Below are 57,671 nucleotides of genomic sequence, written 5' to 3' on the forward strand. Positions count from 1 at the left end.
GGTAAGAGGTGGGGGCGAGAGGCGGGGGGTGAGAGGCGGGGGTGAGGGCGTCAGGAGAACAGGCGGCGCCAGGTCTCCGGGCCCGGGTAGCCGTCCGCCGCGCCGCCGCGCCACCCCTGGGCCCGCTGGAACGCCTCCACGTTCCGCCGGTCCGACTCGCCCCAGCGCGGTCCCGGACCCGAGGTGTAGTACTTGCCGAACCCCTTCTCGACCAGCCGCTTCCCCAGCCGGGTGACGAACACGTTGTCCGCGCCCGGCCGGAACATGGCGCGCCCCGGGTAGCCGAGGACACCGTGCGAGGCGGGTGTCACGGGGGCGGCCGGGGACTTCGGGGTCTCCGGCGCCTCTGGGGTGCCGGGCCTGACGGGCGAGCCGGTCGAGGCGGACGGGCCCGGGCCTCCCGGCCTCCCCGTCGGCCGGTGCACGACGGGGGGCCTCGGCGGGATGGCCGGTGTGCCCTTCGGGCCGGGGCTCCCGGCCGGCGCCGGCGGGATGTCCCTGCCCCTCCCGGTGACCAGGTACGACCAGGTCAACGGGCCCGGAATACCGTCGGCGTGACGGCCGGACCAGCCCTGCGCCCGCTGGAACGCCCGGGTGGCCCTGCGGTCGGCGTCCGACCAGATCGGCCCCGGACCGTCGGTGTAGAAGCGGGCCCCGCCGCGCGCCACCAGCATCTGCCCCAGCCGGGCGACGTGCTTGTTCCGTGCCCCGGGCCCGAAGGCCGCGGCGCCGGGGAAGCGGTCGCCACCGGACGCCCCGGCGGACCCCTTCGCGCCGGGCCTGTCCGCGGGGGCGGCGGGTGCGCCGGCGCCCTCGAAGCCGCCGGTGGAGCCGTCGGAGTCGTCGGAGCCGTTGGCGGCGTCCGTCCCGTCGCCGGAGGAGCCCGCGCCGTCCGGGATCAGCCCCTTGTAGCGGTACGGCACGTAGCGGGTCGCGTTGTTCCAGTACCCGTAGGGGGTGGCCTGCCTGCGGGCGTACGGGCGGGCCGACTCGTAGGCGATGTAGTGGGTCTCCGTGTGGTCCGTCCAGCCGCCGAAGAGGACGACGTGCGAACCCCGGTGCGGGTCCTTCGGATTGTGGAAGAGCAGCATGTCTCCGGGTTCCAGCCGGTCCTTGGAAATCCGCTGCGCGAACTTGTCGAGACTTCCCGTCCATTCGTTCCCGGGGAGGTTCCAGGCCATCGACACAAACCCCGAGCAGTCCTGGCGATAACCGTCGGACCAGTACTCGCGCATGCTGTACGGCACCTCGTCGGCGATCCATTTCTCGGCCCGCTCGATGATCTCGGCGCGGGTGGTGGGCGGTGTCGTCACCCCCTTCGGCGGCTTCTCCCCGCCCGCCGGACGTCCGCCCGGGCCGTGCAGCGGAGCCTTCTTCCCCTGGGGGGTCTTCGGCTCCTCACCTGCGGGAACGACACCGGGACCGGCCGGGCCGTGGGCCGCCGCGACCGCGGGTACGGCATGCGCCGCACCGAGTGCCGCACCGGCGGCGGTGGCCACCACGAGGGCGTTCCTGGCAGTCCTGGCCGCCGGGTGACTCAGATGGGCGTACTGGGTCGAGTACGGCATGACCCGCCGCCAGTGGACACAGCCGGGGCAATCGCAATCGGCCCCCGGATCGATCTCCTCGAATACCGGAGTCTCCATACGATTCCCCTCGCGAACCGACCGAAGAATTCCACGCTTCTGCACGCCCGTCAGTTTCTCAACTGTTCTCCGGTGTCGCATGCTGACGGTCCAAATGATGTACCCGGCCCTGCCCGCCCCGGTCCGCCCCGCCCCGCTCCGCTCCGCTCCGCTCCGAGAGCCTCCCCGCGCCGGCGCCGGCCCGGCGGGGTTCGGGCTCACTTCCGTCGGCGGCGATCGCGGACCCCGCCGCCGACCGTTCGGCCGGCGACCGCAGCACGTCGCGAACATCTGTTCCCCCCTCGTGACGGTTCATCGAGAACGGGCAACTCCCTTTCCATGGAGCGTAGTTACCGAGCAGTTCACTAAAGTCGGTAAGTGACCCGCCGGTAGAGTTTCGTTCATAGAATCCGTTCACGCGCGATCTTGACGGCCGACCCCACCGGCTGCATGATCAGCGCTGAACCAGAGCCGCTTGACCACGAAGAAGTCTCCCCGCAGGTCTTGACCAGTCCTGCACGACTTCTTCACATGAAAAAGCGGGGCACGGGGGTTTCGGGCAGGCACTCCAAAAGCGCCACCCGCCTTCGATGTCGCGCTTCTTCCGTCGTTGCCTTCTGCGCGTTCACGGAACCATCTCCAAAGACCCCCCACCTTCTTTGGGAGCCGTTCATCACCCCCCATCCACTCCCGCTTCCCTCGCACGCCCACCTTCCTCTTTCGTAACCCCTTCCTTCGCCTCATGCCGCTTTTCCGCAGGCGCGAAAGGGGCGCTCACGCCTGCCCGAAAAAGGAATGGTCTCGGCGCCCGGAAAAGCCTCCCGAGAAAAGTTCTTGAAGTCTTGACTTCGCCTCGGAGCGGCTCCATATTGATTCCCGACCACCCCCCCACCTCGAATTCCGCCCTCCCCGGAGGGCTGTTTTCGGGAACACCAAGGAGAGATCAATGGCGATTGCACTCCCGTTCAAGCGCAAGGCGGTCCTGGCCGCTCTTGTGATCACAGCGGCGGCGGCCACCACCGTCACGCTGCCCGGCACGGCCGAGGCCCAGTCGGGCTCCCGTATCTGCGGGAACTACTGGGAGGCCCGTGCCAACGGAAAGACCGTCGGGATCATGGCGAAGGTCCTGGAGGTGCCCAAGGTCGACTTCGGCATCTGCCTGCGTGTCATCGACAAGACGAACAGCATCAACGGCCGGGAGCTCCCGGGCTACGGCAAGGTGACCTGGAACCCCCGCCAGCCCATCCGGTCCTGGACCTGCGAGGACGCCGGCGACCTGTTCAACGACAAGTACGGCAACGACCCGTGCCTGAACATGAACCGGGTCGACCTGATCGGCCAGGTCGCGAACCGCACGCCCGCCGAGTGGTCGCAGGTCTACTGACCATGCGTCGTGGCGCCATGTGGCAGCGCGTCCTGATGTGCGGGGCGCTCGCCCTCGCGACGGTGGTCGGTTCGGAAGGGACCGCGAGCGCGGCCACCCAGTGTTTCAGCCAGAGCCATTCCGACGGCGCGCAGATCGTCCCCGGCACCGGCGGCGGCAACGTCACCCGCTCCATCACACGACAACGGGCCGCCAACACCTGGGACGACTGGGTGTGGCGGGGCACGGAATTCCAGTGCCCCCGGGGCCGTACCTGTGAATACTCGTGGGAGAGGTCGAAGACGACCACCACGGGCTGGGCGGTCGGCGGCGGAACCAATCTGGGCAACACGAGTTCACCGTCCGGCAAGTGGTACAACTTCCTGATTCCCCTCATCGTGGGCTATCAGAAGACCACCCAGATCAACACCACTTTCTCGTGGACCGTCCACCTCAATGGCGGTGACGTGGCACAGCCCATTCAGGTCGCGGTCCGCCGTTGGACCCAGGGCGATTTCTCCGGCGGCTGGGTCCGGACGAACCGGGGCTGCCGGGGCGGCACCGTCTACGAATGGAACGGGAATCTCAGGTTCGGCAACTGGACCCGGAACGTGTTCGAGAAGGAAAAGGTCGGCTACGCCGTCAACGGCCGCATGTGACCGGCCCGCTCCCCATTCCCCCTCCCCCAGCTCGACATTCGCGCGGTAAATCATCCTCCAGGAAAGGACACGATTATGCCCGGTAAAGTGATGTGGCATCGCATGCTGATGTGCGGGGCTCTCGCCGTCGCCACGGTGGCCACGACCGAGGGCACCGCCAGCGCGGCAACCCAGTGCTTCAGCCAGAGCTACTCCGACGGCGCGCAGATCGTCCCCGGCACCGGCGGCGGCAACGTCACCCGCTCCGTCACCCGGCAGCGGGCCGGCAACACCTGGGACGACTGGGTATGGCGCGGCACCGAGTTCCAGTGCCCCCGGAACCGGACCTGCGACTACGCGTGGTCGAAGTCGAAGACCACGAACACCGGTTGGGCGGTCGGCGGCGGAACCGATCTCGGTAACGCCAGCTCGCCCTCCAAGAAGTGGTACAACGTCGTGCTTCCGCTGGTCGGCGGTTATCAGAAGACCACGGAGATCAGCACCAACTTCACCTGGACCGTGCATCTCAACGGCGGTGACGTGGCGCAGCCCATTCAGGTCGCGGTCCGCCGTTGGACCCAGGGCGACTTCTCCGGCGGCTGGGTGAAGACCAACCGCGGTTGCCGCGGCGGCACCACCTACGAATGGAACGGAAACGTCCGCTTCGGCAACTGGACCCGCAACGTGTTCGAGAAGGAAAAGGTCGGCTACGCCGTCAACGGCCGTATGTGATCCGGCAGTTCATCCGTCAAGGCACCCGCATCGAGAGAAGGAGGCACCTATGAGGATCACACGCGTGAAGGGGCGCACGGCGAAGCTGGCGGCCGCCGCCGTGGCGGCCGGGGCACTGTTCGCGATCGCCGTCCCGGGCACCGCCGAGGCCCAGTCGGGTTCCCGGATCTGTGGGAACTACTGGAAGGGCTACTACAACAACGGCCAGCAGGAAGTGCTCTGGTCCAGGGTGATCGAGGTGCCCAAGAGCGACGGCATAGCCTGCCAGCGGGCCATCGACCGGACCGACAAGGTCGGCAACCCGCCAAGCGAGCTGACACGGCTCGGCGTGACCTGGGGCGCCCGGCAGAGACTGCAGAACGTGACCTGTGAGTGGTACTCCCAGGACCTGTTCAACGCCAAGTACGGCGACGACGTCTGCCTGAGCATGCAGCGGGCGGACAACACGTTCCAGGTGAACGGCCGCACGATCAGTCAGTACTGGTACAAGTAGCGGCTCGGCGGGGGTGCTCCGTGGTCGGGAGCACCCCCGCCGCTCCGGTAAAGTTCTTCTCGCGCGCCGCTAGCTCAGTTGGTTAGAGCAGCTGACTCTTAATCAGCGGGTCCGGGGTTCGAGTCCCTGGCGGCGCACCATCCGGAGAGGCCCCTCGCGAGTGGATCGCGAGGGGCCTCTCCGCATGTGCGTATCGCCCCGCACACGCCTCTCGACTCCCCCGCACTCCTCGCGCACCCCCCTCTCGCTTCCCACAGTTCCTCCACCGATGCCCCATTGACCGCGTATGACCGGTAAACGCCGTGTTTCGCATCTTGCGATCAAGATGAACACCATAGAACCCTGGGCCGTAAGAGACTGCGGATACATGGCGGTTGGGGAGCCTTGGGCGGTTTACGCCCTAGGGATGGGGATCTTGGGCTCCCGACGAGGCACGCGCCGCGCGCGCTCAGGCACAAAAGATGCCGAGGGGGCATCAATGCAACCGGATGGTCGTCGTCCCGTGTCTCCATGGTGTAGATCACATGGTGACGATGACCCACTGATGCGTCCGTAACGGTCGAGGGGGACCGATTCGGACGAAAGACCGACGAACACACACTCGAAGTGTGTGCGGGGGGATAACTCATGACGTCGACGCCGACGGGCGCCCGGCACAACCACGACCCATCTGAAACGACCCGGCTCAAGGTGCCGTCGCACCGCACCGGAGCCTTTCGCACACTCAGGAAGACACTTCCGAGATACGACTACGAGCACTACAGCCGCCTCGCCGGCCCGCTCACCCAACCCGACCCGACCAAGCCGTACACGGTGCAGTACCGGTCGCTGATCTCCCAGGAGCCGCACCGCCTCAGGGTCGCCCTGATGCTGGCCGCCGCGCCGCTGCTCTCCCTGGTCCTGCTGGCCTGGCTGCTGCAGCAGGAGCACTGGACCAAGCGTGACTACGTCGAGTACGAGTTCCTGCCCGCCCTCGACATGGTCATGCTGGTCTCGATCGGCCTGATCGAGTTCTTCCGCTGCATGAACGTGCTGTCGAACGCGCACGCCACCCTGGTCGCCCGCGACCCGGTCCCGGTGGTGCCCGAGACCGGCACCAGAGTCGCCTTCCTCACCTCCTTCGTGCCCGGCAAGGAACCGCTGGAGATGGTGACGAAGACCCTGGAGGCCGCGGTGAAGCTCCGCCACCGCGGGCTTCTGCACGTCTGGTTGCTCGACGAGGGCGACGACGCGGACGTGAAGGCGGTCTGCGCGCGCCTGGGCGTGCACCACTTCTCCCGCAAGGGCATCGCGAAGTGGAACCAGCCCACGGGCCCGCACCGCGCCAAGACCAAGCACGGCAACTACAACGCCTGGCTCGACGCGCACGGCGACGACTACGACTTCTTCGCCTCGGTCGACACCGACCACATCCCGCTGCCCAACTACCTGGAGCGGATGCTCGGTTTCTTCCGGGACCCGAACATCGGCTTCGTCATCGGCCCGCAGGTGTACGGCAACTACGACAACTTCGTCACCAAGGCCGCCGAGTCCCAGCAGTTCCTGTTCCACGCGCTGATCCAGCGCGCCGGCAACAAGTACGGCGCCCCCATGTTCGTCGGCACCTCCAACGCCGTACGGATCAAGGCGCTCAAGCAGATCGGCGGGCTGTACGACTCGATCACCGAGGACATGGCCACCGGTTTCGAGATCCACCGCCACAAGAACCCGGCGACGGGCAAGAAGTGGCGCTCGGTGTACACCCCGGACGTCCTCGCGGTGGGTGAGGGGCCCAGCGCCTGGACGGACTTCTTCACCCAGCAGATGCGCTGGTCGCGCGGTACGTACGAGACGATCCTCAAGCAGTACTGGAAGGGCTGGTACTCCCTGCCGCCGACCAAGCTCTTCAACTACACGATGATGATCATCTTCTACCCGATGTCGGCGCTCAACTGGATCCTGGCGGCGCTGAGTTGTGCCCTGTTCCTGGGTCTCGGCGCGTCGGGTGTGAACATCGACCCGGTGGTGTGGCTGATGCTCTACGGCAACGCCTCGGCCCTCCAGATAGGCCTGTACGTCTGGAACCGCCGGCACAACGTCTCCCCGCACGAGCCGGAGGGCTCCGGCGGCGTGGCCGGCATGGTGATGTCCGCGCTGTCGGCACCGCTCTACGCGAAGGCGCTGATCGACTCGGCGCTGCGCCGCAAGAGCAAGTTCGTGGTCACGCCCAAGGGGGACTCGGCGAGCCCCGACCGGTGGTTCGGCACCTTCCGGTACCACTGGTACTTCATCGGGATCTTCGGTGCCTCCATCGCCGCCGGGTTCGTCTTCGGCAACGCGCACCCCGCGATGATCATCTGGGCCACGTTCGCCATGATGATCACCGCCCTCCCCATCTTCGCCTGGCGCTACATGCTGCGGCAGGACAGGAAGAAGGCCGCCGCCGCGGCCGAACTGCAAGGGTCCATGGTGGCGCCGCCCGAGGCGGCTCCCGCACCGTTCGCGCCACACCCCGCACCGCACGCCCCACACACGCCCCACGCTCCCCAGCACAAGCCGAGTTGGGCGGCGTCCGGGTCGGGTGGCGGGGGTAGCGACCAGACCATGCAGATCGCCCTGGGCGGACTTGGGGGACGTAAGGAATGAAGGACCGTGCAGGCCGCCGCCGCGCCCGTCGCCTCGCGATCGGCGCGGCGGTGGTCCTCGCGCTCGCCGGGATGAACGGGCCGTGGGTGTACCGCTTCAGTACCGAGAAGTACCACGAGTACAAGATCAGCAGACCCGAGTACAAGGCGGACAACGGCCACTGGCAGATCGTGGAGTTCCCGGAGAAGTACCGGCAGAACACCATCCATGCCGCGCTGCTGCACACCGGCAAGATCCTGCTGATCGCGGGCTCGGGGAACGACGCCGAGAACTTCGACAAGAAGAAGTTCGACACCCGTGTCTGGGACCCGGTGAAGCAGACGATCAAGCGGGTGCCGACCCCGGCCGACCTGTTCTGCACGGGGCACACCCAGCTGTCCAACGGCAATCTGCTGATCGCCGGCGGCACCAAGCGCTACGAGAAGCTGAAGGGGGATGTCACCAAGGCCGGTGGCCTGATGATCATCCACAACGAGAACCCCGACAAGGGGATGAAGCTGAAGGCGGGGACCAGGTTCGTCGGCAAGGCGAACGGCAAGACGTTCGTCCTCAAGGACACCGTCGAGCTCGAGAAGGCCGTCAAGACCTTCGACCCCGACACCGGCAAGTTCACCGGCAACAAGCCGGGGATCGCCCGCGCCTATGTCGAGGCCGAGCGCAGCGGCAAGAGGTACGAGACGGGAACGGAGGACAACTACAAGGTCGTCGGCCTGAAGGGCGAGGACGCGCGGAACACGTACGGCATCGCGCAGAAACTCGCCCTCGACAAGAAGGACTTCCAGGGGATCAAGGACGCCTACGAGTTCGATCCGGTCGCCGAGAAGTACATCAAGGTCGACCCGATGAACGAGGCGCGCTGGTACCCGACGCTGACGACCCTGTCGGACGGCACCGTCCTGTCGCTGTCCGGCCTCGACGAGATCGGACAGCTGGTCCCGGGCAAGAACGAGATCTACGACCCCGAGACCAGGAAGTGGACGTACACCAAGGACGTCCAGCAGTTCCCGACCTACCCCGCGATCTCCCTGATGCAGAACGGCAAGCTGTTCTACTCGGGCGCGAACGCGGGGTACGGGCCGGACGACATCGGGCGTGACCCCGGGATCTGGGACCTGAAGAGCAACAAGTTCACCAAGGTCCCCGGCATGAGCGACAGCAAGCTGCTGGAGACCGCCGGGACCGTGCTGCTGCCTCCGGCGCAGGACGAGAAGTACATGGTCATCGGCGGGGGCGGGGTCGGTGAGTCGGAGCGGTCCAGCAAGCGGACCCGGGTGATCGATCTGCTGGCCGACCGGCCGCGGTTCGTGGACGGGCCGCGGCTGGCGAAGGGCACGCGGTACCCGCAGGCCTCGATCCTGCCCGACGACACGGTCCTCATCTCCGGTGGCTCGGAGGACTACCGGGGGCGCGGCGACTCGAACATCCTCGAAGCGCGGCTGTACGACGCGAGGACGGGGCAGATGCGCCGGGTGGCCGACCCCCTCGTGGGCCGGAACTACCACTCCGGGTCGATCCTGCTGCCGGACGGCCGGGTCGTGTTCTTCGGGTCGGACTCCCTGTACTCCGACAGGGCCAACACCAAGCCGGGGGAGTTCGAGCAGCGGATCGAGATCTACACGCCGCCGTATCTCTTCCAGGACGCGCGGCCGACGCTGACCGGAGGGCCGAAGACGGTCGCGCGGGGCGGGAAGACGACGTTCGGTACGCGGCACGCGTCGTCGATCGAGTCGGCGCGGCTGATCCGGCCGAGTGCGTCGACGCATGTGACCGATGTGGACCAGAAGTCGATCGAGGTGGACTTCGAGGTGACCGGGGACGAGATCACGGTGACCGTGCCGAAGAACCGGAATCTGGTGCAGTCGGGCTGGTACATGCTGTTCGTGACGGACGACGCGGGCACGCCGAGCGAGGCCCGGTGGGTGAAGGTGCCGTAGGACCCGTGGAGTTCGGGTAGTTCGGTTACTTCGGGCAGTTCGACGGAGTTCGGTTGGTTCGACGGACGCCGAGAACCCCAGGTCGTGGACCTGGGGTTCTCGCGTTCCCCAGCGGGGCCGGGTGTCAGCGCGGGGCGTTCAGGGCCTCGGGAGCGGGTTCGCCGGAGAGGGTCTGCAGGACCGCGCGGACGGCGTCGGTCGCCGCCCGCTCCTGGGCCTCGCGGGTGCTGGCGCCCAGGTGCGGGGTCACCGTCACCTCGTCGAGCGCGAGGAGCGGGGAGTCGGTGCACGGTTCGTCGGCGAAGACGTCCAGCGCCGCGCCGGCGAGGCGGGACTCCCGCAGGGCCGTGTGCAGGGCCGCCTCGTCCACGATGCCGCCGCGGGCGACGTTGGCGAGGTAGGCCGTGGGCTTGACCAGGCGGAGTTCGGCCTCGCCGATGAGGCCCACGGTCTTCGGCGTCCTCGGCACGTGGACGGTGATGAAGTCGGACCGGGAGAGCAGTTCGTCCAGCGGCACGAGCTTGATGCCGTGCTGGTCCGCCGTCTCCGCCGTGGCGTAGGGGTCGTGGCCGAGGACCGTCATGTCGAAGGCGGCCATGCGTCGCGCCACCGCCAGACCGATCCGGCCGAGCCCGACGATCCCCAGGGTCTTGCCCGCGAGTTCGGTGCCGACATGGGTGGCGCGCCGCCAGACGCCGGACCTCAGCTCCCGGCCCGCCGCCTGGATGTCGCGGGCCGCCGCCAGCAGCAGCCCGCACGTCAGCTCGGCGGCGCTGACGACGTTGGCGGCCGGGGCGTTGACCACCACGACGCCGGCCTCGGTGGCGGCGGCGACGTCGATGTTGTCGACGCCCACCCCGGCCCGCCCGACGACGGCGAGGTGGGGAGCCGCGGCCAGCACCTCGGCGTCCACCGTCGTGGCGCTGCGGACGAGGAGTGCGTGGGCCTCGGCCACCGCGCTCAGGAGCCGCGCGCGGTCGGCGCCGTCGCAGTGGCGCACCTCGAACCCGGGGCCGAAGCGCTCCAGGGCGGCCGCCGGCAGGGGGTCGGCGACCAGGACGACACGGGAAGACATCGGATTCTCCCTAGGGGTGGGGGCTGTTGGGCTCGGACCGGGTGCACGCGGGGTGGGGAGCCGCGGCTCAGCTCTGGACGGCCATCGCGATACCGAAGGCGATCATGACCGTGCCGGCGGTGGCGTCGACGTTGCGGCGGACCGAACGGCGCCGCATCCAGGTGCGCAGGCCATGGGCGCCGAGGCTGATCAGGCCGTACCAGATCACCGCCTCCAGCGCGTTGACCGCGGCCAGCGCGGTGCCCATGAGCGCGGGCGAGACCCCTTCGGGGATGAACTGCGGGATCGTGGCGCCGTAGAAGACGCCGACCTTGGGGTTGGCGAGGTTGTTGAGCATGCCCCGGCCGAAGGAGCGCCACAGCGAGGCGGCCTCCGGTTCGAGGTCGGCGTCGCCCTCCTTGGCCGCGCCGATGGCCCGCGCCGAGCGCCACAGTCCGATGCCCAGCCAGACCATGTAGGCGGCGCCGACGATCCGGAACACGGTGTACGCCGTCTCGGAGGCGGCGAGCAGCGCGCCGACGCCGACCGCGATGGCCGCGCCCCACATGACGGCGCCGACGCCCACGCCCACGCCGGTGATGAACCCGTGGAGCCGACCGCGCGCGACGGTGTTGCGGATGACCAGCGCGGTGTCCACGCCCGGCATGATCACCAGCAGGGCTGACACCAGGGCGAACGAGACCAGTGCCTGGAGGACTGACACGCTTACACTCCTGTCTTCTCGGCCGTGACCCCGGTGATCTCGGCCAGGGGGATTCCGTCACGCGTGAGGCCGCGCAGCCAGTTGCGGTAGAAGATCCGTCCGGGGGCCTGCCAGTTCTCCACGGGCGCGGCGGACGGGTCGTCGTCGGGGAAGTAGTTGACCGGGAGGGCGATGTCCGCGCCCTTGGCCGCGTCGCGCCGGTACTGCCGCAGCAGGGTGTCGGGGTCGTACTCCGGGTGCCCGGAGACATACAGCTCCCGGCCCTCCCGGCCGACCGCGATGTGCACCCCGGACTCCGGCGACTCCACCAGGATCCGCAGCTCCTCGGTCTTCTCGAAGTCGGCGCGGAGGTTCTCGGTGTGGCGCGACTGCGGCACCGCGACGACCGGCTCGATGTCCGCCAGCAGCGGGCAGGAGGGGTCGGTGAGCCGGTTGGGGAAGTTCCCGAACAGCTTGGCGGGCAGCTCGTGCTTGGGGATGCCGTAGCGGTGGTACAGCGCGGCCTGGGCGCCCCAGCAGACGTACTGGGCCGAGGTGACGTGCTCCTGCGCCCAGTCCATGATGCCGCGCAGCTCGTCCCAGTACGTGACCTGCTCGAAGGGGAGGAGTTCGACGGCGGCGCCGGTCACGACCAGGGCGTCGAAACGACGGTCGGCGACGTCCTCGTGCGTCAGGTAGTGCTCCTTCAGGTACGCCTCGGGCGTGCTCCTGGACACGTGGTCCCGGGGGCGCAGGAGGGTGACGCGTACGGGGAGCCCGGCGCCGGACAGCAGCCGCAGCAACTGGGTCTCGGTGACCGGCTTGTCCGGCATCAGGTTGAGGATCGCCAGTTCGACGGCCGGGGTCGCGGGGGCGGTGCCGCGCGGCTCGACGGTGACGGTGACGCCTTCGGCGGCGAGCCGGTCGACGGCGTCGATCGGGGTGGGGACGATGAGGGTCACGGTGCGGGACTCCCGGCGGTCTCGGTCTCGGTCTGGTTCACGCTCACGGTCTGGTTCACGGTCTCGGTCACGGCGGCGGCCACGGCGTCGAGTTCGGCCAGTACGGCGGTGACGCACCGGTCGGCGTCCGCCAGCGCGCGGTTGCGGCCCCCGGGGGACGGCACGTAGTGGTTGTAGAAGGTGGCCCCCTCGCAGAGCGGGCCGAGGACGCGGACCTTCCGGTCGGGTCGTCCGTCGGCGCCGACGGGATGCTGGTCCACCGTGATGTCGACCCCGCGGCTGCTGAGGGCCCCCGGACGGTGCCTGCGGATACGCCCGCTCGCCATGAGACCGGCCAGCAGCGGGCTGCCGGTCGCCTCCACGTCGGGCTGGCCCGAGGTGGCGTACGCCAGCCAGTCCGCCGGTGCGGCGTGGGCGGTGCCGAGGCGGGTGGAGGAGATCCGCCACACCGTCCCGTCCCACTCGACGCGCGGCGCGGGCCCGAAGGGCACGCTGACGATCCCGGCCTCCAGCAGGGCGAGGAGTTCCTCGTGCCGGTCGAGCTGGGGGCCCGTCACCGAGCGGTTGAGCGTGGCGGTGAAGGAGCCGTAGAACTCGTCGTGGGAGGGCTCGTCCAGGCCACCGAAGTCGACGGCGTGGCGGACGACGTCGCGCAGGTCGCGCAGGACTTCGAGGCCCGCCTTGGTGGGGCTGCCGCCGAGGCCCAGCCGCGCCTCGACCAGGTCCGACCGCAGCCGCTCCTCGTACCACTTGCGGTAGGCGTCGGCGGAGTCGAACTCGGCGCTGTCGGGGAAGAGCAGTTCCTGCGGGTCGAAGTGGCCGAACCGCTCGGCGTGTGCGAGGTCCAGCGCGTTCAGCTCGTCGTCCAGGGTTCCCTCGTCCGCCGCCGCGCGGAGCCGCTCCGTCAGGGCCCGCTCGGCGTCGGTTCCCCCGGCGAGGGCCGCGCCGCGCCGGTGGAAGGCGCCGCGCATCTCGGCGCGGATCAGGGGGAGCAGGTCGCCGTGCAGGTCCAGGGGGCGGTCGCCCCCGGCGGCCCGGAGACGGTCGAGGGTCTCGGGCGTGAACACCACCGGCCGGTACGGTCCGTCGGTGCGGTTGTCGGCGGGCCGGGCCCGGAAGGGGATGCCGGTGCGGGAGAACAGCAGGATGCTCGGTTCCCGTCCGCTGGGCAGATAGCGCAGGCCGCCTTCGACGGCCTCGTACCGGCCGCCCCGGCCGAGGGTGAGCGACGCGAGGACGTCCATGGCCGACAGGCCGGTGCCGCCGAGGGCCACGGTCTGGCCGGCGGTGACGTCCTCGAAGGCCCGGGCGGGCGGGTAGATCTCGTGGATCCGCCGGGACGCTCCCGGCGCCCCGGGGTCGTGGGCGGCCGGCGGGGTGTGGCCGGTGGTGAGGAAGACCGTGTCCACCCGCAGGGTCTCGCCGCTGTCCAGGGTGATCAGCCGGGAGTCGTCCGGGCCGGCGGACAGGCTGGTCGCCGTGGCGCGGTGGAACCGTATCTCCACGTTCTGGGGGACGCGGTCGAGGAGGCGCCGCAGGAACCAGCGGAGGTACTCGCCGAGCACCCGCCGGGGCAGGAAGTCGTCCGGGCGCACCGGCCGGCCCTCGGCGCCGAGCGTGTGGCCGTCCTCGGCCACCTTCAGACCGCGGGCCGTCACCCACTCGTAGAGGTCGGGGCCTCGGTCACCGACGGCCGCGCCCACCGTGGCCTCTTCGGGGAAGAGGCTCACCTGGGCGCAGACGGTGTTGAGCAGCAGGTGGTCGGGCTGGTCCACGGCGTGGATGCCGACGCCGCTGCCGTCGGGGTCGATCACCTCGACCACGAGCCGGCGGCCCGCCCGGTCCGGCCGGGCGGCGAGGGTGACGAGGCGTTCGAGGACACCGATGCCGCGCGAGCCGAGCCCGATGATGCCGATGGTGCCCGTGACCGGGGTCTGCCGAACCGGCGTCGTCCGAACCGCCGTCGTCCGAACCGCCGTCGTCTGAACGGGCTCTGCCTGCAAGGGAGTTGTCCGGGAGGAAGTCGTCACCACCGCTCGGTCTCCCCGAAGAAGTCGGCGATGGCGGTGACGCGGCCGGACTCGGCGGCCACGCGGTGCACTTCGAGCCCCACGGCGAGGTCCAGGACGCCCAGGCCGAAGGGGGAGAAGATGACCGGCTTGTCCGTGCCGACCGTGGCCTCCCCGTTGATCACCTCGGCGAGGGTGCCGGTGATGAAGTCCCGGTTGCCGTACTTCTGTTCGGCCAGATGAGGTGAGGTGTCGGCCTTGAGGCAGTGGTCGACGTCGTCCAGCACGTTGTAGGAGTCGGCGATGATCTCGGGTCCGATGTCCCGCAGGGAGATGTTGAGGACGATCTGCCCGGGGGCGAAGGCGTCGGTGTCGAGGACGTACGGCTCCCCGGCCGTGGTCGCGAAGACGACCAGGTCGGCGCCGGACACGGCTTCCTGGAGGGTGCCGGCGTAGGACGCCGGGTACTGGAGCCGCTCGGTGGCGTGGGCCGCCAGCGCGCTGCCGTACTCCTGGCTCAGGTCGTGCACCGCCACCTGTTCGAACGACCACTGCTCGGCGTGGAAGAACTCCAGGATGTTGCGGGCGATGATGCCCGCGCCCACGACCGCGAGCCGGCCGCCCCGGCGTCCCTCGGCGAGGACGTTCGCCGCGAGGACGGCCGACGCGGCCGTGCGGGCGGCGCTGATCTGCGAGGCCTCCAGCAGCGCGAACGGGTAGCCGGTCGTGGCGTCGTTCAGGACGAGGGTGGCCGAGGCCCGGGGTATGCCGCGCTCGATGTTGGCCGGGAAGCTCGCGATCCACTTGATGCCGGCGACCTCGCGCTCGCCGTCGAGGTAGGCGGGCAGGGCGATGATCCGGTCCCCCGGCTTCTCGGGGAAGCGGAGGAAGTAGCTGTCCGGGTTCACGGAACGGCCGGCGTGGTGGGCGAGATAGGTGTCGCGCACGACCCGGACGATGTCCTGGCGGCTGTCCCGGACGATGTCCTGGACCGTACGGCCGCCGACGACATCAAATTCGAACATGGTGACTCCTTCAACTGCTGGTCAGGTTGCGCGAGAGGGCGAGGACGCCGTGGGCTGATGGGGCGACGGAGCCGCGGGGCGACAGAGCCGCGAGCCACGCGACGGTGAGGCCACGCGACGGTGAGGCGACGCCGTCCTCCCGGTCAGTCGTCGACGGCACCGAAGCGCTCGTCGACCCAGGCGTCGTCGTAGATCGTGTCGAGGTAGCGCTCGCCGAGGTCCGGGCTGATGGCGACCACCGACGCGCCCCGGGGGATGTCGTGACGTCTGGCCGCGACGGCGGCGAGCACCGAACCGGTGGAGCCGCCGGCGAGGACGCCCCGTCCGGTCGCCAGCCGTCGGCACATGCGCACGGCCTCGGACTCCGGCACCATGACGACCTCGTCGACGAGCCCGTCACGGAAGATCTCCGGACGCCGGCTCGTGCCCAGGCCGGGGATGTGCCGTCGGGCGGGAGGAGAGTCGAAGGTGACCGAGCCGACCGTGTCGACGGCGACGACACGGGTCTCGGGCGAGTACTCGCGGAAGTACTCGGCGCAGCCCATGAGCGTGCCGGTGGTGCCGGCGCCCACGAAGAGCACGTCGACCTCGCGCTCCTTGAGCAGGGCGGGGGCGGTGCGCCGGTAATGGGCGCGCGGGTTGGCCTCGTTGGCGTACTGGTTGGGCCACACCAGGCCCGGGTCCTCGCGCAGCCGGGCGTGGATGTGGTCGATCCGGGACTGGAGGAAGCCGCCGTTGGCGTCCCTGCGGTCGACGACGACGACCTCGGCGCCGTACGCCCGCATCAGACGGATGCTCATGGTCGCGGTGTTGGGGTCCGCGACGCAGGTGAACCGGTAACCGCGGGCCGCGCAGACCGAGCTGAGCGCGATACCGAGGTTGCCGGAGGACGACTCGATGACCCGGCCGCCGGGCTTGAGTACGCCGCGGTTCTCCAGGTCCTCCAGCAGGCCCACGGCCGCCTTCAGTTTGATGGACCCGGCGGGGTTGAGTCCTTCGATCTTGAGCGTGAGGTCGACCTCGCCGATGAAGCCGCTCAGGTCGAGGAAGAGGTCGTCGAGTACCAGGTCATACGCATTACGAAAGATCATCGAGCACCTTCGGAAACGGGTTGAACGTGACGGAGGTGGTACGAGTGCGTGCGATGGCTGCCTCCACGGCACGGCTGCGACGCCCCGGACGCGGCATGGGCATGACTGTGGACTCCCATGGACCGTTTTCGGACATGGGCATGCCAAGATTGCGCGCATGGTCGTCGTAGGACGTGACGTGGAGGTGGCGCGAAGGTGATCCGGAGCGGGTGCGCCGACGGAGTGCCGTTGCCCCCTCCGCTTCAGAGGTCAGAAGGGCGCGGTCTCAGCCGTCGATGGCGCCCGGCGCACCGGAGAGTGGACCGGCACGACAGAGCCGGAGGTGCGCCCGACATCGCCCGGACGGACAGGAACCGGTCCGGGCGGCGGCGGAAGGGCCTTCCCGGACGAGACGGGTCGCCGACGTCGGGCGAGAGGTCGAGGGGTGATCACCGCGACGAAGACGGAGTTCCGTCCGCCCTGCCGACAGGGCGACGACTGAGGCTAAGTGATAGTCCGTCTGCTCGCGGACCGAGGCCCCCGATGGCCCGGAGCGGCATTCCCTCGGTGCGGCAACCGCACGCGTGACGTGCACGCCTTTCCCCTTCCCCCGTTGGCGGCAACCGTGTTGCCCTTGCGTCACGGACGGCGCCCGAGGCGCCCATCCGTGATCTTGAAGAAACCTTAGCCCACTATCCGTGACCGGTCTATGACAACAGCGTTAACGGTCAGCATAGGCATGCCTAAGTCCGTGGGCCACCATCGTCATCCGGACGCCCTGGCCAGATCCAGCGCGTATTCCGGCCACCACTCCCCCGCCTTCGGCCCGCCCTTGCATTCCCCGTCCGACTCTCCCGGGCGCTTGACCCAGAGATACGCGTCCACGAGAGGGTCCGCGGTCTTCGTCGTCGGGGTCTCCCCGAGGGCCCGCCCCGGCGGGTTGCACCAGCGTTCGTCCTCGTCGCCCTCGCTCCAGGGGCCGTTGCCGTTGCGGCTGGTGTCGATGACGAAGGGCTTGTCCCCGATCTTCGAGGAGAGCTGCTTGCCGTACGCGATGGAGTCCTCGGTGGTGTAGAAGTTCGAGACGTTGACGGCGAAGCCGTCGGCCTGTTCGACGCCCGCCCACTTGAGGGGGTCGTAGATCTCGTCGGGGTCGCCCCAGCCGGCGTTGCCCGCGTCCAGGTACACCTTCGTGTTCTTCAGCGCGCCCAGCGTCTCGATCGCGCCCTTCAACAGGTCGTACCGCTCCTCGTGGAACTCCTCCGGCGTACACCCGTCCACCACGTGGAGCACGGCGTCGGGCTCCAGGACGATCGTGGCCGGACGGTCCCCGATGCCCCGGGCCACGCCGTCGATCCACGCCCGGTACGCGTCCCCGTCGGCCGCGCCGCCGCCGGAGTACTGGCCGCAGTCGCGGTGCGGGATGTTGTAGAGGACGAGGACCGCGTCCCGGTCGGCCTTCTCCGCGGCCTCGGTGAAGCCCTTGGCCTCCTGCTCCGGGTTCTCCGGGCCTATCCACTCGCCGGTCGGCTGCTCGGCGATCCTGCGGATCAGCTTGGCGTCCTTGTCCTTGCCGGCCTTCTCGTAGGCGGCGACCTGCGCCGCCGCGTTCCCCTCCGGATTGACCCAGAACGGGTCCGTGCCGTTCGGCTGTTGGGTGATGCCGGAACCGGAGGCTCGGTCCTTCTCGCCGTCACCGTCGTCCCCCCCGGAACAGCCGGCGATCAGTAACGCCATCCCCACCACCGCCACGGACGCCCGAAACCCGGCCCCCCTGCTGCCGTACATCCAACTCCCCCTTGGGTGCACCGTGTCGTAAGCCCCAATCCTGACATAAGTCCCGCCTCGCCCACGAGGTCATCACCACCCGCCGAGCGCCAACACCCGGGCAGGCAGGGCCCTGAACACCCCCGCACCGCCACCACCTGTCCCCATGACAGAGAGTCACGGCCTGTCGACTTGGCGTCAAACAACCTCTGGCCGGTGACGTCCCCCCGCTCCAGAGTCGCAGTCGAACGGCCCACGCCACCGGCCCGTCACCCCCTCCGAGGGCTCCTCACCCCTGGACCTCCCGCGCCGGCGCCGGGTCACTCCCGCGGCCCGAGCACTCGCGGTCGAGGACCGGCCCGGTCGGCGGCCCCGGGGGGAGCGGGTCGCCGACCGGGCCGGGAGCACGCGGTGCACGCGGTGCACGCGGTGCCGGGGGGGCGTACCACCGAGGCCGCCGCGTTGGTCACTTTCAGGTCAAAGTCCCTTGCGTACGACCGGAGTTCGGTTGGGCTCGCAAGGCACTGCGTCGGTCAGGGTCCCGTTCCGCTCAGGTAGGCGTTGACGACGACATTCGCCGTGTAGGTGCGGCTCGCCTTGTCGAAGGTGCCGCCGCAGGTGACGAGTCGGAGTTCGGCGCGCCCGGACTGCCGTACGCCGTAGGCCTGTCGGGCGTCGAACTCGTCGCGGCCCATGACCTGGACGTCGTCCACGGTGAACTCGGCCATCCGGCCGTCGCTGCGGGCCACCCGGATCTTCTCGCCGACGCGCAGCGCGCTCAGCTTGTAGAAGACGGCCGGCCTGGTCTCGGTGTCGACGTGCCCGACGAACAACGCGGCACCCGTCGCGCCGGGACGCGCACCGCCGGCGTACCAGCCGACGACGCCCGGCTGGGCGTAGGACGGCGGTTCGACCGCCCCGTCCCGGTCGAGGCCGCGTGCCACCACCGGCGCCTGCACGCCCATCGAGGGGATGTCCAGCCGCTGCGGCCGCGCACCGCTCAACGGCTCGGCGGCGGGCGGCAGTTCGGCCTGGGCGGGCCGCCCCACGGCGGCCACGTCACCGGTCGTCGGCGCGGAGGTGCCCGGCCGTACGCCGGTGACCTCGCGGCCCCACAGCCACAGCCCGAGCAGCAGCACGGCCCACGCGACACCGGCGATGACGCGACCGGTCCCGCCGCCGGTCCCGCCGCCGAACCGGCCTTCGCCACCGTTGTCGTTGTCTTTGTCTTTGTCGTTGCCGCCGGCGTTGCCGCTGATCTTGTCGAGATGGTCCCGTCCGTACACGGTGACCCCCTACTCCGTGCGGCGATCGCGGCCCCGGCGCGCGCCACGCGCCACGACCGCCACCGCCGCGACCCCGGCGAGGACCAGGCCGACCACCGCGTGGCGGGCGCCGGGACCGGTGTGCCGGGCGTCGTCCGTGGAGTTGGCCGGGTCGTCCGAACCCCGCGCGTCCACCGGATCGGCCGCCGCGAGCTGGGCCGCCGCTCCGCCGCCGCCCGCGCGGACGGGGGCGACCGGGGAGGAGGGGGACGAGGGCCGCCGGTCGGCCGACCGCTCGCCCACCGACCGCTCGCCCACCGGTCGCTCGCCGGCCGGCCGCTCGGCCGACGGTTCGGCCGACGGCGGCGATTCGGTCGACTGCGATTCGGTCGACGCCGGGCCGGGCCGCGCCGGGCCGGTTCGCACCGGGCCGGATCGCGACGGGCCGGATCGCGACGGCATGGCCGTCGGGGGTTTCGTACCCTTCGGGGGTCTCGTGCCCGTCGTGGGCTTCCCGCCGCCGACCCTGATCGCGCTCGTGATCTTGTCCTGCCTGCCGTCGCAGGTGACCCGTACCTCGTAGGTGCCGGGATCGAGCGAGGAGCGGACGCGGGTCTCCCCGGCGAGCGTGCCGGGGGTCCTGCCGGTGATCTGGGTGAGCCGCGCGTCCGTGACGAACGCGGTCGAGGCGGCCGTTCCCGTCCTCCCGCCGCAGCCCCTGGCCCGCACCTGGATGTCGGTGCCGGGGACCGGTGAGGCCGGCACCACCGAGACGTTCCCCGAGACGTTCCCCGAGTCCGTCGCGTGAGCCGAGGGCGCCCACGCGGCCAGCGCCGTCGCGACCACCGCTCCGGCACAGAGAGTGACTCGTACTGAGCCCATGGTGAACCTCCAGACACACCCGAGACTCCCCCGGCGGACGCCGGGACGCATCCGGGGAGGCGCCCCTGCTGCTCCGTACGGGTGTCAGGGGGTTTATCCGGGCCGAGCGACTCGGCGGCCCCGCCCGAGGATCAGACGCGGTCCACGAGATCCGCGATCGAGTTCACGACCGTCGAGGGGCGGTAGGGGAACTTCTCGATCTGCTCGGGGGTCGTCAGACCGGTGAGAACGAGGAAGGTCTCCATCCCGGCCTCGATGCCCGCGAGGACGTCCGTGTCCATACGGTCGCCGATCATCGCGCTGGTCTCGGAGTGCGCGCCGATCGTGTTCAGGCCGGTGCGCATCATCAGGGGATTGGGCTTGCCCGCGAAGTAGGGCTTCTTCCCGGTCGCCTTGGTGATCAGCGCGGCCACCGCTCCGGTCGCGGGCAGCGCGCCCTCGGCCGAGGGGCCGGTCTCGTCCGGGTTGGTGGCGATGAACCGGGCTCCGTCGTTGATCAGCCGAACCGCCTTCGTCATGGCCTCGAAGGAGTAGGTGCGGGTCTCGCCGAGGACCACGTAGTCGGGCTCGTGGTCGGTGAGGACGTACCCGATGTCGTGCAGCGCGGTCGTCAGGCCCGCCTCGCCGATGACGTACGCCGTGCCGCCGGGCCGCTGGTCGTCCAGGAACTGGGCGGTCGCCAGGGCGGAGGTCCAGATGTTCTCCACGGGCACGTCCAGGCCCATGCGAGAGAGACGGGCGTGCAGGTCGCGCGGGGTGTAGATCGAGTTGTTGGTGAGCACCAGGAAGGGGCGGCCGGAGTCGCGGAGCTTCTTTATGAAGGCGTCGGCGCCGGGAATCGGCACGCCCTCATGGATGAGCACCCCGTCCATGTCGGTGAGCCACGACTCGATGGGCTTGCGCTCTGCCATGTGCGATCTCCTGCCGGCCTCTGTCGATACCTGCCGTACGTCCGTACATCCGTACGTCGGGGTCCGCCCCACCCTAGTGAGCCCTGGCCGAAAAGAGGAGGCCGATCTTGGCCGCTGAGACCGGGGTTGCTTCAGGTCAGCGGGGGTGTGGGGGGCGGGGGCCAGGGGGCAGGGGGCGGCGTGGCGGTCAACGGGCTCGTCTGCGGACCGTCGCCGTCAGGAGGCCGCCGACGGCCAGGAGCAGGAGGCCGGTCACGTAGGGGAGGGCGGCGCGCATGCCCGAGGCGGCCAGTTCGTCGGGGTACGGCCGCCGCTCGGCGGGTACGGCCGCGCCGCCGCCCTCTTTCGCCGCGCCACCGCCGTCTTTCGCCTCGCCGCCGCCCTCCTTCGCCGCGCCACCGCCCTCTTTCACCGCGCCACCGCCTTCCTTCGCCGCGCCGCCGCCGTCCTGGTCGGCCTCCGCCCCCTCCTCCTCCCCGTCCTCCCCGTCCTCCCCGTCGGTGATCCGGAAGCGGTAGTCGTTCGACTCCCCCACCCACGCGCCGTCGTCACCACGTCGCTCGACCACGGCCGCCTTCGCCACGACCTCGTTCGGCACGGCCGCGTCGGAGGTGAGGGAGAGGCGGACCTTGACGGCGAGGGTGCGGCCGGGCGGCACGGTGAAGCCGGTTCCGCCGCCGTCACCGTCCCCGCCGAGCACGCCGACCAGTTCGTCCGCGTCGGTCCGTTCGAAGGTCACCGGCCGGGAGGTGGTGTCCTCGGCGTCGTCGTAGAACTCCAGCTGCGGCTGTGTCCGCTTCAGGGTGCGCGCGTCGTCGACCAGCACGACCACCGGGTGGATGTTCCCGCAGGTCCGGGAGGTGGTGTTGGTGAGCTCCACCGCCCAGGTGTGGAAGCCGCCGCCGGCGACGTAGGTGGGGGGGCCGCCGCGGATACGGGTCCGGATGGGGAAGGCGCCGCTGTCGTCACCCACGCAACTGGGCCGCCGCGGGTCCGCCTCGGGCGCGGGCGCCGCCGCCGCGGGACCACTGACGAGCGCGCCTGCGGCGGCTAGGGCAAGGGTCAGGCACGTACACAGTCGCATGAACACATGACCATGCCACTCACCCGCGCGGGGAAGCCCCGCCACGCCCCGGGGCCATGGGATCAGGCCGCAATCTCCGCTCGATCAGCGCAGCCGCCGACTCGCTCAGGACACGGGGGACGACCGGTCTCAGGGGGCGGCGGGCACCGTGCATCGCTCTCAGCCGCGCGGGAAGCGTGCAGCCTGAGCATGCCTGGCTCTCAAGTGCGCGCAAAACCGGGGCCACCTCAAGGCCGGGGCCCGCCCCATCTTTTAGGGGCGCGGGGAACTGCGCGAGCAACCCCACACAACCCGCAGCCGCCCACCGACCCGGCGCCCCCGCGCACCGGCGCCCCCGCCCACCGGGGCTCCCGGGGCCCCCGGGCCCCGCCCCCATCTCACCCGTCCTCCCGCCCGAACAACGGCGCGAGCAGCAACTGAGCCGCCCCCTCCGCCACCCCCGACGCCCCACCCCCGGCAATGCGCACCGGCACAGCCGGATCCTCCCCCTGCAGCCGAGCCCACTCGTCGAGCACGAACCCGACGCCCCGCACGAACACCTCGGGCCGGGCCTCGATCGTGCGCCCGCCCAGCAGCACGAGCTCGATGTCGAGGAGCCCCACGAGGTTGGCGACCGCCGTCCCGAGCACGCGCGCCGCCTCCTCCACGTCCCCCCGCGCCACCGCGGCGAGGCACAGCGCCTCGACGCACCCCCGGTTCCCGCACTCGCACAGCGGCCCGTCCAGCTGGACGACCTGGTGCCCGAACTCCCCGGCCCGGGTCCGGGCACCCCGGTGGACGGCCCCGTTGATCACGAGCCCGGCGCCCAGTCCCGTACCGAGGTGGAGGTAGGCGAAGGACCCGTGCGCCCCCGCGGTCGCCGCGAGCCCCAGGGCCGCCGCGTTGGTGTCCTTGTCCACCACCACCGGCACCCCCAGCCGCCGCGCCAGCGCCGCCCGCAACGGAAACCCGTCCCACTCGGGGAACCCGGTGACCCGGTGCAGCACACCGTGCAGATGATCGAGAGGCCCGGGCAGGGCGACTCCGACACCGAGGACGGGGAGGAGAGGGGGCCGGTGAGGCTCGGGGGCGGAAGCCGCGTCGGCGGCGGAAGTCGCGTCGGGACCGGCACCGCCACTGCCACCGCCACCAGCACCGCCACCTGACTCGAACGACTCGGACCCGTAGCCCGCCCCGTACCCGGGCCGGGGAACCGCACCGCCCCCGGTACCGCCCCGATAACCGGCGCTCGCCCCACCCGGCCCTTCACTCGCTGCGGCCAACAGCGCCTCCACCTCGCGCGCCGCGCCCTCGACCACGTTGTCCGCCCCGGCACCCAGGTCCAGCGGGGCCTGTCGCCGGGCGACCACCGCGCCGGTCAGATCGCAGAGCACGGCCCTCAGCTCGTCGCGGTCGAGGTGGAGGCCGACCGCGTGCCCGGCGTCGGGCACGAGCCGCAGTACGGTGCGCGGCTTGCCGCCGGTGGATGCCCGGTACCCCGCCTCCGTCACCAGCCCGTCCGCGCGCAGCCTGGCAGTGATCTTGCTGACTGCCTGCGGCGTGAGCCCGGTCCGATCGGCCAGCTCCAGCCGGCTTATCCCGGCCGCCCCGGCCCTGCGCAGCAGATCCAGAACCACCGCCCCGTTGTGACTGCGCAGCGCGAGCAGATTCACCCCGGCCACCCCGGGGGTACGCCCGAGGCCGACCCCGTTCCCGCTCCCGTTACCGGCCCCACTGCCGACGCCGTTCCCGTTCCCATTACCGACGCCGTTCCCAACGCCATTACCGCCGCCGTTCCCGTCACCGTTCTCGCGCCCTCGACCGATGCCGTCGCCGTTGCCGCCGCCGTCGCCGAACCCGTCACCGATCCCTTTGCCGTCCACACCCCCATTGTCCCTCGCGCTTGCACTTTGGCAACAGCGTTGCTTAAGTGGGTGTCATGACAGGCACCAGCACAGACAGGCCCTTCCGCGTCGCCGTCGTCGGCTACGGCCTCGCCGGCTCCGTCTTCCACGCCCCGCTGATCGCCGCGACGGAGGGCCTGGCCCTCGACACGGTCGTCACGTCGAACCCGGAGCGACAGGCACAGGCCCGCGCCGAGTTCCCGGACGTACGGTTCGCGGCCACGGCGGACGAGCTGTGGGCCCGGGCGGACGAGCTGGACCTGGTCGTCGTCGCCTCCCCGAACAAGACGCACGTCCCGGTCGCCACCGCCGCCCTGGAGGCGGGCCTCGCGGTCGTCGTCGACAAGCCCGTGGCCGGTACGGCGGCAGAGGCGCGCGAGCTGGCCGCCCTCGCGGACTCGCGCGGCCTGCTCCTGTCCGTCTTCCAGAACCGCCGCTGGGACAACGATTTCCTGACCCTCCGCGGCCTCCTCGCCGACGGCGAACTGGGCGAGGTCCGCCGCTTCGAGTCCCGCTTCGAACGCTGGCGCCCCCAACTGAAGGGTGGCTGGCGCGAGTCCGGCGACCCCGCAGAGATCGGAGGTCTCCTCTACGACCTGGGCAGCCACGTCGTGGACCAGGCCCTCACCCTCTTCGGCCCCGCCACCCTGGTGTACGCCGAGTCCGACCTGCGCCGCCCCGGCGCCGAGACGGACGACGACACCTTCATCGCCGTGACGCACGCGAACGGCGTCCGCTCCCACTTCTACGCCTCCGCCGTCACCCCCCAACTCGGCCCGCGCTTCCGCGTGCTGGGCTCCGAGGCGGGCTACGTCAAGTACGGCCTCGACCCTCAGGAAGCGGCCCTCCGCGAGGGCGAGCGCCCCACCCCCGGCGCCCCCTGGGGCCAGGAGCCCGAGGACCTCTGGGGCCGTGTCGGCGCCGGCGACTCCCCCCTGACCGGCGGCGGCCGCCCCGTCCCGACCCGCCCCGGTGACTACCCCGCGTACTACACGGCCGTGGCCGCCGCCCTGCGCGGCACGGGCGCCAACCCGGTCACGGCGCACGAGGCCGCCGCCGCGCTGGACGTGCTGGAGGCGGCCCGGAAGTCGGCGAGCGAGGGCCTGGCGGTGCGGCTGTGACGACCGACGACGCGCTACCCACCACGGACGCGATACCCCCCACGGACGAGATGGACGCCTCGCCCGCCCCAGTCGCCCCGACGTTCCCGGCCACCCAAGTCACCCCAGTCACCCCGACCATCGAGGAACTGGAAGCCCAGGAGCGCCACTTGGTGCTCCCCCGCTTCACCCACGAGGACGCCTGGGCCCTGGGCTCCCTGCTCGTGGAGCTGGCCCGCGAGCGGAACGCCCCCGTGGCCGTCGACATCCGCCGCGGCCCCCAGCAGCTCTTCCACGCGGCCCTCCCCGGCTCGACCGCGGACAACGACGCCTGGATCGACCGCAAACGACGGGTCGTGGAGCGCTACGCCGGCTCCTCCTACCTCGTCGGTGCCCGCTTCCGCGCCAAGGGCACGACCTTCGAGGACTCCTCGCGCCTGGACCCCGACCGGTACGCCGCGCACGGCGGTTCCTTCCCCCTGGCGGTCGAGGGAGCAGGCGTGATCGGCACGGTAACGGTCTCAGGTCTCCCCCAACTGGAGGACCACGCGATGGTGGTGGAGGCCCTGGAACGCTTCAAGGGCGCCATGTAACCGCCCGGCCCCCAAGGGGCGCGGGGGACTGCGCGACGCGACGAGCCACACCGAACCCGCGGCCGCCGACGAACCGCAGTCCCCCGCCCCTCACGCGTTCCTGAACTCCTGCCGTTGCCGCCCGAGCCCGTCGATCTCCAGTTCCACGACGTCCCCGGCCTTCAGGAACGGCTTCGGCTCGGGCTCCCCCAGCGCCACGCCCGCCGGCGTCCCCGTATTGATGACGTCCCCGGGGTACAGCGTCATGAACTGGCTGACGTACCGCACGACTTCACTCACCGCGAAGATCTGCTCCCCGGTCGTGCCGTCCTGCTTCAACTCTCCGTTGACCCACAGCCGAAGCCCCAGCTTCTGCGGGTCCGGCACCTCGTCGGCGGTCACCAGCCACGGGCCCAACGGGTTGAACGTCTCGCAGTTCTTGCCCTTGTCCCACGTCCCCCCGCGTTCCAGCTGGAACTCCCGCTCGGACACGTCGTGGGAGACGGCGTACCCGGCGACGTGCTCCAGGGCCGCCTCACGCGACTCGACGTACCGCGCGGTGCGCCCGATGACGACGGCGAGTTCGACCTCCCAGTCGGTCTTCGTCGACCCGCGCGGCACGAGCACCGTGTCGTGGGGGCCGACGACCGTGTCCGCCGCCTTGAAGAAGATCACCGGCTCGGCGGGCGGCTCGGCACCCGTCTCGCGCGCGTGGTCGTGGTAGTTGAGCCCGATGCAGACGATCTTGCCGATCCGGGCGAGCGGCGGCCCGATCCGCAGCCCCGCCGTGTCCAGGACGGGCAGCGAACCGGCCTCGGCCGCCTCGCGTACCCGCCCGAGCGCCGCCTCGTCCGCGAGCAGCGCGCCGTCGATGTCCGGCACGACCTCCGAGAGGTCCCGCAGGACCCCCTCGGCGTCGAGCAGCGCGGGCCGCTCCGCACCCGCCGTACCGACTCGCAGCAGCTTCATGGTCGTCTCTCCCTCGATCGTCCGCCGCGCCCGACCGATGGGTGCAGCCATCGGAGGACTGGTCGATCGTCCAAGGTCACGGTCCACTCCGCAAGAGCCGGTTCACGGACTGGACCGTGAACCGGGCGACCGTGAACCGGGCGACCGTCCGGGCGACCGTGAACCGGTCGCCCGGCCCTCGGCCCGAGCCGCGCCGTCGCCACCGCCCCCTCCGTCGCGCCACCGCCACCGCCACGCCACCACCACCGTCCAGGCTCGCCGGCCTACCGAGTGGCGGCCGCCGTCGACGTACCGGGGGCGTCCCCGGCGGAGGGCAGGGGATAGAGCAGCGCCCGCTCCACCGCGCTCCACGTCGTGCTGGTCACCACGTACAGCGCGGCCGCCAGTGGCACCACCGCCACGCTGACCAGGGTGAAGAAGGACATGAACGGCATGAACTTGCTGACCGCCCCCATCCCCGCCGCCATCCCGGGCAGCTGCTCGTCCGACACGGCGGGCATCCCCGCCGTACCCGCCGCCAGCATCCGCTTCGTACGCCAGAAGTTGAAGGTCGCGACAGCGGCGACGATCACGAACAACCCCACGTAGACGAGACCCTGCGGCCCGAACATCCCGCCCTCGCCGAGCGCGTCGAACCAGCGGTCGCCGAGCGGGGCGGCGAAGAGCCGGTGGGTGAGGAGGGCGTTGGTGTCGCCGCCGATCGTGGTGTTGGAGAACAGGTGGTAGAGCAGGAAGAAGGCCGGCAGCTGGCAGAGGCTGGGCAGGCAGCCGGACAGCGGTGACACCTTCTCCTTCGTGTGCAGCTCCAGCAGTGCCTTCTGCAGCTTCTCGGGGTTCTTCGCGTGCTTCTTCCGCAGCTCCGCGATCTGCGGCTGCAACGCGACCCGCGCGCGCTGCCCGCGCGCCGCCGCCCGCGACAGGGGGTGCACGAGCAGTCGTACGAGCGCCGTGAACAGGACGATCGCGACGGCGGTCGCGGAGGCGTGGAACAGCGGGTGCAGCAGATCGGCGAGGTGCGCGACAAGGTCGGCGAAAACGGACATGGGTGTGAGCCCTCCAGGGGTCTCGTCGTGCCGGTGAGCAGGGGTCGGATGACCGGACTCGGCGCGACGGCCCGCGTGCGGAGCACAGGCCTCAGCCGGCGGAGAGAGATCTCAGCCGGAGGAAGTGAAAGTGAAAGTGGAGGCGGTGTGACTCGGGGTGCCCTACGCGGTGGCCGTCAGGAGGGCGCGTCCGGGCGCGCGAGGGCGCGTACGCCCGCGTGCGTCGGGATCGCGTTGGGGCAGGAACGCCGTACGTCGCTCACGGTCCCGGATGGCCGTACGGACGCGCGTACGCGGTACGACGGGCGCGCAGCGCGAGGCGATCAGCGCGCAGGCGGCGAACGCGGAGCCGGCCGCGGCGGTCGCGGCGAAGGCGACGGCGGCGGAGAGCGTGCCGGTGTCGAGGACGGCGACCTCGAAGAGGAGCAGCAGCAGCATCGCGGCGGGGCGAAGGCCGACCCAGCGACGGATCACGGCTTCCCCTCCCCGACCAGTCCGGTGTGTGGCTGCGGGCCGTCGGACGACGGCACTCGCACACATGCTCTCATCTGAGGCGCACCGAGCGCAGCTTCCCCCAGACCACGAGCCGGTACGTGGAGGTGTACGCGGGCGTGCAGGTGGTGAGCGTGAGGTAGTGGCCGCGCTCGCGATACCCGTACGACGGCCGCACGTCGCTGCGCGGGACGGGCCGCAGGACCCCGCCGTCGCCGGGCGCGGTCTGCGGCAGCGTGCTGTCGACGACGTAGGTGTGGACCGCGTCACGCGTCTCGACGCGGACCTCGTCGCCGACTTCGAGCCGGTCGAGGTGGCGGAAGGGCTCGCCGTGGGTGGTGCGGTGCCCGGCGAGCGCGAGGTTGCCGGGCCGCCCCGGCCGCGCGGTCCCCGGGTAGTGCCCGACGTACCCCTTGTCGAGGACCTCCGCCCGGCCGACCCCTTCGACGACGGGCGCGCGGAGCCGGAGACGGGGGATGACGAGGACGGCGTGGGCCCCGTCGGACCCCGGGCCCACGGCGGCTCCCCGCGCCCACGCCCGCTCCAGCGCGGCCACCTCCCGGGCCGCTCCCTGCTGGGCCTGCCGGTTGGTCCACCACAGCTGATGGGCGACGAAGAGGAGGAGGACGAGCCCGAGGGTGACGGCGCACTCCGCGGCGACCCAGAGCGGACGAACGCGGCCCGACACCGCCCCGGGGACTTTCATCTCCCCTTCTCACAACCCCTGAAAGAAATAGCAGAAAGCGCTGTCACACCTCTCGACAACCTCACCACTCACCCCTGACTCTTCCGATGTCCCCACTCGGCAGTTCGGAAGGCGACCGCTCCCCGTCCGTCTCCTTCCCCTCCCCGCGGCACCCGCATCCCCCGGAGCTGACATGACTGCATCCCCCGACCCCACGAACGACCGGCCGAGACCCACGGCGGAGTCCCCGACGCCCGAAAGGACCCCGGGCCCCCCGGCGGCCTTCGGCCGCAGAGCGCTCCTGGCGGCGGCCGGCGGCGCGGTCGTCGGCACCGCCCTCGGCACCGGCACGGCGAGCGCGGACGCGACGATCGCCATCAACCCGGCCACCAAGTACGGCACCTGGGAGGGCTGGGGCACCTCGCTCGCCTGGTGGGCCAATGTCTTCGGCGCCCGGGACGACTTCGCCGACCTGTGGTTCACCACGAAGACGACGACGTACAACGGCACCGCCCTGCCCGGCCTGGGCATGAACATCGCCCGCTACAACCTCGGCGCCTGCAGTTGGAACTCGGTCAACGGCGAGTCGATGGTGGAGTCCCCCAACATCCCCGCCTTCAAGCAGATCGAGGGCTTCTGGCAGGACTACACCAACGAGAACCCGGCCTCCTCGGCCTGGGACTGGACGGCGGACGCGAACCAGCGCGCGGCCCTGACGAAGGCGGTGGCCCGGGGCGCCACCACCGAACTCTTCGCGAACTCCCCCATGTGGTGGATGTGCTCCAACCACAACCCCTCGGGCGCCTCCGGCGGCGGCAACAACCTCCAGACCTGGAACTACCGCCAGCACGCCTCGCACCTGGCGGCGACGGCCCTGTACGCGAAGAACAACTGGGGCGTGAACTTCGCGACGGTCGACCCCTTCAACGAACCGGCGGCCTCCTGGTGGACGGCGACCGGCACGCAGGAGGGCTGCCACATGGACCCGGCGGTCCAGGCGGCCGTACTCCCGTACATGCGCAGCGAGTTGGACGCACGCGGCCTGACGTCGGTCCGCATCGCGGCCTCCGACGAAACGAACTACGACACGGCCCGCTCCACCTGGGCCTCGTTCGGCTCCTCGACGAAAGCCCTGGTCAGCCAGGTGAACGTACACGGCTACCAGGGCGCGGGCGGCCGCCGCGACCTCCTCTACACGGACGTGGTCACGACGTCGGGCAAGAAACTCTGGAACTCGGAGACGGGCGACAGCGACGGCACGGGCTGGACCCTCGCCCGCAACCTCTGTTACGACTTCCGCTGGCTGCACCCCACGGCCTGGGTCTACTGGCAGGTCATGGACCCGACGGCGGGCTGGGCGATGATCGCCTACGACGCGAACACGCTGCAGCCCACCACGGTCCAGACCAAGTACTACGTGATGGCCCAGTTCAGCCGCCACATCCGCCCCGGCATGACGATCCTGGACGCGGGCTCCAGCTACACGGCGGCGGCGTACGACGCGGCGGCGAGGCGCCTGGTGATCGTGGCGATCAACACCGCCACCACCGCCCAGACCTTCACCTTCAACCTCTCGGGCTTCACGACGGTGACCGGCGGCACGAACGGCCTGGTCCCCCGCTGGAACACCCACACCTCGGGCGGCACCGACCGCTACCGCGCCTACTCGGACACCCGCCTGAACGGCAAGTCGGTGGCGGTCCCGTTCGCCGCCGGGGCGGTGCAGACGCTGCAGATCGACGGGGTGACGATCTAGACGCGGAGGAGGTGGGAGCGAGCGCGCCCAGGGCCTGCCCCCTCCCACCTCCACCCGCGCCTCACCTCCACCCCCCTCCGTCCCCCCATCGGCAGTACGGTGTCGTCCATGCGCCCCGACACGCCTGCCGAGAACGTCGACCACAACGCCGAAGCGGCACGCCTGGAGCGGACCGCCGACCTCTACCCGGAGGACGCCGAGCACCTGCTCCTGCAGGCCGCGGCCCACCGGGAACTGGCCGGCGACCGCCCCACCGCGACAGCCCTCTACGACCGCCTGCTGTCGTCGTCCGCCCCTCTCGACAACCCCCACCTCGTACGCGCGCTGAAAGCCGCCAACCTCTGGGAGTACGGCCACGAGGCCGAGGCCCGCGCGATCATCGACGGAGTCCGCGCGTCCGCTCCGCGCGACCCGGCCCCCTGGGTGATCGTGGCGGAGGCCCTGGAGGCCCACGACGAACTCGAAGCGGCCCTGGACACCTTCACGTCCGCCGTGACCCTCCTCCTGACGGACGTCCAGGAGCCCCCGTACGCGACGCGCCCGCTGCTCTTCGGCCGCCACCGGGTGCGCCGCATGCTGGGCGCGACGCACGACAAGTGGGACGCCGTGGCGGACACCCTCCACTCGTCCTCGATCTCCCTGGACGAACTCCACGACCCGAAACGCGTCTGGTCCCTGGGCTCGGACAACCCGGCGGAACTGCAGGCCGAGATCTCCCGCCTGCGAGCGGAACTGGGCGCCTACCGGGAGGCCCTGTCCCGCCCGTTCCCGGTGGCGGTCCTGCACTGGCCGGCGGCCGAGCTGTCGGAACTCGTGTCGGCCTACCCCGGCCTGACCGCCGAGTACCCGTCCCACGAGGAACACCTGGCGACGATAGAGGCCTCACTCCGGGAACTGTCGGCCTCCGGCACCCCGAACCTGGGCATCGTCACGGGCACGGTCCCGTCGTACGAGGCGTTCGCGGCGTCGGAGGGCGCGTCCCCCGACGACACGACACTCCTCCCCCAGTACGCGACGACGCTGGCGGCGCGGGGGTTGGCTGTGGCTTGGCCGCCGCAGAGGGGGAGCGCGTGCTGGTGCGGCTCGGGGCAGGCTTACGAGGGGTGCCACGGCGAGTAGACCTCGGACCGGGGTCGTCCCCGCCCGACAACCAGCCGACCTCACCTGACCCGACCTGGACCACCTACCCCCGGGCCACTCGCTCGCTTCTCCCGACACCGCCGGGAAGCGAGTGGCCCTACGGCGCCCGGGCAACGCCGCTGGCCATGGACAAGGTCGCCAGGACCCGGTGCGGTCGGCCCCGCCCCTGTGATGGAATCGAACCGCAGCCGTAGTCCAACAGCTCGACAGATCGGGCCCTGCGGACTCGGAGTTCGACCGGTCCGAGCGTAGATCGTGAGGCGCAGCCGCCTTGAGCACCATGAAGCCGTTGTCGCCGGCCGTCTCGGCACGCATGAGCAGGCAAGCCAGCAAAGACACCGCCGCCGAGCTGGCGGTCCGTCGTCTGCTCCACGCCGGCGGGCTGCGTTACCGCGTCGAATATCCGGTGCCCGGCATGGCCCGGCGCCGTATCGACGTGGCCTTCACGTCGGTCAGGCTGGCCGTCCTGATCGACGGCTGCTTCTGGCACGGCTGCCCTGAACACGCGACGCAGCCGAAGTCGAACGCAGAGTGGTGGCGGCAGAAGCTGGACCGGAACATGGCTCGTGACGCGGAAACCACCGCGCATCTGGTGGCCGCCGGGTGGGAGGTCCTGCGGTTCTGGGAGCATGAGGCTCCCGAAGCCGTGGCCCTGAGCATCGCGGGGGCGGTGCAGCGGCGACGTGCGGTTGTCGGGGGAAAACGAGCTGGGGGGAAGGTTCAGTGAACGGTTTGACGTTCGTCGATGTGTGCTCGGGGGCGGGCGGCTTGGCACTGGGCCTGGAACAGGCGGGATTCACGCCTCGGCTCCTGCTGGACGTCGAGCGGTACGCCTGCGACACACTCAAGGCCAACCGGCCGCAGTGGAACGTGCTGGAGACCGATCTCCTCGAATTCGACCCTGTCGACCACCCGGAGGTGTACGACGTCGACCTGCTGACAGCCGGCCTTCCCAGAGTGAAGTCCAGCGCGACGGTGACGCGCCGATCGTCGGACACCGAGCTCCGCCTCATCGAGGCGACCGCGTATCTGCTCCACGCCGTCCAACCCCGTGCGTTGATCATCGAGAACGTCCCCACCCTGGTCGACGAGGACGCCTTCGCGCCGATACGTGACTTCCTCCACGAGGAGCTGGAGCATCTCGGCTACGAACTGACCTGGTTCATCGTGAACGCCGCCGACTTCGGAGTCCCTCAGGACCGCAGACAAGGCGTCCTGGTGGCCCTCAAACAGCAGTGGTCGAGCGCTTTCCGTCCTCCTCGGCCCACCGTCCTGGAGCACATGTCGGTCGGCGAGGCGCTGGTGTCGTCGATGCGCTCCTGCGGCTGGCAAGGCGCCGACCGATGGGCGGCCCAGGCGACGAGCGTGGCGCCGACCTTGGTAGGCGGGTCCAAGACACATGGAGGACCGGACTTCGGCCCCAGCGGCACGAAGGCCAAGTGGCAGCGAATGGGGGTCTACACCAAGTCGTTCGGGAACGAGCCTCCCGGTCCCGACTTCGAATGGGATCCCTCGCTCGGCGACGACGGACTGGTGCGGATCACTGTGGACCAGACCGCCCTGCTCCAAGGCTTTCCCGAGGACTGGCATTTCGCCGGCGGCAAGACCGCCCGCTACCGCCAGGTGGGCAATGCCGCACCACCGGCCGTGGGCGCGGCACTGGGACGAGCGGTGGCCGAGGCATTGCTGAAGGCGCCACTCTCGAACGCCGGCTACACTTCCCACCCATGAGCCACATCGAAGAGGAACACTCCTCACCTGCGCGTTTCCGCATTTTGGACCTTTTTGCGGGGCCTGGCGGGCTGGATGTGGCGGCAGATGTTCTGGGGCATCAGATCACCGGCATCGAATGGGACGCGGGAGCATGCGCCACCCGCAGCGCTGCGGGGATGGACACTTTCCAGGGCGATGTCCGGCAGTACCGCGCGGCCTTTTTCCCTCATGCTCAGGTCCTTACCGGTGGGCCTCCTTGCCAGACCTTCACAGTCGCCGGGCACGGGGCGGGCCGCAGGGCGCTGGACCAAGTGGTGCGCCACATCGAGCAGTTGCACAAGGTCGTGCGCCGAGAGAACCCGAGCTGGACCGAGATCTTCCGGACCTGGCGGAAGATCACGGAGGAACTCCGGCGGAAGGAGATCGAGGCCAAGGCAGTCAGAGCGGCGAAGCGTGAGGTCGAGGAGCTCAGGACCACGAAGCGCAAGGCCCTGAGAACCAGGCTGGAACACCTCGGACACTCGACGAACGAGGTCAAGGGCCTTCTGAAGCAACTCAAGACCCCGCAGATCCTCGATTTTTCCGATGCCGAACTCAAGGGCCTGCTCAAGGAGTTCAGCGATCTGAGCGAAGAACTCACCAAGCTCAGGCTCCAGCTCGAGGAGTTGGGCGACGAGCGGACCGGCTTGGTCCTGCAACCTCTGTGGTGGGTGATCGAGCGGAGCAGGCGACCTGGCCTGGTTCCCTATGAAGCCGTGATCCTGGAGCAGGTGCCCGCGGTGATGCCGGTGTGGAAGGAGTACGCCAAGGTACTGGCGTCCCTCGGTTACAGGACCGGTAGACAGCTGATGCACACCGAGGAGTTCGGCGTACCGCAGACTCGACGGCGCGCGGTGCTGATGGCCCGTTTCGATCCGACCGCTGCCCCGAACACGCTCCCCACCGATCTCCTCACCAAAGTACCCACGACCCACGAGCGTTATCGGCCGGGCGGCCTCTCCGTCCAGTCGCCGAAGACCGGCCACGCGGAGACTCTCCCCCTGGGGGACGTGAAGGATCCTTGCGTCTCCATGGAGAAGGCGCTGAAGGCGGCGCGAGTCATCAAGAAGGATCTGCCGACGCGGCCCGCGTACACCGTCGTCTCGAACTACGGGACCGGTGGGGACCCCGAGGCGCGCGGTCGACGTGACCACGACGCCCCTTCCGCCACGATCACCGGCAAGGTGTCCCGCAACCGCCTGGTCCACAAAGGCACCGACGACGATCTTGCCGAGCACGACCGTTTCACGCCCGGCGAAGCGGGGGTGCTCCAGACGTTTCCCGTCGAGTACCCCTGGCGAGGCAACGACGTGTCGCAGCAGATCGGCAACGCCGTGCCGCCCAGGCTCGCCCTGCACATCCTCCGGCACGTGCTGGAACCCGAACTCAGCGACGACGAGATCGAGGTCAGGATGAAGCGGGCCGTCAAGAAGCTCCTGACCTGGAGCCGGCCCGCGGAACCGGTGGAGATCCACCGGCACCGCGGTCTGAAAGGACACCCGCTCACCGGCAGGTGACACGTCGTGGTCAGCCCTGGGACGTTCGGCCTCTGACCGGGGCCGTCTCGAAGAGATCGGCGAAGTAGCTGGTGAGCTTGGCCACGGAATCCTCCGGGGCTGGATCCTCGTCGGGTCCTGTCGGAAGTTCGTGTCGCCCGACGGGCAACGCCGATCCCGCCTCCGCGATCCACTCCCGCAGACGTGAGGGGTCCCTGGGTTCGTCCGGCGCGAGGACGTCGTAGATCAGCGTCGCTCCGGCCGCGTTGATCGCGGTGCTGAGGCCGTTGATCTCCCGCCCGCCGGTGATCTGTCCGTTCTGCAGAAGTCGGACCAGGGCCTGGGCCGTGGGGCGGTGGTCGATCAGCTCCATGCGGAGAACGGTGTGGATGAGGTCCTGGTTTCCGCAGGCTGCCTCGACCGGCTCGTAGTCCGGCCCGTTCCGGAAGAGCTCAGCGGCCCACCAGAGCCGTGAGAAGCACTGCCGGTCCGCAGGACCTCGGAAACGCTCCGCGGCGATGCGCCTTTCCGGCCTGCTCGCTGTCGGCTCCGACAGGTGACGCCAGGCGACATAGTCGGGGGCGACCGCCAGGGCGAGGTGGTTCCACAGCCGCCTGTCCGCCGCCTCCCGCCGCGTCAGGCGCAGCGTGGCATGGAGCCGTGGCGCCAGCCACGCGTCGGCTCGGGTCCGGTCCGCCCGGAACTTGAACATGGCGTCTTCCACCAGACTTTGGATCGGCTCGACCGACCACCTGGCGTCGTCCTCGGAGAGCGGCTCGACGACCTTGGCGAGATCGATGCCACCGTGCACCTGTTCGCCTCTCAGCAGTTCCTCGGTGAGGAACGGGTCGACGGCCGAGGTGGCGAGCAGCGCCAAGCGCTCCGGAACGTAGCTCGGTGCGGTGATCACGTCTCGCTCTCCCTGTTCATCTGTTCCAGACTGCGGATGGCGTAGGCGAGAGCCTTGGAGGCATCTGCACGGCGCACCGCCGCATAGTGGATGCGGGTCTGGAGCTCCACCCAGCCCGATTCGCCGGTGCGTCGTCGATGCACCTGTCGTAGGGCCTCCTCGACGTGCACGCCGGGGATGACGTCCGGGAGCATCTCCCGCAGCACCTCGCCCTGCCAGTCGGTCGGGAACACCGGACCGCCCCCGGGTTCGACCTCCAGACCACCGATGGCGCCGTGGAACACCGCAGTCCAGACATCGGTGGCCATCTGGGCGACCAGGAGGTCACGCACCTTGCTGTCCACTCCGGAGCCGTTGCTGTCCAACAGCCCTATGACTCCCTCGACGTCCGTGTTCACGAACACGGTGGGAACTCTGGTCGAGGTGTCCACTATCCAGGGAGCGTCCGCGTACGCCTGCAACCACTCCCGGGCACTCTTCTTGAACGAGGCTTTCTGAACGTCCAGTTGGAGGCCGCGAACCGGCTCGTCAGAGACTGTGTCGACGATCCAGCTCCGGTCGGTCTCCGCGATCGACCGACCGCGCACCTCGTCCACCGTCCCGACGGCGTACACGGCGAGGGAGGCCCGACCCACGTGATCGTCTCGGAACACGTCCAGGGAGCCCGACCAGTCACGACCGTCCTCCGAGTCCCGTGCGAGGGGCACAGAGGTGCGGACATTGGTCTCGCCGTCCGTCAGAACGGCGAGGACCTTCAGGTCGGACCAGGCGGCGTCCGGCGCGTTCGCCCCGGGCGGCAGCGTGGCCGAGAGGCCGACCGTGGCGCTCACCCAGTCGGTGTGGCCGGCGATGCCGAGTGCGACCGTCTGCTGCTGGGTGGAGTAGGCGGTGGTCTCCAGTTGGTCGCGGGTGCCGTCGGCGAGCTTGAGGGACACCGAGGTCACCCTGAGGACGACCGGCCGGTTGAGCCGCTTGTACGGGTAGATCTTCACGCGCTCATTCCCCCTTTCCGGCGCGGAGTTCGAGAACGAGACGCGTGAGCGCGGTCCTGACCGGGTGGCTGGTCACGTCGGTGGATCCTCTGAACTTCGCGCGACGGGTGCCGGGTGCGAAACGGAGGATTCCGTCCTCCACCTCACAGCCCTCGACAGCCACCAGCTCGGCCCAGTCCAGTTTCGGGCGTCCGCCCGAACGCACGTCGAGTTGGGCGACCGGCACCATCGGAACGATCTCGTCACCACGCGGGATGCTCACCTCCGCGCTGATCCGCCACTCCCCGTCGTCGCCGACCGTCGCCTCGAGCCCGTCCAGGAACGGAACCACCGGCCCGGAAGGCGCCTTGGCCTTGGGCTTGGGCTTCACCGTCAACGCCTTGCGCAGAGCCTCACCGCCTTCGCGGTTGCCGCGCTTCGGCCGCGCGACGAGTTCCCTCACCGCACTGTTGACCTCGGCGGTCAGCGCGTTGATCCGCCGGTACGCGGAGGGTGACCACCGCAGGGTCAACTCCTCGGTCTGCCCCCATCGATCGTGCTCGGGCGGTTCTGCCGCACGCAGGAACTCCTCCGCCTCCTTCGCGAAGGGCGCGGCTTCGCCGGCTGCCTCGCCCACGAGCAGTACGGCCTGGAACGGGTTGGTGCCGAGCGGCAGGTTCGGGACCCCGGCCGTCTTGACCGTCATACGGTTGCCCCGTAGCGAATGCACCTGGTTCTTCGCCCCGTCTGCGCTCTCGGCGTCGTTGACCAGGTCGGTGACCAGCAGGACCGCTTGGTGTGTCCCGAGAGTGCCTCTGGCACCTCCGGACAGCGGTAGCTTCAGCGGTACGTTTCGCGCCACCACCTGGCCGGCCTCGACGAGCCTGTCCACGGTGGTGCCCTCGTAGTGCGCGCGCAGGGCGCGGGTCCGTGCGGGCTGCTCGGCGGCCGGGTCGACCTGCTTCTCCGGTACGACCACTTCGCCGTTGCGAAGGGCACGGACCGATACCTCCAGCAGGGGTAGCCGGTTGCCCCCAGCGGTCATCGCGGCCCAGAAGTCGCGGCCCAGCGCCTCGACCAGGCGTCGGTGCATCCTGCGGATGTCTCGCGTGTCCTCGGCGTTCTCCTCGTCCAGCGCCTCGTCGTCGGCATCGACCCCGTTCTCTTCCAGGCTGGCCACGTCGTGCGCGCCGACGATGAGGAAGGAAGTGCCGGGTTCGTCGCTCTCCCGGGCAAGATGCAGTCGAGCGACAGTCTCCTCGTCCGCCCACCAGGAGCGGGCGACCCTCGCGCCGGGAGAGTCGGGATCGGGGCGCCCGAACCAGGCGGGGCCCGCGTACGACTCCCCGTCCACCTTGCGCCAGGGCAGTTCGAGACGCCCGATGACCCGTCGTTCCGTGCGTCCCTCATGGGGCTCGGACAGAGTGGAGTTGATCAGTACGAGTCCCAGGGCGCTCGTGGCCCACAGGGTCGCCTTGCCCAAGCCGTACGAACCACCCGCGCTGTGCCCCGACTTGAGGCTCTCCAGTTGCCGCCTGACCACGGCGGCGAACTTGCCGTCCTCGTAGTCGTCTCCGGTGAGCCCCGACGCGTTGTAGTCGTCGACACGCAGCAGGACCAGGCGGCCCTTCTCGTACATGTCGCGCACTCCGGCGTCCACGACCCGGCCGACCTTCTGGCTTCCCGCCCCCTCCGATACCGCGGAGTAGTGCGGGAAGAGGTCGTTCCAGAGGATCGCCTCACGGAAGGCGTCGAGCGTCTCGCCGGTCAGCTCGTGCAGGGTGTAGCGGACCCTGACAGGTCGGCCGTTTTGGGTGAGACGTTCGTCGAGGCTGTTCTGGCACGTCTCTCGGGCGAGCACCTGCACGTCGGCGTCGAAGGCGAAGGCCGCGGCGTTGCCCAGTTCACGGCCGCCGTCCGGGTATCCGGGTCGGTGGTACCAGGTGACCGGCAGACCGGCCTGGGTGTCGGTGGTACGGGTGTGCACCGTGCCGACGTCGGTGCCGAGCGCCTTGGCGATCTCCACCATGACGGTCGGGCGTGGGGTCGACCTCCCGGTGATCCACGCGGAGATGGCTGCCCGGGTCAGCTTGAGTTCCTGGGCCAGTTCGGCCTGCGTCTTCCCCGCGAGCTTGAGCTGACGGGCCAACCAGGGCCCGAACTCTTCGCCTGTGTCCAACCGTGCCACCTGCACTTCCCCTAGGAGCCGCCTGCAACGCGCTGACGACCGACCAGGAGGCTAATTTGACGCGATGGAAGCTGTCAACCAAAAGTTGATCGGAGTCCGAGCCCAGGATCACCAAGACCGATGGGTTAGATTGCCCGATTTTCCCACTCTTTGGGCGGAGTCACACATGCGGAGGGTTCAATTCCGAATGAGCGAGGGGCAGTTGGCTTGACCCCCAGGTTCGTCATCCGATAGGATTTTATGGACGGCATAGCTCTCGTCTCGCCCGGAAGCTCGAAAATTCGAGTACGCCAGGCGGCCCTGTCAGAAGTGTGTCCAAAATCGGCCGAGAAGCAGAGTTCACGGCTCCAGATCGAGGCTCAAGCAAGCGTCCCCCTCATCGTTCTGACGTCTAGTCAGGGCGACCAGGCTCCTGCTAATCTGCTTTTCGTAGCGGAAAGTTTTCCCGAGATTTTCACACCCATTTCCACGAGGGGTCGATTGTGCCTTTATGCACCCCTGCGCGGCCGATGCGACAGGGGGACCTGATTATGGACGAGTACAACAGTCACGACTTGGATTCGCAGCGTGGTTTGAGTGCACTCAACTCGGCCATCGCCATGGGAAGCATCGAACCCAAGGCTGCAGCTGACCTGCTGAGAGGGCACCCGTGCGAGGAGGAATTCCTGGCAAGGTTTCCGGAGCTGAGGGACTGTACCGAACCGCCGGACGACGACACCTCTTCCTCGGACTGACCTTCTCCGCATCCACCGTGCGGCGGGAGACCTTCGAAGCATACGCCTGCCGCCTTCACCAGCACAGACATGCCAACGGCGGGAATTCTGCGCACCCTCTGGCACCTCTCGCACGTCCCGTGGGCCGGCTGTACCAGACGACAGTCGGCCCCTCACGCACACCACCGCCCGAATCCTTGACACCCCAGGAGTGCAGGACCGTGTCGCATTCGTCCTCTCCGGTAATTGAAACCGTTGTCGAGCAGTCTTCCCGTGTCCTCAAAACATATGCAGTCGACCCCGGTCTCGTAGCTGAGCACGCCAATGGAGAGCGTCGCATCACCCAAGGGGGATACGGCGATCGTCAGCTTTTCGAGCTCGTTCAGAACGCGGCTGACGAAATCACGGCCGAGCCCGGCGGAAGAATCCACGTCGTCCTCACCGGTACCCACCTGTACTGCGCGAACGAAGGAAATCCTGTCACCCCCGAGGGCGCTGAGACAATTCTTCGAATGAGTATGTCGAAGAAGCGCGGCGGGCAGATCGGCAGGTTCGGTGTGGGCGTGAAGTCCGTCCTCGTCGTGACCGACACACCGGAATTCTTCAGCAGCACCGGGAGTTTCGGGTTCGACCGCGCCTGGTCGTACGAGCAAATCAAGAGTGTGCCCGGCGTAACCTCGCGATACGGTGCGGAATTCGACGCCCCCGTGCTGCGGATGGCTCGCCCTCTCGACGTGCAGGCCGAGCGCACCGCCGACCCCGTCCTGCACGAGCTGCTGGGCTGGGCGACCACCGTCGTACGCCTGCCCTTGCTCCCGAAGGCGGACCGCCGGCTGGGGTTGGACATGCACGGTGGGAGTGCCAAGGAACATGGCGAGCCTCGTGACGAGTTCCCGGTGGGCTTCCAGCTCTTCTCACCACACGTCGCGAAGGTCGTTCTCGAGGACCGTCGTCACCTTCCTGCAGCCCGCCGGGTTCTGACGTCTCGACAGACCGGTGATCTGCACACCGTGACCGAGGAGAGGACAGGGAAGGCCAGCAGCATCCATTGGCGGGTGTTCACCACCACCCACACACCCGGCCGAGCGGCCCAGGCGGACGCCGGTGAACTCCATGACCGGGTCTCGCTGGACCTCTCCTGGGGTGTTCCCGCCCTGCGGAAGAACCCGGAGACGGGCCTGTACGCCAACTCACAGATCCGTGGTCGCGGCAGGTTCTGGTCCTTCTTCCCGACCAAGTACGAGATGTCGTTGAGCGGCATCCTCAACGGCGCGTGGAAGACGAACGAGGACCGTCAGAACCTGCTGGACTCGTCGCCGTTCAACCAGGAGATGATCAAGGTGTCGGCGGCGTTGGTCGTCGACTCGCTCCCCGCTCTGTCGCCCGCCGAGGACCCCGCCGCCTACCTCCCGCTGCTGCCGGGACGAATCAAGGAGGCGATCAGTTGGGCCGACGAGTTCCTGACCCGGGAGATCTGGGCCCGGGCCGCGACCCGTCCGTCGCTGCCCGACCAGGAGGGCGTGCTGCGTACGCCCGCCGAGCTCCGCGTCCACCCCCGGTTCGACAAGAAGGACCTGAAGAGGTCGGCCGGTTGGCTGCGGATGTGGCACGAGTGCCCCGGTCGCCCCTCGAACTGGCTGCACCCGAGCGTCGAGGCCGACTCCCTGCGTTCCGGAAAGGTCGAGCACATCCTCGACGCGGCCAGGCACGAGCGGGCGGATGTCCGCACATGGCTGGAAGCCCTGGTGGGAAGCGGTACCGCCGAGGCCTCGGCGGTGGCGATCCGGATCCTCGCGAACATGATCGAAGTCGGCTCGCCGTACGCGGAGGAGGCACGCAAGGCACACATCGTGCTCACCGAGGAGCACGGACTCGTCGCGCCCGTGCCCGGCCGGGTGTTCCGCCGTGCGGACCAGGGTGGGCTGCGTGAATCCCTCGTGTATGTGGACGGCGCACTCGCCCAGGATCCGTCGTTGGCCCACGCGCTCAACGTTCTCGGCATCCGCGAGGCGGACCTCGAAGGTCGCTTCGTCAGCGTCCTCGACCAGGGCTTCGACGGCTACCGGGACGCCGAATGGCAGCGGTTCTGGGAGCTGTTCCGCAAGGCCGGGATCCGGCACCTGGCGCACCGGGTGTTGGAGCGGATCGCCGCGCCGGGCTCCACGCTGCGCGTGCGTACCGCCGACGGAAAGTTCCGGCCCATCGAGGACTGCATGCTTCCGGGCAGGGTGGTCGACGCGCGGCGTGACCCTACCGTCGCCGTCGACATGACGTTCCACTCCGACGATGTGGCCTTCTTCGCCCAGGTCGGCCTTCGGGACCGGCCCAGCACAGGAGTGCGGCCGACGGGCGGCGAAGCCTGGTTCGAGGAGTACCGACAGGCAGTCCACTCGGCCTATCTGCGCACGCTGGACAGCCAGGCGCAGCGCCCCGCCCTGAGCCGGATGAAGATCGAAGGAGCCGCCATCGGGGGCCCGCTCCATCTGTTCCGCGCGCTCTCCGACGAGTCCCGTGCCGCCTTCCTCAAGGCACTTCCCGACGATGCCGTCGTCGACAACTGGACGCTGCAGATCGGTGCGCAGAGCAGCACTCGGCAGGCCGCGATCTCACCGATCCGCTGGATGTTGCGGAAGTACGGCACGGTTGCCACCTCCCAGGGAATCAAACCGCTGATCGAAGCGGTCGGTCCGCAGCTCTCCGCCTACAGCGACGTGCTGCCGGTCGCCGACCTGTCCCCCGAGAAGGCCCGCAAACTGCGGCTTCCTGCGACGATCGAGGAGGTTCCGGCAGACCGGTGGAACGCGCTCCTCGACGAGGTCTCCCGGAGCGAGGACGACTCCTTCGTGGGCGCCACCTACGTGATGCTGACCCGGTTCGGTGCGGACTTCCCCGAGGACGCTCTCACCCGCTGTCGGATCGGGGACACCTGGGGAACGCGTCCCGACGACGAGATCACGCTCGCGGTCGGGCCCGCCGAGTACGGGGTGCTCCGTGCCGAGCAGGTGCCCGCGTTGCTCGTGCCGACCGTCGAGGACGCCGAGTTGATGGTCGAGAAGTGGGGCATGCACCGCTACTCCGACATGATCAGTCGCGAGACCCGTGAAGTGGTGGAGGGCGATCCGGTGCCACTGGTCGAGCTGTATCCCGGCCTGCGTCGGCACCTCAACAGCTCCAACCGGAACAGCCTGGTGCAGCGGTGCACGGAGCTGGAGGAGGTCACCCGCACACCCAACGGCACCCAGGCCACTCCCCTGGAGGCCGTCCGTCAGGACAGCACCGTCAAGGTACGCGTCCCCCTGGATCCCGAACCGATGCTCCGCCTGATCGATCGCGAACTCGGGCTGGGTCTGGGCGCGGCAGGGTGCCGAGCTGTGCTCGAACACCAGGACCGGATGGCACGGGACAGCGCGTTGCAGGCGGCCCGGAAGGCCGTGCGGGACGCCGAGGACGTGGTCACCAAGATCGAGCTGTTGATCGGGGCGGAGGCGCTCCGGATCGGTCTCCCCGAAGGACTGATGGAGGCGGAGCTGCAAGCAACCGACGGTGTGCAGCCCTCGGGGCAGCGGATCGCGCAGATGGCCTTCAACGCTCACGGCGACGGTGTACTCCATCAGCACGCCCGTGACATCCAGGCACGATTCCCGGACGCGCCCGTCGCCTACAGCGGCTCCTCGTCCGCCGTCGCGTTCGTCTCGGACCTGAAGCTGCCGGTCTCCTTCGCGGGGTCGCGGACCCCGACACCGCCGGCGTTCGAGACCGTCGAGGGCCCTCGGGACTTCCCGAGCCTTCACGGATATCAGGAGGATCTGGTCCGCAACATCACCACCATGCTCGACCGCCTCGCTCCCCAGCGCGGCATGCTGTCGCTGCCGACCGGCGCGGGCAAGACCCGGGTCACCGCCGAGGCCGTGATCCGCTGGGTCAAGCGCGTCGGCGACCTGAACGGACCGCTGCTGTGGATCGCTCAGACCGAGGAACTGTGCGAACAGGCCGTGCAGAGCTGGAAGTTCGTGTGGAGCAAAGTGGGTGCGGAGCGTCCACTGACGATCAGCCGACTCTGGAGCGGCAACGAGGTGGGGAACGTCCTCGAGCACCCACACCTGGTGGTCGCCACCGACGCCAAACTGGATCGCTGTCTGGACACCGAGCCGTACACGTGGCTGCGTCAGGCCGCGCTGGTGATCGTGGACGAGGCCCACACCGCCGTCTCCCCGCGATACACCGCGATCCTGCGGCAGTTGGGACTCACCCAGTACGAGACCGGTCGACACCTCCTCGGCCTGACGGCCACGCCCTTCCGCAACACCAACGAGGACGAGACCCGCCGTCTGGTCGGCCGTTTCGGGAACCGTAGGCTCGACGAGGGTGTCTTCCCGTCCGGTGATCCGTACCGGGACCTCCAGGAATGGGGGATGCTCGCCCAGGTGGAGCACCGCACCCTGGAAGGCGGTCGGATCGAACTGACCCGTGACGAGAAGGCTCAGGCCGAACGGATGGCCATGCTGTCCCGGGCCGCCGAACAACGACTCGCCGACGACCACGCGCGCAGCAGGCGCATCGTCGACTCGGTGGCGGAGCTGCCCGACGACTGGCCGACCCTGCTCTTCGCCACCTCCGTCGACCACGCCAAGTACCTCGCGGCCATGCTCAACGACAGGGGAATCCGGTCCGCCGCCGTGGACGCGACGACCAGCCCGCAGGACCGTCGCACACGCATCGAGAAGTTCCGCGACGGACGTATCCGAGTACTCACCAACTACGGCGTGCTCGCGCAGGGATTCGACGCTCCGGCCACCCGTGCCGTGGTCGTGGCCCGCCCCGTCTACAGCACCAACGTCTACCAGCAGATGATCGGTCGAGGACTGCGTGGCCCGCTCAACGGCGGTGAGGACACCTGTCTGATCCTCAACGTCAGCGACAACATCGCGAACTTCGACACCCGACTCGCCTTCACCCAGTTCGAGCACCTCTGGAGCAGAAAGTGACCGACGCCTACCTCGACAGCCCGCCGCTCACCGACGAGCAGCGGGCCGTCGTCGAGCAGCCCTGGGACGCGCGTGTCCTGGTGACCGCCGGCGCCGGGGCGGGAAAGACGCACACGCTGGTGCGCCGGCTCGACGCGCTGTGCGGTCACGAGGACCCCGACGAGGCCTTGGAGGCCGCCGAGATCCTGGTGCTCACCTTCTCCCGGGCCGCCGCCCGCGAGTTGCGCGAGCGCATCGTCCGTCACGGGGAGCGGGCACATCGGGTGCGGGCCCAGACCTTCGACGCCTGGGCGTACGGGGTGCTCCTTCAGACGCAGCCGGACGGCGAGTGGGGTGCTGTCGGCTTCGACGAGCGGATCAGCGCAGCGACCCGTGCCATCGAGGAGGGTGCGCTGGAGTCCGGCGATGCCGTCCCACCCGCTCATGTCGTGATCGACGAGGTGCAGGACCTGGTGGGCGGTCGCCGAGAGCTGGTGGAGACGCTGCTCGACCGGTACCAGGACAGCTGCGGCTTCACCGTCGTCGGCGACGCCGCCCAGTCCGTCTACGGCTTCCAGATCGAGGACCCTGCCGAACGAGCGGACGAGACCGGGCGCTTCTTCGACTGGTTGCGCGGCTCGTACCTCGACGAACTCGTGGAACTGCACCTCACCCGGAACTTCCGAGCCGTCACCCCCGAGGCCCGGGTCGCGTTGACACACGGGCCCCGACTCCAGCAGGTCACCGCAGCGGACGAGGCGGCCACGCTCTACGAGGAACTCCGCGAGTTGCTTCTGGATCCGGCGAACGACATGGGCGACCTCACCGATCCGTTCACCCTGGAAGGGCTGCGGACCTTCCCCGACACCTGCGCGATCCTCACCCGCGACAACCGACAGGCCCTGGTGGTCTCCGGTCTGCTCCACGAGCACGGCGTCGAGCACCTGCTGCGGCGCCCCCTCGAAGAGCGGCCGGTGCCGTACTGGGTCGCCGAGCTGTTGCGCCGCACCGAGGCGACCGGCCTCACCGAGGACCGGTTCCGCTCGCTGCTCGCGGAGATCCCCCTGCCGTACGAACCGGACGTGACCGGCCTGTGGACGGTGCTGCGGCGCGTCGCGCGGTCGGCCGGGCGCGGTGTGCTCGATCTGGAGCGGCTGCGCCGCTCGGTCGCCGACGGCAGGTTCCCCGACGAGGCAGCCGACCCGGAAACCGCGCGCGTCGTCGTCTCCACCGTGCACAGGGCCAAGGGCCTCGAGTTCGACCGGGTGATCGTCCTGACCCCACCGACCGTCGCCGAGCTGCGCAAGCAGTACAAGAACGACGACCTGGATCTCCCCGCCGAGGCCCGAGCCCTGTACGTGGCGATGACTCGCGCCCGTGAGGATCTGTACCACTCGCGGTCACCCGAGCTGCCGATCCTCAAGAGAGCGGGCGGTCGGAAGAACGGCCGCCGCTACGTCGGCGGATGGCGGCCGTACGAAAGACACGGCCTCGTGGCCGAGGCGGGGGACATCTGCCGGGACAGCCCGCCCGGCCACGACTCCGATGCCGCGGCGACCCAGGCGTACCTCTTGGCGCGGGTCGCCCCCGGGCATGACGTCGTGCTGCGCAAGCGCCACGATCTGCCGATGGGTGAGCACCAGAGCCCGCCGTACGCTCTGGTGCACGACGGCCGGGAGATCGGTGAGGCGTCGGAGCGGTTCCGAGAGGACCTGTTCCAGGTGCAGAAGGTGAACAGGACGTGGGACCCCTGGTGGCCCGACGAGATCCACGGCGCCCGGGTCGACACCCTGGAGACGGTGACCGGCAGCGCCGCCGCCGGCGCGAACGCGGGTCTCGGTGACCGTGGCGCATGGATCGTCCCCCGGATCACCGGCATCGGAAGGTACCGACCGGCCGACGAGAACGAGGAGCAGCGCGCATGACGCAAGTGGCAGGTCGGCACTCCGAGCACTATCGGGTCCGGGACGAGGTGCTGCTGGTGGGGCTCCGCCGGGAGCTTCTCGGTCCCGCCCCGGATGCCGCGCGGGAGGACCGGGACGAGGTCCTCTCCGAGGACGCTCCGATCGACCGCTATCTGACCGGCGTCCTCTACCCGCGATCGGCCGGCTCCACCGCGGAGCAGCGGCTCCGTGAGGACGAGGCCGAGCACAAGGGGCTGGACACCGCCCCGCTGCGCACGCGTGACGACATCGAGGAGTCCGGTACCGCACAGGAGGTGGGCGCGGCGGGCTCCCGCCGCCCCTCGTCGATGGGGCTGACCTTCGCGGTCGACCCAGCCATAAGCGACTCGATCGTGGTCTCGGCGCGTGCGGCCGTCTACGAGCCCACCGATCCGGAGGGCAATCGGATCGCGGCCCGGCGTGCCGAGGCTCGCACCACGTCCGACCAGCGGGAACAGTGGCGACGCAGGCCGCTGTCGCTTCCGGACACCGAGATCGACGTGACCACACCTGCCCCCGACATGCAGTTCGAGCTGGGTGGGGGGGCACGGCTGCGCGTCAACGTCCGACGTCCCCACGCGACCACCGGAACGGTCACCATCACCGTCACGCTCGTCAATACGCACCAGATCGGAGAACGCGAACTCCAGGACGCCTTCTCCCTGTTCCAGTGCGGTCTCACCGTCCGCTCCGCGGACGGCTCCACCGCGTTCGTCGAGCGACCCGCGCCGACCTTCGCCCATGACGCGGAGATCGCCACCAGCAGGCTGCTGCACCGCCACGCCCCGACCTTCGCCGTCGGCCACGGGTGCGCAGCCGAATGGGACTGGACCCCGCCGCCGATCGGCATGACCGACACCCGAAGGGCCGCCGTCGCCGAGGTGCGGAGCGAGTTCGTTCCCACGGTGGAGGTGCTGCTCACCGACTCCAATCCGGAGATCGACAGCTCGGCTCTGTCCATGCTGGGACTGGCGGAGAAGTCCGACAGCGAGGTGCTGGCCGCTCTGGAGGATCTCGCCACGGGCTACCAGCACTGGATCGACCGCAAGGCGGCGGAAGCGGAGGCCTTGGTCGGCGAAACCCACGAGGAGCCCGCGCGGGATCAGGTGGAGGCTTGTCGGGAGGCACTCGACCGGATCCGCGAGGGTATCGAGCTGCTGCGGACCGAGCCCGACCTGATGAGGGCCTTCCGGCTCGCCAATCGCGCCATGGCCGACCAGCGCGCCCGCAGCGCGTGGGTGAAGAACGGCCGGGTCGGGGACCCCGACCCGGCCGCCGGTCACTGGCGCCCCTTCCAGATCGCGTTCGTACTGCTCTGTCTGGCCGGCATCGACAACCCCGACCACCGCGACCGCGAGATCGCCGATCTGCTGTGGTTCCCCACCGGTGGCGGCAAGACCGAGGCCTACCTCGGACTCATCGCCCTCACGTCGTTCCTGCGTCGTATCCGCAAAGGCACGGAAGGCGGTGGTGTAACCGTCCTCATGCGCTACACGCTGCGACTGCTCACCCTTCAGCAGTTCGAGCGCGCGGCGATCCTGCTCTGCGCCATGGAGCACATGCGGCGCAGGACGCCCGAGTTGGGGCATGAGGAATTCTCGATCGGGATGTGGGTGGGTCGATCGGCCACTCCCAACACGCTGGCCGTGGCAGGCCAGAAGCTCGACGAGCTGCGCAGAAGCCTCGACAAGCGCCTCGCCACCGAGAACCCCGTCCAGTTGCACACCTGCCCCTGGTGCGGGACCCGTCTCGACGCCCGGAACTACGAGGCCGACGAGGACGCGAGGCGGATGCACGTCCGCTGTCCCGGCACGGACTGCGAGTTCACCGACGGCCTGCCCGTCCACCTGATCGACGAGGCGGTGTACGACGCGCGGCCGACACTGGTGATCGCCACCGTCGACAAGTTCGCGTCGATGCCGTGGCGTCCGGCGACCTCGGCGCTCTTCAACCTCGACGACCCGGATGACGGCACTCCGCCCCCGGAGCTGATCATTCAGGACGAACTGCACCTGATCTCAGGCCCGTTGGGTACCCTGACCGGACTTTACGAGACCGCAGTGGACGCGCTCGCGAACCGACCCAAGGTGATCGCCTCCACAGCGACCATCCGTCGCGCCGCCGACCAGAGCCGCCACCTCTTCGCACGCGGCGTTCGTCAGTTCCCGCCCGCCGGACTGGACGCCCGCGACTCGTGGTTCGCCGTGGAGACACCGCGCGAGGAGAAGGCGAGCAGGCGCTACGTCGGCCTCCTCTCACCCGGCACCAGCCAGTCCACGCTCCTGATCCGCACGTACGCCACCCTGCTGCACCGGGCCAAACACGCGCAGACGGAGGACGAGGTGCGCGACGCGTACTGGAGCCTCGTCGGCTACTTCAACAGCCTTCGGCTGCTCTCCGCGGCCGAACTCCAGGTCCACGACGACGTGGTGGCCTATCTGGAGCTCCTCGCCGGACGCGAGGGGGTGGCGACCCGCCAGATCACCAACTACTCGGAGTTGACCAGTCGTGTCGACGCCAGCGAGATTCCGACCCGTCTCAAAGGGATCGAGAAGAAGTGTCCCGACGACGACGCGGTGGACGTCCTCCTGGCCACCAACATGATCGCGGTGGGTGTGGACGTGGACCGCCTCGGGCTCATGGCGGTGATGGGCCAGCCGCAGACGACCGCGGAGTACATCCAGGCGACGAGCCGGGTCGGCCGTGCGCACCCCGGCCTGGTCACTGTCATGCTCAACTCGACCCGGTCCAGGGACCGTTCCCACTACGAGAGCTTCCAGCACTTCCACTCGGCCCTCTACCGCGAGGTCGAGTCCACCTCTGTCACACCGTTCTCCGCCCGCGCCCGCGACCGGGGGCTGCACGCGGTGATCGTCGCTCTCGCCCGCCTCCTGATCCCGGCCGCGCGCCCCAACGAAGGCGCGGGCAAGGTCGAGGCCTACGAAGACGTTCTCCGGGGTCGTATCAGGACCGTGCTCCTGGAGCGTGTGCAGGCGGTGTCGCCGGAGGAGGTCGAGGCCACGTCCCGTGCCTTCGACGAGTTCGTCGAGTGGTGGTGCAAGGCGGCCGACATCGACGGCGGCCTGCTCTTCGAACCCAGCAGGGGCAGTCGTGCACCCTCCCTCTTGAAGGCGTACGACGACGAGTCCGAGGACGCAGAGGCGTGGGCCACGCTGTGGAGCCTGCGCGACGTCGACGCCGAGTCCGCCCTGTTCATGGAGGGAACCCGATGACCCCGCCCCCCGCCCGCCGTCGCCGGACCGGTACGAAGGGCGACGTGCCCGCCCACAACCTCCCGCGACGCGGTTCGGTCCGCCGCGCCCAGGCGATCACCACGTACGGCATCGGATCGCTCGTCGCCGTCGACGCCGAGTCCTTCGTCGTCTCCGGCCTGGACGACGCCGACCGGAGCTGGAGCCCCCACGAGTCCCCTCGGATCTACGAACGGCGCCTGGCCCGCCTGCTCGACGTCGACTACTTCCGGCTGCCGCCCGCGTCCGACGACGGCAGCAAGGACGGCCTCAGGGTCCGCCGCTTCCCCCTGATGCATTCCTGCCCCGAGTGCAAGGAACTCCAGCGACACCGCGACTTCAACCCGCCGGCCGGACGCAGTATCTGCGGCACCTGCGAGGTCGACCTCGTACCCTCCCGTTTCGTCGTCGCATGCGAGGCCGGACACCTCGGCGAGTTCCCGTACTGGCAGTGGGTGCACCGTTCCGCGGACCGTGGTGCCTCGACGACCGGGCAGTGCGGGGGAAAGCTCAGGCTGCGCGCGTCCGGGCGCACGTCCTCGCTCCGCTCGATCCTCGTCTCGTGCACCTGCGGAAAGGCTCCCGAGGTATCGATGGAGGGTTCCTTCCGCAGGAACGCCCTCAAGGACCTGGGCCTCAAGTGCTTCGGCCCCCGACCGTGGCTCGGAACGTCCGCGCCCGCCCAGGAGTGTGGGCTCCCTCTGCGCACTCTTCAGCGCGGTTCCTCGGCTGTGTGGCAGCCGGTGCTGAGGTCGGCGCTCTCCATCCCGCCGTGGAGCGACGGCCGCGCGGATCCGCTGGCGGAGCACTGGGACGCACTCCGGATGTACGACAAGCGCGAACACGTCGAGATCTATCTCAAGGGTGTCTTCAAGGGCGAGTGCCCCGTGCCGCTGAACGAGGTGATGGACCTGCTGGACGCCGAACGCGAGGAGGACTCCGACGGCCAGACGGCTCCCACCTTCGACCACCGCTACCGTGCCCTGCGCAACAAGGAGTACGAGCGGCTCCGCTCAGGGAACGACGAGAGCGGGCACTCCCACGACGAACAGTTCGTCTGCGAGGCCCCGTTGGGAGACGGGACCGTACTCGGCCCGCTCGGGGTCACCGGCCCGATGTTGGTGAAGAAGCTCCGCGAGGTCCGCGCCCTCAAAGCATTCACCCGGCTCGCCGACCCCGACTCCACGACCGAGTCGAAGGAGATGCCGCTGTCCGGTTCCCCCTTGCGCTGGCTGCCGGCCATGGAGGTGCGCGGCGAGGGGGTCTTCCTCCGTCTGGACGAGGAGCGGCTCGGCGCATGGGAGAAGGCCACGGCGGTGGCAGCACGGATCGAGCGGATGCGTGCCGCTCACCAGCGGGTGCTGGAGCAGCGGGCCGGCGACCCCAGCAGTGTCGTCCCCTCGCCGGCCACCCCCCGCATGGTGCTGCTGCACACCCTGGCCCACGTTCTCATCAACGAGTGGAGCCTGGACGCGGGCTACCCGGCCGCATCCCTGCGCGAGCGTCTGTACGCCGCCGACGACATGGCCGGAGTTCTCATCTACACCGCGACGAGCGACTCGGCGGGCAGCCTCGGCGGACTCGTCGCCCAGGGCGAGCCGGAGCACCTCGACCGGGCGATCCGCTCGGCCGTCCACCGTGCGGAGTGGTGCTCCTCGGACCCGCTCTGTGTCGAGTCCGAGGCGTCCGGCACGGGCGGCACGAATCTCGCCGCATGCCACGCCTGCGTGATGCTCCCCGAGACGAGTTGCGAACAGAACAACATCCTGCTCGACCGCGCGCTGCTCGTCGGCACACCGGAAATCCCGGATCTGGGCTTCTTCGCTCACCTGTTGGACCGGTGAGGTCGGCGCTGCCCGAAGGGGACCGACAAGAGACCTGATGCTTCTTGTCGGTCCCCGTGACACAGCTCCCCACGTCCGATCGGTCAGTTCCGCCGCTTCACCGGACGGTTCCGGGCTGGGCGGGTTGTCGCCTCGAACTCCCGGATCTGCGACTCGAAGCGGGTCTGCGCGTGGTCCAGCACCTCGTCCGGATCTTTTCCGTGTGCCCGAAGCCAGTGCAGGAAGTCCGTGATCGCGCCGATGACCGCCTCTTCGGCCATGATCGTGTTCAGCCTGTCACCGATGGTCGAAGCGGGCGGCGCCTTCGTCGTGGCATAGACATCGAGCAGCGTCTCGGCACGCAACACCCCTGGGCCGCATCCATGGTCGCTCGCCGGCATGATGCCCGTGTCCAACTCACACCACGTGACCTTCCGCCCCCTGTGGAGCAGAACGCCCCAGCGGTCGGCCACGGCATCGACGAGGGCCATACCACGTCCGCACTCCGAATCGGCCTCCGCGGCCACGAGCGTGGGCACGGCGCGCGTGTCGGGGTCGTGGACCTCGATGCGCAGTCGAGTGCCGTTCACCGAGACCACCAGCGTGACCGGAGTGCCGTGACCGACGTGTGTGATGACGTTCGAAACGAGTTCGCTGACGCAGAGTTGAGCCTCGTCGACGAGCTCGTGCAGTCCCCAGAGTCCCAGTTGGAGCCGCATCAGGCGCCTCAGTGCGGCTACTTCCTCCGGGTCGGACACGAACGTCAAGTCCCACGGTTGCCGAGACATACACGGTGTCTGGATCACTCGGACCTCTTTCGTCGCATGCCGACTCGACTCCGAACCCCATGCTCGACCAAGTCCGCATGCGCAACGGAGCGTCACGCCTACTCACGGTGAGTGGCGTCCGCAGCAAGAATGCAGCCGGCGTATCCCGCTGTGCAATGTGCACGGCGGGATTCCCACTTCCGAGTGATTGGCAGGCTCACCCCTTGGCGGAAGACTGAATGTCCGCTGTTCGACGGATGGTTGAAGAGGTTCGTAATGGCCGGTTCCCCGACGGCGCGACGTCGTCGTCTCTCGATCGAGCTGAAGAAGCTGCGCGAGAAGAGCGGGCACACGTGCGCCCAGATCGGCCAGGCACTGGATTGGAGCGGCTCCAAGGTCAACCGGATGGAGACGGGAAGCGGCAGGGTCCAGCCTTCCGACATCGATGCCCTGTGTCGGTTCTACGGCACGAGCGACGAGCTGCGTGAGTTTCTCAAGTCACTTGCACGGCAGGCCAAGACACGCGGCTGGTGGCAGGTGCACGGGGCGGGCGTTCCCGAGTGGTTCAACATCTACATCGGGCTGGAGCAGGACGCCTCCACGCTCCGGCAGTACCAAAGCGAGCTGGTGCCCGGACTCATGCAGACCGAGGAGTACGCCCGCGAACTCCACGCCACAGGGGCTCACATGTCCGCCCAGGACCTCGACAGGGCCGTACGCGTACGCATGGAGCGCCAGACCATGCTGACTCGCCCTGACGCCCCCGATGCCTGGTTCATCATGAACGAAGGCGCGGTTCGCAACGTCGTCGGCGACAGGGCGTTGATGCGGGAGCAACTCGAACGTGTGCTGGACGCGGCAGAGCTGCCGGCCGTGACCTTGCAGGTTCTTCCCTTCGACTCAGGGACCTGTCCAGCCACGGGATCCTTCACCATGCTCGGCTTCCCCGCTCCCGAGGACCCCGATCTGGTCTACCGGGACGGCATCACCGATGCCGTCTACCTGGAAGGCGAGCATCATGTCCGTGAGTACAGCAGGGCTTTCGACGGGCTACGAGCTGCGGCCCTCAGCCCTCCGCGCTCAACACAGTTGATCAAGACAGTTCTTAAGGAATACGCAAGATGACCATGGCAGATTCCGTCCACGGCAGGCACTTGATGTGGTTCAGATCGTCGTACAGCAACGGTGCCGGAGGCGAGTGCGTGGAGTGTGCGATATCCGCCGATCTCGTCCTGGTGCGGGACTCCAAGGTTGCGGAAGGCACCGTCGTCGTTCGTGGTGATGCCTGGCGTTGCTTCCTCCCGACCCTGAGGAATGAGGGCCGGTCGAGTCGGCCTCATCTCGGAGGAAGCGACGACTGAGTTCGTCGTCCGGGAAGCTCACGGCGTCAAGCAGCCACGAGCAAGCGCGTCTCCGACGTGCCCGGGAGTGGCTTCGTCCACCAGTGGTCGTAGCGGCGGTACGGGGTCGGGTCCGATCGGGTGGTGAGGAAGGTCTGTAGGGCCGTGGCCTCCTCCGTGAGGGCTTCCCAGGTCGGGGTGGGGAGGGGGTGGAAGGCCGTGGCCTCGATGGCGTTGCCGAGGGGGCGCCAGATGCCGGCCACGTGGCCGTCCACCAGGAGGGTCGGGAGGACGTCGCCGTTCATGCGGGTCACGTACGTGCGGTACTCGGGCGGGAGGAGGCGGCCCCGGTCGGCGTAGGCCAGGAGCGTGCTGTCCCACATGGCCATCAGGCGGGGTGGGGCAGGGGTGTCCTCCGGGGGGCGTCGGGCGCCCGGGATGTCGTACAGGGTCTGGCCTGTGTCGGTGGCTTGCAGGGTTTCGAGTTCCTCCGACATGGCGGCCAGTGCCGCTTTGATGCGGCGCTGGGGGATCAGCGCGAACTGGGCCATGTCCGCGATCGTCGCCGGGCCGAAGCCCTGGAGGTAGCGGCGGATGAGGGTGCGTAGGCCTTCGGCCGCCGCGTCCGGGTCGGTGAGGGACGGGCGGGGGGACGCCGCGACGTAGGACTGGCGGGTGTCGAACGACCAGGGGCCGCCGGTGGGGGCGTGCCACAGGGGCGCGTAGTGGCGGAGCATGCGGTGGGCGCCGGTGTCCGGGGTGGTGGCGTCGCCGAGGTGGTCCTCCAGCCATGTTCGGAGTTCGGCGGCCGTGCGCACGGTGCGGTCGGCGTGGTCGAGGAGGAGTGGGAGGAAGGCGTCGGCGTCGGCGGCTGTCAGGCCGGAGGCGCGGTAGCGGGGGTCGCCCAGGCGGGAGCCTCGCAGGGTGGGTTCCATCGCCTCGCGGAACGGGGTGTAGTCGTCCGCGTGAACGGTGTGGACGGTGATCCGCATCAAGGTCGCCCGGACGAGGCGGTGGTCGGTGAGCGCCGCGTCCAGGGTGGTGGGGTCGAAGGGGGACAGACGGTTCCACAGCGCGATGTACGGGGACGCCGGGTGCTGGGCCTGGAGAGCCACGATGTGTCGTATCGCCGTCGGCACGTCCAACTCGGCTCGGCTGAGGAGGAGTTGGCGGGCGAGTGTCGCGCGGTTGAGGGCGCGGGCGGTGAGTTTCGTGGTCCCCATGGGGGGATTCTCTCCCGTCGGCCTCCGCGGTTCCGTCGGCCTCCGCGGTTCCGTCGGCCTCCGCGGTTCCGTCGGCCTCCGCAGCTCCTTCGGCCTCCGTAGCTCGAGCCGCAGGCCCTGCCCTGCCTCGCGGGAGGAGGGCAGGGCCTGCGGTACACGGGGTGCGGGGTGCGTGGTGCGTGGTGCGTGGTACGCCCTACGGCGTCTTCGCCTCGCCCTTCGTCAGGAGCCACTCCTCGTGCAGGGCGCCCAGCGGGATCTTCTTCTGGAAGATCGGTGTGCCGAAGATGGACAGTTGGAGGTTCAGGGTTCCGGTGAGGTCGATGCCGCCGTACAGGGCCCAGGAGCCCTTCGCCGAACCCGTGCCGCTCGCCGAGCCCTCGGCGGTCGCGTCGGCCTCCGCGCGGAGGTACGGGGCGATGTCGGCGGTGACGCCGACCGTGCCGTAGAGGCCGACCGTCGCCTCCGCGCCCATCGCGGCCTTGACGTCGCCGACGGCCGTGACCGTCGTCTTCAGGGGCTCCCCGGTCATGTGGGACTCGCTCACGCCCTGCCAGCCCTTGGCCCAGGTGAAGTTGCCGCCGACGCGGAAGTCGCCCTTGAGGTCCTGCTCGACGTCGACCGTGACGCGGCCGTCGGCGTCCACCTGGAAGTAGCAGACGAGGTCCAGGTTGACGACGATCGGGACGGGGCCGACCTGGATGACGGGATCGGCGTGCAGTTCGGCGAAGGGGATACGGATCGGCTTGCCGTCGGTCGAGCCGGCCGCCCGGCCCTTCAGCGACCACTGGGAGGCCCAGTCGCCGGTCAGGCCCAGGAACGCGCCGCCCGGCGAGGAGCCCGTGCCGGAGCCTGAGCCGTCGTACGAGAAGGCGACCTCGGGGGCGAGTTGGACGAAGCCCTCGACCGAGGCCGCTGCCGAGGCGGGGGCGTCCGGCGCGGTCTCCACGGCCGCGCCCACGTCGATGCGCAGGCTGCCGAGCGGGAGCTTCGCACCCTCGGGTCCGAAGGTGAGGTCGCCGGTCTTGGCCCAGGAGACCTTCACGCCCTGGACGAGCGGGTCGACGTCCAGGGTGGACGGGTCGACGGGGACCGTGCCGTCCGCCTTGCCCTCGCCCAGGACGGAGTTGAGCTCGGCCGGCTCCGTCTCGACGGTCGTGCCGCCGTCCGCCGCCGTGTCGACGATCTCCGTCACCTCGGCCAGCACGCCGTCGGGGGCGCCAGGAGCGGGGGCGCTGGCTATGACGTCGCCGACGGCCACGGCGGGCTTGAGTTTCGGATTCGGATTCGGATTCGGCTTTTGCTTCGCGCCGGTTCCGGGGTCGGTGCCGGTTCCGGGGTCGGTGTCCGTTCCGGGGTCGCTGCCGGTGCCGGGGGCGGTGTCGGCCTCGTCGGGGTCCTGGGAGGCGGAGGCCGTCGTCGACGGAGTCGCGGACGGTTCGGCGTCCGACCCGGACGCCGGTGCCGCGATCACCGCCCGGCCGCTCTTCCTGTCGTACGACGCGACCTTGAGCGCGGAGCTCTCGGCCTTGCCCCGGTCGGCCGCGTTCGCGTCGGCCACGGCGGTGGGGGTGGCGTCACCGGTCGGGGCGGACACGACGGCGAGTTGTTCCTCGGCCGTGCCGGACGCGGGGGAGTCGGCCGTCGTGGCAGCCGCCTTGTCGGCGGTGGAGGGGGAGTCGGTGGAGCAGCCGGTGACCAGCAGGGTCGCGACGGTGATCGCCGACAGTGCCGACAGCAGGGTGTGTCTTCTGAGCTTGTGCACGCGTGGGTCCTCGGGAGCGGTGACAGGGGGGTGCGCTTCAGGAGGGAGAGGGGACGAGGCGGCGGAAGGGCGGGCCATGGCGGCACACATGCCTCGCGGCAGTGCATACGCGGTAGTTACCCCCCAGTAGCCATGCATGAGCATGCCAGGCTCGCGGGGCGCCGTGGACCACTTCCCCCTCGCCCGGCCTGTGACGTGACTCACGCCACCCGCTCTGGCTGCGCGCATTAATTCCCTTGCCGCTCAAGGGAGTTGAGGAATTCACACATCGCCGCGTGCAGGCGGCCCGGCTGGTCCAGATGGACGTCGTGGCCCGCGTCCTCGACGACGGTGAGGTCGGTACGAGTGCCCGGGGAGCGACCGCTCGGCATCCTCGCGGCGTCGGCGGCCGACATGGTGCCGTCGGCTCCGCGGACGACCAGGGCGGGGCAGGTGACGGCGGCCCACTCGCGCAGGTACGACGTCTCGGCCACCTCCTCGATCGCGGCGAGCATCGTGGTGCGGTCCACCCGGGGGTACCAACCGTCGGCGCGGCGCTCCAGGTTGCGGGACCAGGCGACGTGACCGAAGAAGTCGGCTGCCCTGGACGGCGAGTCGAACGGGGTGGGCCAGCTGTCCAGCCAGGCGGCTATCTGGGCGGGCAGAGTGGGGGCGGGGTCGCCGGGGCCCGCCTCGATCAGGATCAGGGAGTCGAGGAGGTCCGGGTGCGCGGCTGCGGCGAGGAAGGCCGTGTGGCCGCCGAGGGACTGGCCCACGAGGGTCAGGGGCGCCTGTCCCGGGAGA

At 69.7% G+C, this 57,671-nt stretch carries 43 protein-coding genes, 1 tRNA gene and 1 pseudogene (1 of these 45 running past the window's edge); 21 read left to right on the forward strand and 24 right to left on the reverse strand.

Features of this window, described 5'->3' with window-relative positions; genetic code table 11:
• Positions 1 to 50 precede the first annotated feature (50 nt).
• A complete protein-coding gene (locus RM704_RS36100) occupies positions 51 to 1,646 on the reverse strand; it encodes a peptidoglycan-binding protein (protein WP_033531194.1) in 1,596 nt (531 codons plus the stop codon).
• Positions 1,647 to 2,571: 925 nt separating this feature from the next.
• On the opposite strand from RM704_RS36100, the gene RM704_RS36105 reads away from it, so the two are divergent.
• From RM704_RS36105 to glxA, 7 genes are all read left to right on the forward strand, one after another.
• Positions 2,572 to 3,009 carry a hypothetical protein gene (locus RM704_RS36105; protein ID WP_033531193.1) on the forward strand — a complete coding sequence of 146 codons (438 nt, stop codon included), beginning with the start codon at positions 2,572 to 2,574 and terminating at the stop codon, positions 3,007 to 3,009.
• A 2-nt stretch (positions 3,010 to 3,011) separates the two neighbouring features.
• Entirely contained in the window at positions 3,012 to 3,647 is a 636-nt protein-coding gene (locus RM704_RS36110; protein WP_033531192.1) for a hypothetical protein, read from the forward strand.
• 75 nt (positions 3,648 to 3,722) lie between these two features.
• Positions 3,723 to 4,358 carry a hypothetical protein gene (locus RM704_RS36115; protein WP_033531191.1) on the forward strand — a complete coding sequence of 212 codons (636 nt, stop codon included), beginning with the start codon at positions 3,723 to 3,725 and terminating at the stop codon, positions 4,356 to 4,358.
• 49 nt (positions 4,359 to 4,407) lie between these two features.
• Complete coding sequence (locus RM704_RS36120; RefSeq protein WP_033531190.1) at positions 4,408 to 4,851, forward strand: hypothetical protein; 444 nt, start codon at positions 4,408 to 4,410, stop codon at positions 4,849 to 4,851.
• A 63-nt stretch (positions 4,852 to 4,914) separates the two neighbouring features.
• Positions 4,915 to 4,991: transfer RNA gene (locus tag RM704_RS36125), tRNA-Lys, on the forward strand.
• Between the two features lie 487 nt (positions 4,992 to 5,478).
• Positions 5,479 to 7,476 carry a glycosyltransferase family 2 protein gene (locus RM704_RS36130; protein ID WP_033531189.1) on the forward strand — a complete coding sequence of 666 codons (1,998 nt, stop codon included), beginning with the start codon at positions 5,479 to 5,481 and terminating at the stop codon, positions 7,474 to 7,476.
• Positions 7,473 to 9,410, forward strand: a complete 1,938-nt coding sequence (glxA, locus tag RM704_RS36135) for a radical copper oxidase GlxA (protein ID WP_033531188.1) — start codon at positions 7,473 to 7,475, stop codon at positions 9,408 to 9,410. Before RM704_RS36130 ends, glxA begins: the two co-directional genes overlap by 4 nt.
• Positions 9,411 to 9,546: 136 nt before the next feature.
• Here glxA and RM704_RS36140 read toward each other — a convergent pair.
• The 12 genes and pseudogenes from RM704_RS36140 to RM704_RS36195 form a co-directional block, all read right to left on the reverse strand.
• Positions 9,547 to 10,485: pseudogene (locus RM704_RS36140) on the reverse strand (hydroxyacid dehydrogenase); the annotation flags it as partial.
• A 67-nt stretch (positions 10,486 to 10,552) separates the two neighbouring features.
• Positions 10,553 to 11,188 carry a LysE family translocator gene (locus tag RM704_RS36145; protein WP_033531187.1) on the reverse strand — a complete coding sequence of 212 codons (636 nt, stop codon included), beginning with the start codon at positions 11,186 to 11,188 and terminating at the stop codon, positions 10,553 to 10,555.
• 2 nt (positions 11,189 to 11,190) lie between these two features.
• Positions 11,191 to 12,129, reverse strand: a complete 939-nt coding sequence (locus tag RM704_RS36150) for a homoserine O-succinyltransferase (protein WP_052146437.1) — start codon at positions 12,127 to 12,129, stop codon at positions 11,191 to 11,193.
• Positions 12,126 to 14,132 (reverse strand): FAD/NAD(P)-binding protein, encoded by a 2,007-nt coding sequence (locus RM704_RS36155; RefSeq protein ID WP_052146436.1) that lies wholly within the window; start codon positions 14,130 to 14,132, stop codon positions 12,126 to 12,128. The genes RM704_RS36150 and RM704_RS36155 overlap by 4 nt, the downstream gene beginning before the upstream one ends.
• 23 nt (positions 14,133 to 14,155) lie before the next feature.
• Positions 14,156 to 15,163 carry a 2,3-diaminopropionate biosynthesis protein SbnB gene (sbnB, locus tag RM704_RS36160; RefSeq protein WP_033531186.1) on the reverse strand — a complete coding sequence of 336 codons (1,008 nt, stop codon included), beginning with the start codon at positions 15,161 to 15,163 and terminating at the stop codon, positions 14,156 to 14,158.
• Between the two features lie 143 nt (positions 15,164 to 15,306).
• Positions 15,307 to 16,254: a 2,3-diaminopropionate biosynthesis protein SbnA gene (gene sbnA, locus RM704_RS36165; protein WP_033531185.1), complete on the reverse strand. Its 948-nt coding sequence runs from the start codon at positions 16,252 to 16,254 to the stop codon at positions 15,307 to 15,309.
• 744 nt (positions 16,255 to 16,998) lie between these two features.
• Positions 16,999 to 18,021 carry a glycoside hydrolase family 6 protein gene (locus RM704_RS36170; protein WP_052146435.1) on the reverse strand — a complete coding sequence of 341 codons (1,023 nt, stop codon included), beginning with the start codon at positions 18,019 to 18,021 and terminating at the stop codon, positions 16,999 to 17,001.
• Between the two features lie 512 nt (positions 18,022 to 18,533).
• On the reverse strand, positions 18,534 to 19,160 hold the full coding sequence (locus RM704_RS36175; protein ID WP_052146458.1) for a class F sortase: 627 nt from the start codon (positions 19,158 to 19,160) through the stop codon (positions 18,534 to 18,536).
• Positions 19,161 to 19,295: 135 nt separating this feature from the next.
• Positions 19,296 to 20,147, reverse strand: a complete 852-nt coding sequence (locus RM704_RS36180) for a hypothetical protein (RefSeq protein WP_033531184.1) — start codon at positions 20,145 to 20,147, stop codon at positions 19,296 to 19,298.
• A 131-nt stretch (positions 20,148 to 20,278) separates the two neighbouring features.
• Entirely contained in the window at positions 20,279 to 21,058 is a 780-nt protein-coding gene (locus RM704_RS36185; RefSeq protein WP_033531183.1) for an HAD-IIA family hydrolase, read from the reverse strand.
• Between the two features lie 187 nt (positions 21,059 to 21,245).
• A complete protein-coding gene (locus RM704_RS36190; protein WP_033531379.1) occupies positions 21,246 to 22,142 on the reverse strand; it encodes a hypothetical protein in 897 nt (298 codons plus the stop codon).
• Between the two features lie 377 nt (positions 22,143 to 22,519).
• Positions 22,520 to 23,803 (reverse strand): ROK family transcriptional regulator, encoded by a 1,284-nt coding sequence (locus tag RM704_RS36195; protein ID WP_033531182.1) that lies wholly within the window; start codon positions 23,801 to 23,803, stop codon positions 22,520 to 22,522.
• A 257-nt stretch (positions 23,804 to 24,060) separates the two neighbouring features.
• Here RM704_RS36195 and RM704_RS36200 point away from each other — a divergent pair, with 257 nt between their 5' ends.
• Both RM704_RS36200 and RM704_RS36205 read left to right on the forward strand, forming a co-directional pair.
• Entirely contained in the window at positions 24,061 to 25,146 is a 1,086-nt protein-coding gene (locus tag RM704_RS36200) for a Gfo/Idh/MocA family oxidoreductase (RefSeq protein ID WP_033531378.1), read from the forward strand.
• 50 nt (positions 25,147 to 25,196) lie between these two features.
• On the forward strand, positions 25,197 to 25,718 hold the full coding sequence (locus RM704_RS36205; RefSeq protein ID WP_192829821.1) for a heme-degrading domain-containing protein: 522 nt from the start codon (positions 25,197 to 25,199) through the stop codon (positions 25,716 to 25,718).
• A 90-nt stretch (positions 25,719 to 25,808) separates the two neighbouring features.
• On the opposite strand, the gene RM704_RS36210 is transcribed toward RM704_RS36205, so the two are convergent.
• The 4 genes from RM704_RS36210 to RM704_RS36225 all read right to left on the reverse strand — a co-directional run bounded on the left by RM704_RS36210 (position 25,809) and on the right by RM704_RS36225 (position 28,907).
• Positions 25,809 to 26,666, reverse strand: coding sequence for a fumarylacetoacetate hydrolase family protein (locus RM704_RS36210; protein ID WP_033531181.1), 858 nt, complete (start codon positions 26,664 to 26,666; stop codon positions 25,809 to 25,811).
• Between the two features lie 263 nt (positions 26,667 to 26,929).
• Complete coding sequence (locus RM704_RS36215; RefSeq protein ID WP_033531180.1) at positions 26,930 to 27,709, reverse strand: YidC/Oxa1 family membrane protein insertase; 780 nt, start codon at positions 27,707 to 27,709, stop codon at positions 26,930 to 26,932.
• A 162-nt stretch (positions 27,710 to 27,871) separates the two neighbouring features.
• A complete protein-coding gene (locus tag RM704_RS36220) occupies positions 27,872 to 28,147 on the reverse strand; it encodes a DUF6412 domain-containing protein (RefSeq protein WP_311592185.1) in 276 nt (91 codons plus the stop codon).
• Positions 28,148 to 28,253: 106 nt separating this feature from the next.
• Positions 28,254 to 28,907: a class E sortase gene (locus RM704_RS36225; protein ID WP_033531178.1), complete on the reverse strand. Its 654-nt coding sequence runs from the start codon at positions 28,905 to 28,907 to the stop codon at positions 28,254 to 28,256.
• A 172-nt stretch (positions 28,908 to 29,079) separates the two neighbouring features.
• Here RM704_RS36225 and RM704_RS36230 point away from each other — a divergent pair, with 172 nt between their 5' ends.
• The 5 genes from RM704_RS36230 to RM704_RS36250 all read left to right on the forward strand — a co-directional run bounded on the left by RM704_RS36230 (position 29,080) and on the right by RM704_RS36250 (position 35,051).
• Complete coding sequence (locus RM704_RS36230; protein WP_033531177.1) at positions 29,080 to 30,642, forward strand: glycoside hydrolase; 1,563 nt, start codon at positions 29,080 to 29,082, stop codon at positions 30,640 to 30,642.
• A gap of 108 nt (positions 30,643 to 30,750) precedes the next feature.
• Positions 30,751 to 31,761: an SEC-C domain-containing protein gene (locus RM704_RS36235; protein WP_033531176.1), complete on the forward strand. Its 1,011-nt coding sequence runs from the start codon at positions 30,751 to 30,753 to the stop codon at positions 31,759 to 31,761.
• Between the two features lie 334 nt (positions 31,762 to 32,095).
• A complete protein-coding gene (locus RM704_RS36240) occupies positions 32,096 to 32,509 on the forward strand; it encodes a very short patch repair endonuclease (RefSeq protein ID WP_052146457.1) in 414 nt (137 codons plus the stop codon).
• Positions 32,506 to 33,513, forward strand: coding sequence for a DNA cytosine methyltransferase (locus RM704_RS36245; RefSeq protein WP_033531174.1), 1,008 nt, complete (start codon positions 32,506 to 32,508; stop codon positions 33,511 to 33,513). Before RM704_RS36240 ends, RM704_RS36245 begins: the two co-directional genes overlap by 4 nt.
• On the forward strand, positions 33,510 to 35,051 hold the full coding sequence (locus tag RM704_RS36250) for a DNA cytosine methyltransferase (RefSeq protein WP_078937414.1): 1,542 nt from the start codon (positions 33,510 to 33,512) through the stop codon (positions 35,049 to 35,051). Before RM704_RS36245 ends, RM704_RS36250 begins: the two co-directional genes overlap by 4 nt.
• A 10-nt stretch (positions 35,052 to 35,061) precedes the next feature.
• Here the strand turns inward: RM704_RS36250 and RM704_RS36255 are convergent, their stop codons facing one another.
• Genes RM704_RS36255 through RM704_RS36265 form a run of 3 tightly spaced genes read right to left on the reverse strand, consistent with a single transcriptional unit; the run spans position 35,062 to position 39,090 of the window.
• Positions 35,062 to 35,940, reverse strand: a complete 879-nt coding sequence (locus tag RM704_RS36255; protein WP_033531172.1) for a DUF6339 family protein — start codon at positions 35,938 to 35,940, stop codon at positions 35,062 to 35,064.
• Positions 35,937 to 36,932, reverse strand: coding sequence for a hypothetical protein (locus RM704_RS36260; protein WP_033531171.1), 996 nt, complete (start codon positions 36,930 to 36,932; stop codon positions 35,937 to 35,939). Before RM704_RS36260 ends, RM704_RS36255 begins: the two co-directional genes overlap by 4 nt.
• Before the next feature lie 4 nt (positions 36,933 to 36,936).
• Positions 36,937 to 39,090 (reverse strand): helix-turn-helix domain-containing protein, encoded by a 2,154-nt coding sequence (locus RM704_RS36265; protein WP_033531170.1) that lies wholly within the window; start codon positions 39,088 to 39,090, stop codon positions 36,937 to 36,939.
• A 539-nt stretch (positions 39,091 to 39,629) separates the two neighbouring features.
• On the opposite strand from RM704_RS36265, the gene RM704_RS36270 reads away from it, so the two are divergent.
• From RM704_RS36270 to drmB, 5 genes are all read left to right on the forward strand, one after another.
• Positions 39,630 to 39,833, forward strand: a complete 204-nt coding sequence (locus RM704_RS36270; RefSeq protein WP_311592147.1) for a hypothetical protein — start codon at positions 39,630 to 39,632, stop codon at positions 39,831 to 39,833.
• A 200-nt stretch (positions 39,834 to 40,033) separates the two neighbouring features.
• Complete coding sequence (locus RM704_RS36275; RefSeq protein ID WP_033531168.1) at positions 40,034 to 44,797, forward strand: DEAD/DEAH box helicase; 4,764 nt, start codon at positions 40,034 to 40,036, stop codon at positions 44,795 to 44,797.
• A complete protein-coding gene (locus RM704_RS36280) occupies positions 44,794 to 46,701 on the forward strand; it encodes a UvrD-helicase domain-containing protein (RefSeq protein WP_192829813.1) in 1,908 nt (635 codons plus the stop codon). The genes RM704_RS36275 and RM704_RS36280 overlap by 4 nt, the downstream gene beginning before the upstream one ends.
• Positions 46,698 to 49,952, forward strand: a complete 3,255-nt coding sequence (locus RM704_RS36285; RefSeq protein ID WP_033531166.1) for a helicase-related protein — start codon at positions 46,698 to 46,700, stop codon at positions 49,950 to 49,952. The genes RM704_RS36280 and RM704_RS36285 overlap by 4 nt, the downstream gene beginning before the upstream one ends.
• A complete protein-coding gene (gene drmB / locus RM704_RS36290) occupies positions 49,949 to 51,814 on the forward strand; it encodes a DUF1998 domain-containing protein (RefSeq protein WP_033531165.1) in 1,866 nt (621 codons plus the stop codon). Before RM704_RS36285 ends, drmB begins: the two co-directional genes overlap by 4 nt.
• An 83-nt stretch (positions 51,815 to 51,897) precedes the next feature.
• On the opposite strand, the gene RM704_RS36295 is transcribed toward drmB, so the two are convergent.
• A complete protein-coding gene (locus tag RM704_RS36295; protein WP_033531164.1) occupies positions 51,898 to 52,581 on the reverse strand; it encodes an ATP-binding protein in 684 nt (227 codons plus the stop codon).
• Positions 52,582 to 52,836: 255 nt separating this feature from the next.
• Here RM704_RS36295 and RM704_RS36300 point away from each other — a divergent pair, with 255 nt between their 5' ends.
• Both RM704_RS36300 and RM704_RS36305 read left to right on the forward strand, forming a co-directional pair.
• Positions 52,837 to 53,685, forward strand: a complete 849-nt coding sequence (locus tag RM704_RS36300) for a helix-turn-helix domain-containing protein (protein WP_033531163.1) — start codon at positions 52,837 to 52,839, stop codon at positions 53,683 to 53,685.
• Between the two features lie 32 nt (positions 53,686 to 53,717).
• The gene (locus RM704_RS36305; RefSeq protein ID WP_311592189.1) at positions 53,718 to 53,921 is read left to right on the forward strand and encodes a DUF397 domain-containing protein; all 204 of its coding nucleotides are present in this window, start codon (positions 53,718 to 53,720) and stop codon (positions 53,919 to 53,921) included.
• A gap of 26 nt (positions 53,922 to 53,947) precedes the next feature.
• Here the strand turns inward: RM704_RS36305 and RM704_RS36310 are convergent, their stop codons facing one another.
• The 3 genes from RM704_RS36310 to RM704_RS36320 all read right to left on the reverse strand — a co-directional run.
• A complete protein-coding gene (locus RM704_RS36310; RefSeq protein WP_033531162.1) occupies positions 53,948 to 55,123 on the reverse strand; it encodes a winged helix DNA-binding domain-containing protein in 1,176 nt (391 codons plus the stop codon).
• A gap of 196 nt (positions 55,124 to 55,319) precedes the next feature.
• On the reverse strand, positions 55,320 to 56,888 hold the full coding sequence (locus tag RM704_RS36315; protein ID WP_033531161.1) for a hypothetical protein: 1,569 nt from the start codon (positions 56,886 to 56,888) through the stop codon (positions 55,320 to 55,322).
• Positions 56,889 to 57,115: 227 nt separating this feature from the next.
• On the reverse strand, positions 57,116 to 57,671 hold the 3' portion of the coding sequence (locus RM704_RS36320; RefSeq protein ID WP_033531160.1) for an alpha/beta fold hydrolase. The gene runs 284 nt beyond the window's last position; only the last 556 of its 840 coding nucleotides appear in the window; its start codon lies beyond the right edge, outside the window; the stop codon is at positions 57,116 to 57,118.

Source organism: Streptomyces gottesmaniae (assembly GCF_031845845.1).
GTDB classification, from domain to species: Bacteria; Actinomycetota; Actinomycetes; order Streptomycetales; family Streptomycetaceae; genus Streptomyces; species Streptomyces akebiae.

Bases quoted from the DNA above. Each gene is read 5' to 3' on its own strand.
- RM704_RS36100 (WP_033531194.1), bottom strand. From the start codon at position 1,646: ATGGAGACTCCGGTATTCGAGGAGATCGATCCGGGGGCCGATTGCGAT.
- RM704_RS36105 (WP_033531193.1), top strand. From the start codon at position 2,572: ATGGCGATTGCACTCCCGTTCAAGCGCAAGGCGGTCCTGGCCGCTCTT.
- RM704_RS36110 (WP_033531192.1), top strand. From the start codon at position 3,012: ATGCGTCGTGGCGCCATGTGGCAGCGCGTCCTGATGTGCGGGGCGCTC.
- RM704_RS36115 (WP_033531191.1), top strand. From the start codon at position 3,723: ATGCCCGGTAAAGTGATGTGGCATCGCATGCTGATGTGCGGGGCTCTC.
- RM704_RS36120 (WP_033531190.1), top strand. From the start codon at position 4,408: ATGAGGATCACACGCGTGAAGGGGCGCACGGCGAAGCTGGCGGCCGCC.
- RM704_RS36130 (WP_033531189.1), top strand. From the start codon at position 5,479: ATGACGTCGACGCCGACGGGCGCCCGGCACAACCACGACCCATCTGAA.
- glxA (WP_033531188.1), top strand. From the start codon at position 7,473: ATGAAGGACCGTGCAGGCCGCCGCCGCGCCCGTCGCCTCGCGATCGGC.
- sbnB (WP_033531186.1), bottom strand. From the start codon at position 15,163: ATGTTCGAATTTGATGTCGTCGGCGGCCGTACGGTCCAGGACATCGTC.
- sbnA (WP_033531185.1), bottom strand. From the start codon at position 16,254: ATGATCTTTCGTAATGCGTATGACCTGGTACTCGACGACCTCTTCCTC.
- RM704_RS36170 (WP_052146435.1), bottom strand. From the start codon at position 18,021: ATGTACGGCAGCAGGGGGGCCGGGTTTCGGGCGTCCGTGGCGGTGGTG.
- RM704_RS36180 (WP_033531184.1), bottom strand. From the start codon at position 20,147: ATGGGCTCAGTACGAGTCACTCTCTGTGCCGGAGCGGTGGTCGCGACG.
- RM704_RS36185 (WP_033531183.1), bottom strand. From the start codon at position 21,058: ATGGCAGAGCGCAAGCCCATCGAGTCGTGGCTCACCGACATGGACGGG.
- RM704_RS36190 (WP_033531379.1), bottom strand. From the start codon at position 22,142: ATGCGACTGTGTACGTGCCTGACCCTTGCCCTAGCCGCCGCAGGCGCG.
- RM704_RS36200 (WP_033531378.1), top strand. From the start codon at position 24,061: ATGACAGGCACCAGCACAGACAGGCCCTTCCGCGTCGCCGTCGTCGGC.
- RM704_RS36205 (WP_192829821.1), top strand. From the start codon at position 25,197: ATGGACGCCTCGCCCGCCCCAGTCGCCCCGACGTTCCCGGCCACCCAA.
- RM704_RS36210 (WP_033531181.1), bottom strand. From the start codon at position 26,666: ATGAAGCTGCTGCGAGTCGGTACGGCGGGTGCGGAGCGGCCCGCGCTG.
- RM704_RS36215 (WP_033531180.1), bottom strand. From the start codon at position 27,709: ATGTCCGTTTTCGCCGACCTTGTCGCGCACCTCGCCGATCTGCTGCAC.
- RM704_RS36220 (WP_311592185.1), bottom strand. From the start codon at position 28,147: ATGCTGCTGCTGCTCCTCTTCGAGGTCGCCGTCCTCGACACCGGCACG.
- RM704_RS36225 (WP_033531178.1), bottom strand. From the start codon at position 28,907: ATGAAAGTCCCCGGGGCGGTGTCGGGCCGCGTTCGTCCGCTCTGGGTC.
- RM704_RS36230 (WP_033531177.1), top strand. From the start codon at position 29,080: ATGACTGCATCCCCCGACCCCACGAACGACCGGCCGAGACCCACGGCG.
- RM704_RS36235 (WP_033531176.1), top strand. From the start codon at position 30,751: ATGCGCCCCGACACGCCTGCCGAGAACGTCGACCACAACGCCGAAGCG.
- RM704_RS36240 (WP_052146457.1), top strand. From the start codon at position 32,096: ATGAGCAGGCAAGCCAGCAAAGACACCGCCGCCGAGCTGGCGGTCCGT.
- RM704_RS36250 (WP_078937414.1), top strand. From the start codon at position 33,510: ATGAGCCACATCGAAGAGGAACACTCCTCACCTGCGCGTTTCCGCATT.
- RM704_RS36270 (WP_311592147.1), top strand. From the start codon at position 39,630: ATGGACGAGTACAACAGTCACGACTTGGATTCGCAGCGTGGTTTGAGT.
- RM704_RS36285 (WP_033531166.1), top strand. From the start codon at position 46,698: ATGACGCAAGTGGCAGGTCGGCACTCCGAGCACTATCGGGTCCGGGAC.
- drmB (WP_033531165.1), top strand. From the start codon at position 49,949: ATGACCCCGCCCCCCGCCCGCCGTCGCCGGACCGGTACGAAGGGCGAC.
- RM704_RS36295 (WP_033531164.1), bottom strand. From the start codon at position 52,581: ATGTCTCGGCAACCGTGGGACTTGACGTTCGTGTCCGACCCGGAGGAA.
- RM704_RS36300 (WP_033531163.1), top strand. From the start codon at position 52,837: ATGGCCGGTTCCCCGACGGCGCGACGTCGTCGTCTCTCGATCGAGCTG.
- RM704_RS36305 (WP_311592189.1), top strand. From the start codon at position 53,718: ATGTGGTTCAGATCGTCGTACAGCAACGGTGCCGGAGGCGAGTGCGTG.
- RM704_RS36310 (WP_033531162.1), bottom strand. From the start codon at position 55,123: ATGGGGACCACGAAACTCACCGCCCGCGCCCTCAACCGCGCGACACTC.